This window comes from Streptomyces sp. NPDC096046 (assembly GCF_040303285.1).
Classification (GTDB): domain Bacteria; phylum Actinomycetota; class Actinomycetes; order Streptomycetales; family Streptomycetaceae; genus Streptomyces.
On record NZ_JBEOSZ010000014.1, the window covers coordinates 1 to 57220 of the forward strand.

Annotated in this window: 49 protein-coding genes, 2 pseudogenes and 1 riboswitch (1 of these 52 cut by a window edge); of the genes and pseudogenes, 12 read left to right on the forward strand and 39 right to left on the reverse strand. The window is 71.2% G+C overall.

Translation table 11 applies throughout. The features are described 5' to 3' along the window. Positions 1-88: 88 nt before the first annotated feature. A complete protein-coding gene (locus tag ABTX62_RS14815) occupies positions 89-1099 on the reverse strand; it encodes a polyprenyl synthetase family protein (protein ID WP_352116527.1) in 1011 nt (336 codons plus the stop codon). Positions 1100-1608: 509 nt separating this feature from the next. Then, positions 1609-1778, forward strand: a riboswitch (cyclic di-AMP (ydaO/yuaA leader). A gap of 3 nt (positions 1779-1781) precedes the next feature. Between ABTX62_RS14815 and ABTX62_RS14820 the strand changes: the two genes are divergently transcribed. Further along, on the forward strand, positions 1782-2561 hold the full coding sequence (locus ABTX62_RS14820; protein WP_352116528.1) for a transglycosylase SLT domain-containing protein: 780 nt from the start codon (positions 1782-1784) through the stop codon (positions 2559-2561). Here the strand turns inward: ABTX62_RS14820 and ABTX62_RS14825 are convergent. Then, entirely contained in the window at positions 2525-3373 is an 849-nt protein-coding gene (locus tag ABTX62_RS14825) for an HAD family hydrolase (RefSeq protein ID WP_352116529.1), read from the reverse strand. The genes ABTX62_RS14820 and ABTX62_RS14825 overlap by 37 nt on opposite strands. Positions 3374-3545: 172 nt before the next feature. Here ABTX62_RS14825 and ABTX62_RS14830 point away from each other — a divergent pair, with 172 nt between their 5' ends. Genes ABTX62_RS14830 through ABTX62_RS14840 form a run of 3 tightly spaced genes read left to right on the forward strand, consistent with a single transcriptional unit; the run spans position 3546 to position 6837 of the window. Further along, on the forward strand, positions 3546-4631 hold the full coding sequence (locus ABTX62_RS14830) for a GNAT family N-acetyltransferase (RefSeq protein ID WP_352116530.1): 1086 nt from the start codon (positions 3546-3548) through the stop codon (positions 4629-4631). Between the two features lie 35 nt (positions 4632-4666). Beyond that, positions 4667-5968, forward strand: coding sequence for a glycosyltransferase family 2 protein (locus ABTX62_RS14835; protein WP_352116531.1), 1302 nt, complete (start codon positions 4667-4669; stop codon positions 5966-5968). After that, positions 5965-6837, forward strand: coding sequence for a polysaccharide deacetylase family protein (locus tag ABTX62_RS14840; protein ID WP_352116532.1), 873 nt, complete (start codon positions 5965-5967; stop codon positions 6835-6837). Before ABTX62_RS14835 ends, ABTX62_RS14840 begins: the two co-directional genes overlap by 4 nt. A 198-nt stretch (positions 6838-7035) precedes the next feature. Here ABTX62_RS14840 and ABTX62_RS14845 read toward each other — a convergent pair whose 3' ends face one another. The 5 genes from ABTX62_RS14845 to ABTX62_RS14865 form a co-directional block, all read right to left on the reverse strand. After that, on the reverse strand, positions 7036-8202 hold the full coding sequence (locus ABTX62_RS14845; protein ID WP_352116533.1) for a glycoside hydrolase family 26 protein: 1167 nt from the start codon (positions 8200-8202) through the stop codon (positions 7036-7038). Continuing rightward, positions 8199-8639, reverse strand: coding sequence for a hypothetical protein (locus ABTX62_RS14850; RefSeq protein ID WP_352116534.1), 441 nt, complete (start codon positions 8637-8639; stop codon positions 8199-8201). Before ABTX62_RS14850 ends, ABTX62_RS14845 begins: the two co-directional genes overlap by 4 nt. After that, positions 8636-10483 carry a glycosyltransferase gene (locus ABTX62_RS14855; RefSeq protein WP_502997956.1) on the reverse strand — a complete coding sequence of 616 codons (1848 nt, stop codon included), beginning with the start codon at positions 10481-10483 and terminating at the stop codon, positions 8636-8638. Before ABTX62_RS14855 ends, ABTX62_RS14850 begins: the two co-directional genes overlap by 4 nt. A 231-nt stretch (positions 10484-10714) precedes the next feature. After that, complete coding sequence (locus tag ABTX62_RS14860; RefSeq protein WP_352116536.1) at positions 10715-12976, reverse strand: lipopolysaccharide biosynthesis protein; 2262 nt, start codon at positions 12974-12976, stop codon at positions 10715-10717. Further along, positions 12969-14228 carry a DegT/DnrJ/EryC1/StrS family aminotransferase gene (locus ABTX62_RS14865; RefSeq protein ID WP_352116537.1) on the reverse strand — a complete coding sequence of 420 codons (1260 nt, stop codon included), beginning with the start codon at positions 14226-14228 and terminating at the stop codon, positions 12969-12971. The genes ABTX62_RS14860 and ABTX62_RS14865 overlap by 8 nt, the downstream gene beginning before the upstream one ends. A gap of 310 nt (positions 14229-14538) precedes the next feature. On the opposite strand from ABTX62_RS14865, the gene fahA reads away from it, so the two are divergent. Both fahA and ABTX62_RS14875 read left to right on the forward strand, forming a co-directional pair. Then, the gene (fahA, locus tag ABTX62_RS14870) at positions 14539-15750 is read left to right on the forward strand and encodes a fumarylacetoacetase (RefSeq protein ID WP_352116538.1); all 1212 of its coding nucleotides are present in this window, start codon (positions 14539-14541) and stop codon (positions 15748-15750) included. Between the two features lie 205 nt (positions 15751-15955). Continuing rightward, positions 15956-16894, forward strand: a complete 939-nt coding sequence (locus tag ABTX62_RS14875) for a M56 family metallopeptidase (protein WP_352116657.1) — start codon at positions 15956-15958, stop codon at positions 16892-16894. A gap of 244 nt (positions 16895-17138) precedes the next feature. Here the strand turns inward: ABTX62_RS14875 and recQ are convergent, their stop codons facing one another. Further along, complete coding sequence (gene recQ / locus ABTX62_RS14880) at positions 17139-19259, reverse strand: DNA helicase RecQ (RefSeq protein ID WP_352116539.1); 2121 nt, start codon at positions 19257-19259, stop codon at positions 17139-17141. Positions 19260-19459: 200 nt separating this feature from the next. On the opposite strand from recQ, the pseudogene ABTX62_RS14885 reads away from it, so the two are divergent. Next, positions 19460-20003 (forward strand): annotated as a pseudogene (locus ABTX62_RS14885) (Uma2 family endonuclease). A 67-nt stretch (positions 20004-20070) separates the two neighbouring features. Here the strand turns inward: ABTX62_RS14885 and nuoN are convergent. The 14 genes from nuoN to ABTX62_RS14955 are packed head-to-tail and all read right to left on the reverse strand — an operon-like array spanning position 20071 to position 36151. Continuing rightward, positions 20071-21720: an NADH-quinone oxidoreductase subunit NuoN gene (gene nuoN / locus ABTX62_RS14890; protein WP_352116540.1), complete on the reverse strand. Its 1650-nt coding sequence runs from the start codon at positions 21718-21720 to the stop codon at positions 20071-20073. Continuing rightward, positions 21717-23288, reverse strand: coding sequence for an NADH-quinone oxidoreductase subunit M (locus tag ABTX62_RS14895; protein WP_352116541.1), 1572 nt, complete (start codon positions 23286-23288; stop codon positions 21717-21719). Before ABTX62_RS14895 ends, nuoN begins: the two co-directional genes overlap by 4 nt. Positions 23289-23293: 5 nt before the next feature. Continuing rightward, the gene (gene nuoL / locus ABTX62_RS14900; RefSeq protein ID WP_352116542.1) at positions 23294-25258 is read right to left on the reverse strand and encodes an NADH-quinone oxidoreductase subunit L; all 1965 of its coding nucleotides are present in this window, start codon (positions 25256-25258) and stop codon (positions 23294-23296) included. A 15-nt stretch (positions 25259-25273) separates the two neighbouring features. Next, on the reverse strand, positions 25274-25573 hold the full coding sequence (nuoK, locus tag ABTX62_RS14905; RefSeq protein ID WP_062928520.1) for an NADH-quinone oxidoreductase subunit NuoK: 300 nt from the start codon (positions 25571-25573) through the stop codon (positions 25274-25276). Further along, positions 25570-26412: an NADH-quinone oxidoreductase subunit J gene (locus ABTX62_RS14910; RefSeq protein ID WP_352116543.1), complete on the reverse strand. Its 843-nt coding sequence runs from the start codon at positions 26410-26412 to the stop codon at positions 25570-25572. Before ABTX62_RS14910 ends, nuoK begins: the two co-directional genes overlap by 4 nt. Next, positions 26409-27074: an NADH-quinone oxidoreductase subunit NuoI gene (gene nuoI, locus ABTX62_RS14915; protein ID WP_352116544.1), complete on the reverse strand. Its 666-nt coding sequence runs from the start codon at positions 27072-27074 to the stop codon at positions 26409-26411. Before nuoI ends, ABTX62_RS14910 begins: the two co-directional genes overlap by 4 nt. Continuing rightward, a complete protein-coding gene (gene nuoH, locus ABTX62_RS14920) occupies positions 27067-28443 on the reverse strand; it encodes an NADH-quinone oxidoreductase subunit NuoH (RefSeq protein ID WP_352116658.1) in 1377 nt (458 codons plus the stop codon). The genes nuoI and nuoH overlap by 8 nt, the downstream gene beginning before the upstream one ends. A 20-nt stretch (positions 28444-28463) precedes the next feature. Beyond that, complete coding sequence (locus ABTX62_RS14925) at positions 28464-30968, reverse strand: NADH-quinone oxidoreductase subunit G (RefSeq protein ID WP_352116545.1); 2505 nt, start codon at positions 30966-30968, stop codon at positions 28464-28466. Further along, the gene (gene nuoF, locus ABTX62_RS14930; protein WP_502997951.1) at positions 30965-32311 is read right to left on the reverse strand and encodes an NADH-quinone oxidoreductase subunit NuoF; all 1347 of its coding nucleotides are present in this window, start codon (positions 32309-32311) and stop codon (positions 30965-30967) included. The genes ABTX62_RS14925 and nuoF overlap by 4 nt, the downstream gene beginning before the upstream one ends. Beyond that, positions 32311-33171 carry an NADH-quinone oxidoreductase subunit NuoE gene (gene nuoE, locus ABTX62_RS14935; RefSeq protein ID WP_352116547.1) on the reverse strand — a complete coding sequence of 287 codons (861 nt, stop codon included), beginning with the start codon at positions 33169-33171 and terminating at the stop codon, positions 32311-32313. The genes nuoF and nuoE overlap by 1 nt, the downstream gene beginning before the upstream one ends. Then, positions 33168-34490: an NADH-quinone oxidoreductase subunit D gene (locus ABTX62_RS14940; RefSeq protein ID WP_352116548.1), complete on the reverse strand. Its 1323-nt coding sequence runs from the start codon at positions 34488-34490 to the stop codon at positions 33168-33170. The genes nuoE and ABTX62_RS14940 overlap by 4 nt, the downstream gene beginning before the upstream one ends. After that, a complete protein-coding gene (locus ABTX62_RS14945) occupies positions 34487-35227 on the reverse strand; it encodes an NADH-quinone oxidoreductase subunit C (RefSeq protein WP_352116549.1) in 741 nt (246 codons plus the stop codon). Before ABTX62_RS14945 ends, ABTX62_RS14940 begins: the two co-directional genes overlap by 4 nt. Beyond that, entirely contained in the window at positions 35224-35778 is a 555-nt protein-coding gene (locus ABTX62_RS14950; RefSeq protein ID WP_352116550.1) for a NuoB/complex I 20 kDa subunit family protein, read from the reverse strand. Before ABTX62_RS14950 ends, ABTX62_RS14945 begins: the two co-directional genes overlap by 4 nt. Positions 35779-35791: 13 nt before the next feature. Next, positions 35792-36151 (reverse strand): NADH-quinone oxidoreductase subunit A, encoded by a 360-nt coding sequence (locus ABTX62_RS14955; RefSeq protein ID WP_019755222.1) that lies wholly within the window; start codon positions 36149-36151, stop codon positions 35792-35794. A 724-nt stretch (positions 36152-36875) separates the two neighbouring features. On the opposite strand from ABTX62_RS14955, the gene ABTX62_RS14960 reads away from it, so the two are divergent. Beyond that, complete coding sequence (locus ABTX62_RS14960; RefSeq protein WP_352116551.1) at positions 36876-37727, forward strand: C40 family peptidase; 852 nt, start codon at positions 36876-36878, stop codon at positions 37725-37727. 657 nt (positions 37728-38384) lie between these two features. Here ABTX62_RS14960 and ABTX62_RS14965 read toward each other — a convergent pair. Beyond that, entirely contained in the window at positions 38385-39677 is a 1293-nt protein-coding gene (locus ABTX62_RS14965) for a geranylgeranyl reductase family protein (RefSeq protein ID WP_352116552.1), read from the reverse strand. A 100-nt stretch (positions 39678-39777) separates the two neighbouring features. On the opposite strand from ABTX62_RS14965, the gene ABTX62_RS14970 reads away from it, so the two are divergent. After that, positions 39778-40302 (forward strand): GNAT family N-acetyltransferase, encoded by a 525-nt coding sequence (locus tag ABTX62_RS14970; protein WP_352116553.1) that lies wholly within the window; start codon positions 39778-39780, stop codon positions 40300-40302. Between the two features lie 90 nt (positions 40303-40392). Then, entirely contained in the window at positions 40393-40746 is a 354-nt protein-coding gene (locus ABTX62_RS14975; RefSeq protein ID WP_352116554.1) for a PASTA domain-containing protein, read from the forward strand. On the opposite strand, the gene ABTX62_RS14980 is transcribed toward ABTX62_RS14975, so the two are convergent. The 6 genes from ABTX62_RS14980 to ABTX62_RS15005 all read right to left on the reverse strand — a co-directional run bounded on the left by ABTX62_RS14980 (position 40733) and on the right by ABTX62_RS15005 (position 48399). After that, positions 40733-41428, reverse strand: coding sequence for a demethylmenaquinone methyltransferase (locus ABTX62_RS14980; protein WP_352116555.1), 696 nt, complete (start codon positions 41426-41428; stop codon positions 40733-40735). The two genes, ABTX62_RS14975 and ABTX62_RS14980, sit on opposite strands and share 14 nt — an antisense overlap. Before the next feature lie 192 nt (positions 41429-41620). Continuing rightward, entirely contained in the window at positions 41621-42298 is a 678-nt protein-coding gene (locus ABTX62_RS14985; RefSeq protein ID WP_352116556.1) for an amidohydrolase family protein, read from the reverse strand. A 7-nt stretch (positions 42299-42305) separates the two neighbouring features. Next, the gene (mqnC, locus tag ABTX62_RS14990; RefSeq protein ID WP_352116557.1) at positions 42306-43505 is read right to left on the reverse strand and encodes a cyclic dehypoxanthinyl futalosine synthase; all 1200 of its coding nucleotides are present in this window, start codon (positions 43503-43505) and stop codon (positions 42306-42308) included. 70 nt (positions 43506-43575) lie between these two features. Further along, the gene (locus ABTX62_RS14995) at positions 43576-44607 is read right to left on the reverse strand and encodes a CPBP family intramembrane glutamic endopeptidase (protein WP_352116558.1); all 1032 of its coding nucleotides are present in this window, start codon (positions 44605-44607) and stop codon (positions 43576-43578) included. Positions 44608-44791: 184 nt separating this feature from the next. After that, complete coding sequence (locus tag ABTX62_RS15000; protein ID WP_352116559.1) at positions 44792-45520, reverse strand: prepilin peptidase; 729 nt, start codon at positions 45518-45520, stop codon at positions 44792-44794. Beyond that, positions 45517-48399, reverse strand: a complete 2883-nt coding sequence (locus ABTX62_RS15005; RefSeq protein ID WP_352116560.1) for an AfsR/SARP family transcriptional regulator — start codon at positions 48397-48399, stop codon at positions 45517-45519. Before ABTX62_RS15005 ends, ABTX62_RS15000 begins: the two co-directional genes overlap by 4 nt. Positions 48400-49211: 812 nt before the next feature. Between ABTX62_RS15005 and ABTX62_RS37910 the strand changes: the two genes are divergently transcribed. After that, a complete protein-coding gene (locus tag ABTX62_RS37910) occupies positions 49212-49640 on the forward strand; it encodes a histidine phosphatase family protein (protein WP_502997952.1) in 429 nt (142 codons plus the stop codon). A 49-nt stretch (positions 49641-49689) separates the two neighbouring features. Then, positions 49690-50045: pseudogene (locus ABTX62_RS15015) on the forward strand (hypothetical protein). Between the two features lie 66 nt (positions 50046-50111). Here the strand turns inward: ABTX62_RS15015 and ABTX62_RS15020 are convergent. From ABTX62_RS15020 to ABTX62_RS15065, 10 genes are all read right to left on the reverse strand, one after another. After that, the gene (locus tag ABTX62_RS15020; protein WP_352116562.1) at positions 50112-50342 is read right to left on the reverse strand and encodes a hypothetical protein; all 231 of its coding nucleotides are present in this window, start codon (positions 50340-50342) and stop codon (positions 50112-50114) included. A gap of 295 nt (positions 50343-50637) precedes the next feature. Further along, the gene (locus tag ABTX62_RS15025; protein WP_283973372.1) at positions 50638-51108 is read right to left on the reverse strand and encodes a Tad domain-containing protein; all 471 of its coding nucleotides are present in this window, start codon (positions 51106-51108) and stop codon (positions 50638-50640) included. Then, positions 51105-51533, reverse strand: a complete 429-nt coding sequence (locus ABTX62_RS15030; RefSeq protein ID WP_352116563.1) for a TadE/TadG family type IV pilus assembly protein — start codon at positions 51531-51533, stop codon at positions 51105-51107. The genes ABTX62_RS15025 and ABTX62_RS15030 overlap by 4 nt, the downstream gene beginning before the upstream one ends. A gap of 1 nt (position 51534) precedes the next feature. Continuing rightward, positions 51535-51996 (reverse strand): TadE family protein, encoded by a 462-nt coding sequence (locus tag ABTX62_RS15035; RefSeq protein WP_352116564.1) that lies wholly within the window; start codon positions 51994-51996, stop codon positions 51535-51537. 29 nt (positions 51997-52025) lie between these two features. After that, the gene (locus tag ABTX62_RS15040) at positions 52026-52277 is read right to left on the reverse strand and encodes a hypothetical protein (RefSeq protein WP_283973369.1); all 252 of its coding nucleotides are present in this window, start codon (positions 52275-52277) and stop codon (positions 52026-52028) included. A gap of 74 nt (positions 52278-52351) precedes the next feature. Beyond that, positions 52352-53275, reverse strand: a complete 924-nt coding sequence (locus tag ABTX62_RS15045) for a type II secretion system F family protein (protein WP_352116565.1) — start codon at positions 53273-53275, stop codon at positions 52352-52354. After that, complete coding sequence (locus ABTX62_RS15050) at positions 53275-54270, reverse strand: type II secretion system F family protein (protein WP_502997953.1); 996 nt, start codon at positions 54268-54270, stop codon at positions 53275-53277. Before ABTX62_RS15050 ends, ABTX62_RS15045 begins: the two co-directional genes overlap by 1 nt. A 7-nt stretch (positions 54271-54277) precedes the next feature. Beyond that, positions 54278-55585, reverse strand: coding sequence for a TadA family conjugal transfer-associated ATPase (locus ABTX62_RS15055; protein ID WP_352116566.1), 1308 nt, complete (start codon positions 55583-55585; stop codon positions 54278-54280). Then, complete coding sequence (locus ABTX62_RS15060) at positions 55582-56460, reverse strand: hypothetical protein (RefSeq protein WP_352116567.1); 879 nt, start codon at positions 56458-56460, stop codon at positions 55582-55584. The genes ABTX62_RS15055 and ABTX62_RS15060 overlap by 4 nt, the downstream gene beginning before the upstream one ends. Before the next feature lie 17 nt (positions 56461-56477). Beyond that, on the reverse strand, positions 56478-57220 hold the 3' portion of the coding sequence (locus ABTX62_RS15065; protein WP_352116568.1) for a hypothetical protein. It continues 1 nt past the right edge of the window; 743 of the gene's 744 nt are visible here — the last part of the coding sequence; the start codon is cut by the window's right edge — 2 of its three bases fall inside, at positions 57219-57220; it ends in the stop codon at positions 56478-56480.

Genomic DNA, 57220 nt, shown 5'->3' on the forward strand with positions numbered 1-57220 from the left:
CTCGTACTGGGTGTACTTGGGCTTGCGCCCGGTGCGGCGAGAGTGCGTGCCGGGCGTCGCGACGGGGCGAACGTTGCCTGCTGCGGCACTAGCCGGCCCGGTGCACCACCGCGTCGCACAGCTCCAGGAGCGCCGTCTTCGCGGCGCACTCCTTCAGGGGCGCCAGCGCCGAACGGGCGTCCTGGGCATAGCGGACGGTGTCCCGCCGGGCCTGCTCCAGCGCCGGGTGGGCCCGCAGCAGGCGCAGGGCCTCGGCGTGCCGTTCGTCGTCGGTGAGGTCGGAGTCCAGCAGCTCGCACAGGGCGATGTCCTCGGCGAGCCCGAGCCGGGCCGCCCGCTCGCGCAGCCGCAGCACCGGCAGGGTGGGGATGCCCTCGCGCAGGTCGGTGCCGGGGGTCTTGCCGGACTCGTGGGAGTCGGAGGCGATGTCCAGGACGTCGTCGGCGAGCTGGAAGGCGACGCCGAGCCGCTCGCCGTACTGGGTCAGCACGTGCACGACCGTCTCGTCGGCGCCGGACATCATCGCGCCGAAGCGGCACGAGACGGCGACCAGCGAGCCGGTCTTGCCGCCCAGCACGTCCAGGTAGTGCTCGATGGGGTCGCGGCCGTCCTGCGGTCCGGCCGTCTCCAGGATCTGGCCGGTCACCAGGCGCTCGAACGCCTCGGCCTGCACTCGCACGGCCTCCGGGCCGAGGTCGGCCAGGATGTGCGAGGCACGGGCGAAGAGGAAGTCGCCGGTGAGGACCGCGACGGAGTTGCCCCAGCGGGTGTTCGCGCTCGCGACGCCCCGGCGCACGGCGGCCTCGTCCATGACGTCGTCGTGGTACAGCGTGGCGAGGTGGGTCAGCTCCACGACGACGGCCGACGGCACGATCCCGGGTGCGTACCGGTCACCGAACTGGGCGGAGAGCATCACGAGCAGCGGACGGAACCGCTTGCCACCGGCCCGCACCAGGTGCTGGGCGGCCTCCGTGATGAAGGGCACCTCACTCTTGGTGGCCTCGAGCAAGCCTTCCTCGACAGCCGTCAGTCCGGCCTGGACATCGGCTTCCAGAGCCTGGTCCCGCACGCTCAGCCCGAACGGCCCGACGTCGGTCACGAGGGGTCTCCTGTCTGCTGTGTCTGCCGGTGATTACGCGGTTTGTCGATAGGTCGCTGCCCTCACTCACGTCAGCGTATCCGGTCACGTTTCGATCACCGCCAGCGCCCGTGGTTACAGGCCGGGTGGTATCCGATCACGACCGCTATGTTTTCGATCAACCCATAAGAACAGATATTTATCGACTTACCCAAAGGTAGCAAAATATGCCCGATTTGCCGTTTTGAGTAAGTGAATTCCCCTTGATGGAAATTGCCCCTCCGGCTCGCGATCAGTGAGTTGAATCACCTCTTCCGCTTTTTCCTCCCGGCCTCACACCGGCCCGTACCCCCTTCCCCGATAAGCCAGTTGAGCCTTGGCTCGCGCAAAGGATCAAGTAGCCCAAACAGTCCCGACCAAGGTCATCCGCGTGATATGTGACTGAGGCGCTTGTTCCCGACATGTGCTCTCGCATACGTTCCCGGCCTGTCCGGCGGACGCCTAATCCTGCCGCCGCCCGGACTCCCCACTGAACCGACTCACTCACGCAGGGCAGGAGCGGGGGACCCAGGTAAGTCGCCGGTCCGCACAGCGGCACGGCTCGGGGTGAAGCCGCGCACGGCACACAGTGCCGTACGCGGCCGGGCACCTCCCGGCCCGAACCCGACAGCTCACCTCGCAGGCGCCGGAGAGGAATATCGCCATGCCCGCACGAGGCAAGCACCGTCGCCCCGGAACCAACCCGCTGACCCGAGGCTTCATCGCCGTCGGCACCGGTGGAGCCGCACTCACCCTCCCGCTCCTCGGCGCCACCCACGCGAGCGCCGCCGAGTCCCAGATCGCACCCGCCGCCGCACAGTCCGTGCCGCGGGCGGCCCAGCCCGCCAAGTCCCTCACGTACACCGTGACCAAGGGCGACTCGCTCGCCCGCATCGCGGACACGTACGACGTCTCGGGCGGCTGGAAGCAGCTCTACAAGGACAACCGCGCCGCCGTCGGCGACAACCCGAAGCTGATCCACCCGGGTCTGAAGCTGACGGTGAAGACCACCAAGGCGCCCGCCGCGAAGAAGACGGTGACCCCCTCGTCCGCCCCGGCCAAGCCGGCCGCGAAGCCCGCCACGGGCGTCGCCCAGGCCACCCAGGCGTCCGCGAAGACCTACGCGAACAACCTCGACGGCTGGATCCGCGAAGCGCTGGACATCATGGCGCAGAAGGGGATCCCCGGGTCCTACGAGGGCATCCACCGCAACATCATGCGCGAGTCGTCCGGCAACCCGCAGGCGATCAACAACTGGGACTCGAACGCCGCCAAGGGCACCCCGTCCAAGGGCCTGCTCCAGACCATCGACCCGACGTTCCAGGCCTACCACGTGGACGGCACGTCGTGGGACCCGTTCGACCCGGTCGCCAACATCACGGCGGCCTGCAACTACGCGGCCGACCGCTACGGCTCGATCGACAACGTCAACGGCCCGTACTGAGCCGTCCCGCCCAGCAGTCGTTCGAGGACGACGGCGATGCCGTCGTCCTCGTTCGACAGCGTGATCTCGTCGGCCACGGCCTTGAGTTCGGGATGGCCGTTGGCCATCGCCACGCCGTGCGCCGCCCAGTCGAACATCGGGATGTCGTTGGGCATGTCACCGAAGGCGATGGTGTCCGCCGGCCGCAGCCCCAGATGCTCGGCGGCCAGCGCCAGGCCCGTCGCCTTGGTGATCCCGCACGGCTGGAGTTCCACCGTGCCGGGCCCCGACATCGTCACCGTCGCCAGTGAGCCCACCACCGAGCGGGCCGTCGCCGCCAGTTCGTCGTCCGACAGGTAGGGGTGGCGCAGCAGCACCTTGCTGATGGGCTCGCCCCACAGGTCGTCGCGCCGGTCGACCCGCACCGCGGGCAGCGTCGGGTGCGGCATGAGATAACCCGGCTCGATCAGCGTGAGCCCGTCGACCCCGTCCTGGTCGACCGCCGCGTACACCTGCCCCACCTCGGCCTCGATCTTGCCGAGGGCCGTCTCGGCCAGTTCCCGGTCCAGGGTGATGGACCACAGCATCCGGTCCGCGCCGGCGTCGTACACCTGCGCGCCCTGCCCGCACACCGCGAGCCCCCCGCATCCGAGGTCGTCCAGGAGCGGCCGCACTCTCGGCGCCGGCCGGCCCGTCACCACGAGGTGCTGGGCACCGGCGTCCGCCACCCGCGCGAGCACGGCGAGAGACCGGTCGGAGAGGGTGTCGTCGCCGCGCAGCAACGTCCCGTCCAGATCGGTGGCGATGAGTGAATATGCGAGGGGTGCGGCCATGATCAGAGAATACGGACAACGCGCCCCCTTCGTTTCATCACACGGCGGACGCCGATTGCCCGGTTGAAGGCCTCTGCACCGGTTGACAACAACATGCTCCGCTACCTACCGGAGAGGCCGCAAAGAGCGGTACCTTCCATGTGTCCAGGGGGGACTTGATCGGGGGGTCAGGTTGAGCAGTGGGCGCATACGCGTGGCGGGTCCCGGGGAGCTCGGCGCAGGGGAGAAGGAGCGCTGGCGTGCGCTGCGCGCGGCCTCCGAGGCACCGCGCAACCCCTTCATGGAACCGGAGTTCACCGAAGCCGTCGGCCGGGTCAGGCCGGGGGCCCGGGTCGCCGTGGTGTACGAGGGGCCGGAGCCGGCCGGCTTCCTGCCCTATGAGCGGGGCCCGCTGGGGCAGGGCCGGGCGGTCGGGCTCGGCGTCTCGGACGCGCAGGGCGCGATCCTGCGGCCGGGCCTGGACCTGGAGACGGGCGCCCTGCTGAAGGCCTGCTCGGTGTCGAGCTTCGCCTTCGACAATCTGGAGGCCGAGCAGCGGCTGTTCGTCCGGTACGCGGCCGAGGAGCACGCCACCTACGTCATCGACGTGGAGAAGGGCTACGAGACGTACGAGTCGGTGCTGCGCACGCAGTCGCCGAAGTTCCTCAAGACCACGCTGGCCAAGGAGCGCAAGCTGCGCCGGCAGGCCGGTGAGCTGCGGTTCGTGTTCGACGAACGCGACCCCACCGCGCTGCGCACCCTCATGGCGTGGAAGTCGGCGCAGTACCGCAGGACAGGCCGCCGGGACCGGTTCGCCCAGGAGTGGATCACCCGGCTCGTCGGACGGCTGGCCCGGACCCGGGCGCCGGAGTGCAGCGGCACCCTGTCCGTGCTGTACGCCGGTGAGCGGCCCGTCGCCGCCCACTTCGGGCTGCGCTCGGCCTCGGTGCTGGCCTGCTGGTTCCCGGCCTACGACCCGGAGTTCGCGAAGTTCTCGCCGGGTCTGGTGCTGCACCTGCGCATGGCCGAGGCGGCGGCCGCCGCCGGCGTCGGCATGCTCGATCTGGGGCGGGGCACGGCCGCGTACAAGGACGCGCTGAAGACGGGCGAACTGCCCGTGTACGAGGGGGCGGTGACGCGGCCGGGGGCGGGCGCGGCGCTGCACTGGCTGAGCCGCGAGCCGGCGCGCCGCGCGCACCGCTTCGTCCGCGGCCGGCCGCGGCTCGCCTCGCTGGCGGCGCGGGCACTGAAGGGCGCGGCCCGGCTGCGCCGCACCTGAACGCAAGGCGTATCCGACACAAGGGGGGTGGGCGCGTGGCCCGTTCGGCGCGTGCGCGGGAGGAGATACGGCGGTTCCTGGACATCGGGGCGGTGCAGGTCGCCGAGCTGGACCTCGACGGGGACGAGGCGGTGCTCAGACCGGGCCCGGGGAGTCCGCCGGTGACGTACGGAGCGGTGTTCGCGCTGGTCAGGAGGGGCGGCCGGCCCGTGGGCACGCTGCTCGGGCGGGTGCCGGAGGGGGCGGATCCGACTGCCGTGCTGGCGGGGCGGGCCCGGGCGGAGTGCCGGACGGCCGTCTTCGGCGAGCCCGGGGAGCCCCCGTACACGAGTGTCGTCGTCGCGACGCGGGAACGTGCCGGGCAACTGGCGCGGGCGCTGGACTCGCTGCTGGCGCAGGACCATCCGCGGTTCGAGATCGTCGTCGTCGACAACGCGCCCGTCACGAACGAGACACGGGAGCTGATCGAGCGGAAGTACGCCGAACGCGTGCGGTACGTCCGTGAGCCTGTTCCGGGGCTCGCGGGCGCGCACAACGCCGGGCTGGACGCCGTGGGCGGCGAGGTGGTCGCCTTCACCGACGACGACGTGGTCGCCGACCCGCGCTGGCTGACCGAGCTGACCGCGCCCTTCGCCGCCGACGCCCGGCTCGGGTGCAGCACCGGGCTGATCCTGCCCGCGCGGCTGACCACTCCGGCCCAGGTGCTGCTGGAGAGCCACGGCGGCTTCGCGAAGGGCTTCACTCCAAGGACGTACGACCCGGCGAGCCCGCCGGGCGACGAGCCGCTGTTCCCGTTCACGGCGGGGCGGTTCGGATCGGGCGCGAACATGGCGTTCCGCACCGCGGTGCTGCGTTCCGTCGGCGGTTTCGACCCGGCCACCGGCGCCGGGACGGCCGCCCGGGGCGGGGACGACCTCTACGGTTTCGTGCGCGTCCTGGCGGAGGGTCACCGGCTGCGCTACACGCCGTACGCCCTGGTGTGGCACCACCACCGGGAGACCTGGCGGGACCTGGAGACCCAGGCGTACGGCTACGGCGCCGGGCTCACGGCGTATCTCACCGCGGTGCTCGTGAACCGGCCCGCGCTGCTGCCGGCGTTCCTCGCGCGGCTGCCCCGGGGCCTCGCCCACGCCCGTGCGCTGACGGCCGTGCGGGAGACGGACGCGGCGCACCGCGCCGGAATGCCGGGTGATCACGACGGGCGGACCCATCCCTGGCCGCGGCGGCTGTCGCGGTTGCAGCGACGCGGGATGGTGTACGGGCCGGTCGGCTATCTGAAGGCCCGGCGGGCCCTGCGCTCGCCCGTTCGGGAGAAGACAGCGCGGGGGGCGGGATGAAGACGGACGGCAGAGGCCGGGCGGAGCGGGGTGCGCAGGACGGTGAGGGGCCGATAGCCGCGGCGGGCGGTGCCTGCACCCCCGCGATCCCCGTCTTCCTGTACCACTCCGTGACGGACGATCCGCCGGACTGGATAGCGGAGTTCACGGTCACGCCGAAGCAGTTCGCCGCGCACCTCGACGCGGTGGTCCGCAGCGGCCGTACGCCCGTCACGATCAGCACGGTCGCCGACCACCTGGCCGGGCGGGCGCCGCTGCCGCCCCGGCCCGTGCTGCTCACCTTCGACGACGGGTTCGCCGATCTGCCCGGCGCCACCGCCGAGGCCCTGGCCGAACGCGCGCTGCCGGCCACCGCCTACCTCACCACCGGGGCCATCGCCCCGGGAGGCCGCAGCCTGCTGCCGCCCGCCCCGATGATGACCCTGGCCCGGGCGCCGGAGCTGGAACGTTCCGGCATGGAGATCGGCAGTCACACCGTCACCCACGCGCAGCTCGACACCCTGCCGGCCAAGGCCCTGGCGTACGAACTGCGCACCTCCAAGGCCGTGTTGGAGGACGCCCTCGGGCACGAGATACGGCACCTCGCCTACCCGCACGGCTACAACAGCCCCCGCGTACGGGCCATGTCGGCCCGAGCCGGCTACGAGACGGCGACCGCCGTACGGCACGCGCTCAGCTCGGACCGCGACGAGCGGTACCGCATCGCCCGGCTCATCGTCCGGCGCACCCACACCCTCGCCGACATCGAGAGCTGGCTGGCTGGGGCGGGCGCGCGGGTGGCGCCCTACCGCGACGGGCCGAAGACGATCGCCTGGCGCTGGTACCGGCGGGCCCGTGCGGTGCTGCACGGGCCCGAGTTCGCCGGCTGATCCCGGCTCACTCCTGTGGCTGGTTCAGGTACGGGTCGGCGACGGCTCACTCCTGCGGCTGGTCGAGCACGGGTCAGCGACCGCTCACTCCTGCGGCTGGTCGAGCACGGGTCAGCGACCGCTCACTCCTGCGGCTGGTCGAGCACGGGTCAGCGACCGCTCACTCCTGCGGCTGGTCGAGCACGGGTCAGCGACCGCTCACCTCAGCGGCTGGTTCAGGTACGGGTCGGCGACGGCCTTGCGCAGGCTGTCCCAGGCCGCGTCGTTCGCCAGCGCCAGGTTGCAGTGCGGCCCGGGGTCGCGGTGGTTCCACTGGAGGGCCGCCTTGACGCCCTCCAGGTCCTTCAGCACCCCGGGCACCTGCGCGTACCACTCGGCCTGCCGCCGCGGGCGGGTCGTGTCCTCGGCGGTGCCGAACTCGGAGAGCATCAACGGCTTGTCGTCGGAGATGTTCGCCCGGATCCAGTCGTGCGTGGCGTTCTGGGTCTGCGCGAAGGTCAGCCAGCCGGCGTCGTGACAGCGGTAGTAGTTGTACTGGTTGTAGCCGATCCAGTCGACGTAGTCGTCGCCCGGGTACATCTTCTCGATCGCGTCGGCGTGGTCGAGGTACCCGGTGGTGATCCACGTCCACACCACGTTGTCGACGCCCAGGTCGCGGAACCGGTCGTGGATGTGCCGGTACGCCTTCACATAGTCGGCGGGCGTGCCGCTGGCCGGGGTGCGGGTGTCCATCTCCAGATCGAAGGAGAGGAACACCTTCTTGCCGTAGTCCTTGATGCGCCGGGCCTGGACGTCGATGACCCTGTCGTCCAGCTCGCCGGCCGCGATCTGCTTCCAGGTGGGCTGCTGCCGCTTCGTGCCGCCCCACCACTTGCTCTCCCAGGAGAGCAGCAGCAGGTGGTCCTCGCCGACGCGCCGCTCCTCCGGGGTGAGCAGTTGGCCCTCGCGCCGGGTGCCCGAGGCCAGGGACATGTCGTGGTACGTGTACACGATGTCGAGTGCGCGGCCCACCCGCTTCTCGTAGGCGCGCACCTTCTCGGGCAGGTCGTCGCGCTCGTGCGGCACGAACGCGCCGAACCAGGCGCCGCAGGGCGGTTCCAGGAGCTGCGTGGGGCGGCAGTCCGCCCCTGAACCGGCCGCTCCCCGCTCCTGGTCCCGCAGGGCGAAGACGGCGACCAGGACCGCGCTGACGACCGTGGCGGACGTGATCAGCAGGCGGCGCCGGCTGGATGCCGACGGGCCGGCGGCCCGCTCCTCGTGCGGTGTCCGCGCGTGCGGTCGCTCCGGGTGCGGCGTCCTGCGGTGCTGTCCTGCGGCCGTGCTCGGCTTGCGGCGAAAGGGACGGTGGGGGCGGTTGAACCTCACGGAGCGGAACCCTTCGGTGTGCTCGGCGTCGTGCTCGGTGTCGGGGAGGCGCGCAGCGGCGGACAGAAGGCAGCGCATGTGGTCAGCAGTGTCAGCGTCAGCAGCACGCGCTGCGCGCTGAAGGTGTGGGTGGCGATCAGCACGGTCGCGGCGAGCATCACGGCGCCGATGCTCAGGAACAGCACCAGCATCAGCCGCTCCAGCAGGTCGGAGTGGCGGGCGAAGTCCGCGTCCCGGCGCTCCACGGGCCCTTCGGCGGGCCGGGCCCCGAGGGCGGGCGCGCAGATCCTGACGGCGGCGGCGCCCGGGCCGGCCGCCAGGAAGAGCATGACCGCGGCGCCGCGCAGCGGCGAGCCGCCGGGCAGGGCGAGCGCGGCCAGCGCCAGCCAGCCGCCGAACGGGGGCAGCATCCGGACCACGAGATCCTGCGGTGTCATCGCTCCGCTCCCCCTGCCTGCTTCAGTACGTAGAGCCATCCGGCGCTGTTCTTCGCCACCAGCCGGAACCGGGGCGAGGCGGCGACGGACTTCTGGATGCGGTTCAGCTGCGCCTTGTCGAGCTGCCCGTTCATCTCGGAGTTGGCCCACTGTCCCCGGGTGAGCAGGAAGTAGGCCCGGGCCGGCCGCTCCACCCCGGCCATGTCACGGGCGAGGGTGGCGGCGGGGCTCTCGACGATCTGGTCGACGTGGCTGCGGCCGTCGTCGAGGAACCAGTAGTGGTCGACGCTCCAGTAGGAGGCGTACGCGTCCGGGTAGTTGCGGTTGGCGGCCACGACCAGCGAGCCGTCCGGCGCCTGATCGAAGAGCTGCCGGACGAGGGCCACTTCCTGAGGCGGGAAGTAGTTGATCCGGTCCTTGCCGGAGTAGGCCGGGACGAACGCCAGCGTGCCGCCGAGCAGCGCGGCCAGCGGCACCCAGACGCCAGGGCCCCGACGGCCTCCGGCGGAGGTGGTCCGTCTGCCGCCGGCCTCCCGCGCGTCGGCGCCGGTCTCGGCGTCGGCGTCGGCGTCGGCGTCGGCGTCGGCGGCCAGTGTGCGGAACTTGGGCAGCAGCGCGGCTGCCGCGAAGAAGGCGGCGCCGGGCAGCATGAACAGCAGCACCCGGAAGATCATCTCGCTGCCGTAGCTGCTCGCCGCGAACATCGGCAGCGGGGCCGCCGCGACCAGCAGCAGGGGCCGGGCGCGGTGGCGCAGCACCCGCTGGCGCAGCACGCCGACGGTCGCGAGCAGCAGGACGGAGCCGGACAGCAGCCGGGCCGCCCAGGAGGTGGCGATCGCTCCGGCGCCGGTCGGGGTGGCGCCGTAGCCCGTCTCGACGTTGGCGCCGACGTCGCCGATGGAGCGGATCATGTCCGGCAGCGCCGCGGACAGGAAGGGCAGCGCGGCCGTGAGACACCAGGCCAGGAAGAGCACGACGGTCGTGACGGCCGGGACCCAGTCGCGGTAGCGGCGGCTCAGGCACAGGGCGAGCAGGCAGACGGCCAGCATGCCCGGGGTGAGCTGGTGGGAGATGACGATCGCCACGATCATGACGGTGATCACCACCGTCCACACGGCCTGCCGCGGCCGTCCGCCGCGCACCGCGGACCGGCCGAAGCGGCGCAGGACGACGGCGAGCACGCCCACGTGCAGCGCGTACGCCACGGACTGGGGGGAGAAGTAGTCCTGTCCCACCCAGTTGGCGACGTAGAAGAGCCAGACCGCGGTCCAGATCAGCCGCCGGTCCTCGGTGAAGGTGCGGTAGATCAGCAGCAGCGGGAGCAGCAGCATCAGGCTGGAGGCCAGGGGCCACCAGGCCATGAACATCGCCGCCGAGTCCACGCCCAGCAGCCGCTGCAGGGCGGCCTGGGCGGCGAAGAAGCCCGGCCACTGGTCGTACACCGCCATGTCGCCGACCTGATCGGCCGTCTGCAGACCTCCGGCCGTCAGCAGATGGTCGATGACCGCCTCGTGCTTCCACGCCCAGGCGTACAGCGGGGTCGGATAGACCACGGCCTGTGTGGCCCGCTCCATCACCAGCAGACCGAGCACGTACGCCGCCGGCCATGCGCCCGGCTGGCGCGCGTCGCGGACCGTGAACCAGAAGCCGGTGGTGAGCACCGCCAGCCCGGCCCAGAAGGCCGGATGCAGCACGCTGACCAGCCCGTAGTCGTCGAGCCGGGAGACGTCGGTGTGCCGCACGGCGTACGCCCAGAGCGCGAGCGCGACGAACAGCGGGACGGCGGGCCAGGCCAGTGCGCGGCGCCCGGACCGGGCGGGGGGAAGATCGGACAGATCCGTCACCGGCGCGTGGGCGGGGCTCGACGACTCCGAGGAGGAGGGACTGGAGGACTGGCGGGCCGTCTCGGGACCGCTGCCGAGGGCGTTCGAGCCGCCCCGCGCGGGTGTGGGTTCCGGCGTGGATCTCTCCCTCGGTGTGACTGGCGGACGCACGGTGGTTCCCCCCTGGCGGTTCGGCTCTCTCGGCTCTGTTCGGTCTGTTCGATCTGTTCGATCTGTTCGGCTCTGTGCTGGTCAGTGGTGAGGCCGGCCACTCGGTGGTCCGTCGGCCGTTCGGTCGGCTGTGGAGGCTGAGGTGCGCGAACGCGACCGGGCCGAGACGGCGCGCCGGAGCAGCAGGAGCAGCACGAGGACGGCGAGCAGGGGCGGCGCGACCGGCGCGAGCGCGTCACGCCACACCCAGCCGCCGACCGCGACGAGATACAGGACCCCCCAGCGCCCCGGCCACGGCAGCCGGCCGCCCGCGCTCGCGAGGAGCAGCCCCAGCGGCAGGAGACACATCACCTGGCAGGCCGGCGGCCCCCAGCGCAGCAGCGGCTCGGGCCCGTCGAGCCCCACCGCCTGCGCCAGGAAGCCGGCCGTCTTCTCGTACAACGCCCCGTCCGCCGGCCGCGGTTCCCGTCCGAGGGCGGCCGGTGCGGCGTGGAGGGCGAGCAGGGCGGCGCCCAGCGCCGTGCCCGGCAGCCACGGGTCGCGCCGGGTGCTCAGCGTGACGGCGGCGACGAACACCACGAGCAGCAGGCCGCCCGCGGTGAGCGACGGCAGGGGCATGCCCTCCAGCAACTGCCACCCGCTCAGAGCCGCTTGCGAGGCGCCGTCCGGCCACGGCAGGTCCCGCAGCGGTGCCCAGAAGAACACGGTGGCGACGGCGAACAGGCTCCACAGGGCGCCTCTCAGCCGCCGCTCCCGCGCCTCCTCGTCCGCGAACGGCTCCCCGGACGGGGCCGGTGGTTCCCGGGTCGGCCCCTCCGGCCGCACGATCAGCGCCAGCCTGTCCGCCTGCAGCGCCTCCCGCTCGTATCCGGGGCGTCCTATGAACAGCGTGACGGTGTCCTGGTCGCCGTCCCCGGGCTGGTAGGCGGCCCGGCGGGCCCAGGTGGTGCCGTACCCGGCGGTGGCGTTGAGTTTCGCCCAGTGGGTTCCGTAGGAAGGGCCGGCGGGCGGGCGGACGGCGGGTGCGCTGTCGTGGGGGCGCAGGGCGTTGCGCAGCCCGGCCGTGGCGACGACCGCGATCAGCGTCATGCTCAGCAGCACCGCCCATCCTGCGCCCGCGATCCCCGACGGGGTGAACAGCACCGCCGCGCTGCCCAGCACCAGGGCGCACATGGCCCCTTGGAGCGCGGCCAGCACTCCTGTGCGCCCCTGGACGCGCAGTACGCCGATGTACAGCTCCACCACGACCCGTGGCAGAGCGCCGAGGGCCAGCAGCCGCAGCACGGTCGAGCCGTGCTCGGCGTAGTCCGGGCTGAAGGGGGTGAGGATCTGCGGGGCGAAGACGACCAGCACCAGCACGACCGGGACCAGCAGCAGCGTCATGCGCCGCAGAGCGCCCCGCACCCCGTCGGCGAGCTGACGCGGGTCGTGCGAGGCGTGCGCGGTGAGGGACGAGGCCATGTTGATGGCCATGAACTCCATCGTGCCGCCGACGGTGTAGGCCACGTAGAAGTAGCCGTTCTCGGCGGCGCTGAAGCGGACCGCGACCATCACCGGCAGCAGGTTGATCATCGCCAGGCTGAACAGCGCGCCCAGCGAGTCCCCGGCCAGGAACCGGCCCATGTCCCTGAGTCTCGGGGGCTCTTTGCCGCGGTCGGCCTCCGCCTGGCGTGGGATGAGCCGGCGGAAGATCAGCCAGCCCAGCGGCAGGGTGGAGAAGGCGATCGCGACCGCCCAGGAGACGAAGATGCCGAGCACCGGCAGCGTGCCGGCGAACACGGCCAGCAGCGCCAGCTTCCCGACCGAGAACACCGCGTTCCCGGCGGGCACCCACTCCGCCTTGCGCAGCCCGGTGAGCACCCCGTCCTGGAGGGTGAGCAGCGCCCAGGCCACGCATGCCGCGACGAACACCGCCCCGGCCACGGGTGTGCCCAACGGCGCGTAGGAGGCCCCCCACGCGTCGAGCGTGAGCAGGAAGACGGCGGCCGCCAGCGCCACGATCAGCGAACTGGCCACGTACGTGCCCCACACCAGACGTCCGGTCTCCCGGCCCGCGCGCGGGACGAAGCGGACGACGGCGCCGATCATCGTGGTGGCGGTGATGCTGGCGAGCAGCCGCATCGCGGCGATCGCGGCCGAGCCCTGGCCGACGGCCTCCTCCGAGTAGTAGCGGGCGGCCACCAGCCAGAACCCCAGGCCCAGTACGGCGGAGACGCCGGTGCTGAGCATGAGGAAGTAGGCGTTCTTGAACAGCGAGTCGTGGGCGTGGTCGGTGCCGGCGGGCCGCGGTCCGCCGCCGTCGGTGCGCGCGGCGGCGGGCTCGTGCACCTGGATCTCAGCCACGGGACTGTCCCAGCCCTCCCGGTGTCGGCTCGTTCCCCGGCAGTTCTCCCGGCGCCCGGACGGGTCGCGCCCCCGACCGCTCCAGCACCTCGATGACCGTCCGCGCCCGCAGCGGGTCGACGGGCAGCGCGTGCCGCGCGAACCAGCGGGCCGCCTCGGGCGCCGGTGAGGGGTCGGTGAACTCCGCCCCGGCGTAGTCGTCCAGCGGCGGGTCGTAGAGGTAGCCGACGACGATCCCCTGCCGCGCCAGCGCCGCGATCGCCGCGTCCCGGTCCGCCACGAACAGCGGGACGCGGAACAACGGCTGCGTCACCGAGCCCTCACGCGGCTTGGCCCAGGGCGTGGACAGCAGCAGTGCGGTGCCCGCCCGGCAGGCGTCCAGCACGTCGTCCAGCCGGTCGAGCCCTCGCCCGACGCGCCGCAACCGCAGCCGGCCGGACGCCAGGCGGTAGTCGTGCATGTCGACCCGCAGCCAGGGGTGGTGGGCGTCGAGCCCGGGCGCCTCGCGGGCGGCGAGGGCGAGTTCGTCCGGGTGCAGCGGCATCCGGATCTCCTCACGGTCCGCCAGCCCCAGCAGCCGGATCGCGGCCCAGGCGGCGCGCCGCAGCCGCAGCCCGCGCACCGCCGCCTCCGCGTAGGGCCGGATCAGGTAGGCGAGTTCGGCGCTCGTCCGGCGCGGCGCGAGCAGCCCCGCGCAGGTCTTCTCCACCGCCTCCCGCAACCCCGGATCGGCGAGCGAGAGCATGCCTCCGGCCTTGGCCCCGACGTGCTTGGACAGGCTGAACACGGAGGCCTCGCCCCAGGCCCCGACCGGCCGGTCCCCCACCCGGCTGCCGATCGCGTGGGCCGCGTCCTCGAACAGCGGGATGCCCAGCGCGTCGCACTTCTGCCTGAGGCGCGGCGCCGGGTCCGGGTTGCCGTACAGGTTCGTCGTGAGCACGGCCGAGACCGAGCCCCACACCTCGTCCGGCACGGCATCGACGTCGATGGACGCGTCGAGCGGGTGCAACGGCGCCTGCACCGGGCGCAGTCCGGCCGCGAGCACGACGAAGAAGATCACGTCGTCGTTGACCGGCGACATCAGCACCCGTCCGCCGGGCGGGCACCAGTGGCGCAGCGCCACGTACAGCCCGAAACGGCACGACGGCACGTACACACATTCCCGGCCGAGCCGGACGCGCATGGTCTCTTCCAGCCGCTTCGGCTGTGCACCATGCCGCACCGAACCCGGACCGGCCACCCCTATGGCCATCCGCCCCCCAGATGTGCCGTGGGAAAGCCCCCTCCCCGAGGCCTTCCGGCACCCGCCCAGAGTCGCCCTGTTCGCACCGCTCCGTCAAGATTGCGTCGCGTCCTGTGGATAACTTCCGGCTCGTACGAATGTGCCGTCCCGTCCGGTGCGCCGGAGCCGCCCCGTCCGGTCCCACCCGGACCCACCTGCCCCGTTCGCCTCTTCGCGCCTCCTCGGACTCTGCCCAGGACCGGCGTGTCACCCGTAACGTGTGGCACGACCACGAACACGTGGCGACGACATGGCACACCCGAAAGCGAGGCAGCACCCGATGCCCCCCTTCGATGTCCCCGAGGGCGATCCCTTCGGCCCGCACAACCTGCCGTACGGCGTGTTCTCCCTGCCCGGCTCGTCCCACCGGACGGTGGGCGTCCGGCTGGGCGACCATGTGCTGGACGCGGGCGCGGCGGCCCACGCGCTCGGCTCGCCGTACGCCTCCCTGCTCGCGCAGCCGACCCTCAACCCGCTGCTGGCCGCGGGGCGCACGGCGTGGTCCGACGTGCGCCGGGCGCTGACCGCCTGGGTGACCGTGCCGTCCCACCGCGAGACCGTCGCACCCCTGTTCCACCCCCTGTCGTCGGTGACCCTGCACCTGCCCTTCGAGGTGGCGGACTACGTCGACTTCTACGCCTCCGAGAACCACGCCCGCAACGTCGGGCAGATCTTCCGCCCCGACGCCGAGGACTCCCTCACCCCCAACTGGAAGCACCTGCCGATCGGCTATCACGGCCGCTCCGGCACGGTCGTCGTCTCCGGCACCGAGGTCGTACGCCCCTCCGGCCAGCGCAAGGCCCCCACCGACGCCGCTCCCGTCTTCGGCCCGTCCGTCCGGCTGGACATCGAGGCCGAGGTCGGTTTCGTCGTCGGCGTGCCCTCCCGGATGGGCGCGCCGGTGGCCCTCGGGGACTTCCGCGAGCACGTTTTCGGGCTGTGTCTCCTCAACGACTGGTCGGCCCGCGACATCCAGGCCTGGGAGTACGTGCCCCTCGGCCCGTTCCTCGGCAAGTCCTTCGCCACCTCGGTGTCGGCGTGGGTCACCCCGCTGGACGCCCTGGAGGAGGCGCTCGTGACGCCTCCGGCCCGGACGCACGAGCTGCTGCCCTACCTCGACGACGGCGACGAGGAACCGGGCGGCTACGACCTGCGGATCAGCGTCGCCGTCAACGGCCACGTCGTCTCCGAGCCGCCCTTCTCCACCATGTACTGGACGGCCGCCCAGCAGTTGGCCCACATGACCGTCAACGGCGCCTCCCTGCGCACCGGCGACCTGTACGGCTCCGGCACGGTCAGCGGCCCCGCGGAACGCGAGCGCGGCTCCCTGCTGGAGCTGACCTGGAACGGCCGCGAGCCGCTCGAACTCCCCGACGGCAAGCGGACGTTCCTGGAGGACGGCGACGAGGTGACCCTCTCGGCCTGGGCGCCCGGGCCGAACGGCGTGCGGGTGGGGCTGGGCGAGGTGACGGGGCGGGTGGTCCAGGGCTGACGCCCCGCGGCCGACGACTGCCCCTCCGGTCACTCTCGTTGCCGCTCGGCCCCTGACGCACACCGCCCGGCCCGTCATACTGAGCACAGGGCGGTGTGCCCGCACGTGCGCCACGCTCGCCGTGGTCACGGTGCGCCCGGGGACCGCCCTGCTCCGCACGACCCGTAGCCGCCCCTCTTCCGACGAGGAACCGGAGCCCGTGGCCATGACCGTCTGCCTGCTCCTGCTGGGCGTCGTCGCCGTGACGGCCGCCGTCCCCGTCCCCCGCGCGCTGACCCGGGCCGCGTGGCCGGAACGCGAACCGGTGGTGGCGCTGTGGGTGTGGCAGTGCCTGGTCGCCACCGTCCTGCTGGCCTGCGTGACGGCGCTCTCCCTGGGCGCCGCCGCCGTCTTCGGCACGGTGCGCGCCCAGCTCTTCGCCCCGGCACCACCGGCGGTCACCGCCGCGTACGACCTGTCCACCGCCCCGCCCTGGGCCGCCGCGCTCACCCTGCTGCTGGCCTGCGGCGCCGCCTGGACGACCGCGATGCTCGCCCGGGAGCTCGTCGAGGCCCGCCGGCGCCGCGCCCGGGCCCGCGCCCACCTGCGCGAGCGCGCCCCCGACCTGCCGGCCGGTCTGCCCGCGGCGCGCGGTCCCCTGCTGGTCCTGGAGGACGAGTACCCGGACGCCTGGTGGATGCCCGGAAGTCCGCCCCAGCTGATCGTGACCACGGGCGCCCTGCACCGCCTCACCCGCCACCAGCTCGACGCCGTCCTCACCCACGAGCGGGGCCACGCCCGGGCCCGCCACGACTGGCTGCTGCACCTGTCCACCGCCCTGGCCACCGGCTTCCCCCGCATCCCGCTGTTCGCCCACTTCTGCGACCAGACCCACCGCCTGGTCGAACTGGCCGCCGACGACACGGCCTCCCGCCGATGCGGCCACCTGACCACGGCCCTGGCCCTGATCGAGCTCAACCAGCACCGCGGCGTCCTGTCCTGCGCCTCCAGCCACCGTCTGCTGGGCGAGCGGGTCGACCGGCTCCTGGAACCGCCGCCCCGGCTGGGCCGCCGGCACCGGGCCCTGACCACCACGACGGCCGCGCTCGTGCCGCTGCTGCCCCTGCTGATCGCGTTCGCCCCGGGCCTGACGGCACTGTCGTAGCGGAGTCGTCCCGGCGGTGGACGGCTCTCGCCGTGACGGTCGGCGTGGCCGCACCGGCCGGCCGGCGGTGGCGGATCCGGGCACAGGCCGGCCAAAGGGCCAGCTCACTCTTGCCGCCGAGGAGACCCGGCGGCCCTCGCCACGGCGACGACGGACTCCGGCACGGAGGTCAGGGCGTACGCGGGGCGGGCGCTGTGACCGGACCGGCCCTCCACCCCCGGGTGGCCTCGGCCGGTGCCCGGCCCTATATCCAGTCGTCGGGCTCCGGCTCCTCGTCCGTCTCCGGCCAGATGTCCGGCTCACCCGCGTCCTGACGCGCGGTGTGGGCGGAGGCCCGGGCCGGAGCCGGGTCCGCTGCCGGAGCCGCGTGCGCCGGTCCGCCCAGCGACGCGAGCACCTCCAGCACACCTTCCCCGTACGTCGCCAGCTTCTTCTCGCCGACCCCGCTGATCCCGCCGAGCTCCCCCACCGATGTCGGCCAGGCCACGGCGATCTCCCGCAGCGTGGCGTCGTGGAAGATCACGTATGCCGGGACGCCCTGCTCACGGGCCTGCTCGGCGCGCCAGGCGCGCAGCGCCTCGAAGGCCGGCAGCAGTTCCTCGGGCAGCTCGGCGGCGACCGCCTTGCCCTTGCGCTCGCCCCGCCCGGAGCCCGAGGACGACGCCCCCGACCGGGAGGTCACCGGTTTCTTCGGCTCCTTGCGCAGCGGCACGTCCCGCTCCCGCCGGAGCACCGCCCCGCTGGCCTCGGTCAGGACCAGCGTGCCGTACTCGCCCTCCACCGCGAGCAGCCCCTGGGCGAGCAACTGACGGATGACGCCCCGCCATTCCCCCTCGGTGAGCTCCTCGCCGATGCCGAACACGGACAGCTGGTCGTGGTCGAACTGGATGACCTTGGCCGTCCGCTTCCCCAGCAGGATGTCGACGATCTGCACCGCGCCGAACTTCTGCCCGCGCTCGCGCTGCAGCCTCACCACCGTCGACAGTGCCTTCTGCGCCGCGACGGTGCCGTCCCAGGTCTCCGGCGGGGTCAGGCAGGTGTCGCAGTTGCCGCAGCCGGACGGGTCCGGGTCCTGACCGAAGTAGGCGAGGAGCTGGCCCCGACGGCACCGGGCCGTCTCGCACAGCGCCAGCATCGAGTCCAGATGGGCCTGGGCCCGGCGCCGGAAGGCCTCGTCGCCCTCACCGGACTGGATCAGCTTGCGCTGCTGGATGACGTCGTTCAGCCCGTAGGCCATCCAGGCCGTCGACGGCAGCCCGTCGCGGCCGGCCCGGCCCGTCTCCTGGTAGTAGCCCTCGACCGACTTGGGCAGGTCGAGATGGGCGACGAAGCGGACGTCGGGCTTGTCGATGCCCATGCCGAAGGCGATGGTCGCCACCACGACCAGGCCGTCCTCCCGCAGGAAGCGGGACTGGTGGGCGGCGCGCGTCCCCGAGTCCAGGCCCGCGTGGTACGGCACCGCCTCGATGCCGTTGCGGCTGAGGAACTCGGCGGTCTTCTCCACCGAGTTGCGCGACAGGCAGTAGACGATGCCCGCGTCGCCCGCGTGCTCCTCGCGCAGGAAGCTCAGCAGCTGCTTCTTCGGGTCGGCCTTGGGCACGATCCGGTACTGGATGTTGGGCCGGTCGAAGCTCGCCACGAAGTGCCGGGCCGTCGGCATGTTCAGCCGCTCGGTGATCTCCCGGTGCGTCGCGTGGGTGGCCGTCGCCGTCAGCGCGATCCGCGGCACGTCCGGCCAGCGCTCGCCCAGCAGCGACAGCGCCAGGTAGTCGGGCCGGAAGTCGTGGCCCCACTGGGAGACGCAGTGCGCCTCGTCGATCGCGAAGACGGCGATCTTGCCGCGGGAGAGCAGATCGAGCGTGCTCTCCAGCCGCAGCCGCTCCGGCGCCAGGTACAGCAGGTCGAGCTCGCCGGCGAGGAACTCGGCCTCGACCGTCCGCCGCTCGTCGAAGTCCTGCGTGGAGTTCATGAACCCGGCCCGTACGCCCAGCGCCCGCAGCGCATCCACCTGGTCCTGCATCAGGGCGATGAGCGGGGAGACGACCACGCCCGTACCGGGCCTGACCAGGGACGGGACCTGGTAGCACAGCGACTTGCCGCCGCCGGTCGGCATGAGCACGACGGCGTCGCCGCCGGCCACGACATGGTCGATGACCGCTTCCTGCTCGCCGCGGAAGGCGTCGTAGCCGAAGACCCGGTGCAGTGCGGCCAGCGCCTCGCTCGCGTCGTCGCCGAGGGGCCCTGCGGGCCCGCGGCCCGCGCCGGGCCCCTCGGCGCCGGTCCCGGCCGCCCCGGTCCCGATCGCCTCCGTCCCGGTCACCGCGTCCAGTTCCGTCATCACACCCGTCCCGCCCGTCGCGCCCATCGTTGCGTCCCCCGTGCGTCGCGCCTCGACCACTGCCTCCACCATAGGGGCCCGCACCGACAGCCCCGGAGTTATCCACAGGCCCGCCCGGTACACCTGCGTCAAGGACACGATCGCCGTACACACGTTCGCAGGAGACCTGCCCGTTTCCGGCGGATAGTCTGAATGCACCCGCGAGACTCCGTCCCATGGGAGCACTGATGAGCGTCGCACCGCAGGCGTCCAAGCCCACCTGGCCGACCCCGCCGGACGGCGGCTGGACCGCCGACGACCTGGACCGCCTCCCGAATCTTCCTCCGCACACGGAGCTGATCGACGGCAGTCTCGTCTTCGTGAGTCCGCAAACCATCTTCCACGAGCGTGCCATCGACTTCTTCAAGTGGCAGCTGCAGTCTCTGGCACCCGCGGATCTCGAAGTGTTCCGCGAGTTCAATAGTGGAAGACCCTGATCAGACCCGGTTTCCCGCGGGCGCTGTGCTCCTGGCCATCGAGGTCGTCTCCGAGGACTCCGTCTCCCGCGACCGCGAGACCAAGCCCCTGAAGTACGCGCGGGCCAGGATTCCGCACTACTGGCGGGTCGAGAACGAGAACGGGCGCGCTGCGGTGCATGTCTTCGAGCTGGAGCCGACCACGGGCGCTTACACCGGCACCAACATCTTCCGCGAGCGGATGAAGGTGGACGTTCCGTTCCCGGCAGACCTGGACCTCACTCAGATCCGGGCGCGCCGGGACAGGACGCAATAGGCCTGGACAAGCCGCGGCCCGGTACCCCTGCGGGAGGTACCGGGCCGTGGCCTTCGTGTAAGCGGGGTCAGCGGACGAACACGCCCGCCTGACCCGCCAGGTCCAGGAAGTACTGCGGCGCCACACCGAGCACCAGCGTGACCGCCACGCCCACCCCGATCGCCGTCATCGTCAACGGCGACGGCACGGCCACCGTCGGGCCCTCCGGCCGCGGCTCGCTGAAGAACATCAGCACGATGACGCGGATGTAGAAGAACGCCGCGATCGCCGACGAGATCACACCGATGACGACGAGCGGGGCGGCCCCGCCCTCCGCCGCCGCCTTGAACACGGCGAACTTCCCGGCGAAGCCGGACGTCAGCGGAATGCCCGCGAAGGCCAGCAGGAACACCGCGAACACGGCCGCCACCAGCGGGGACCTGCGACCCAGGCCCGCCCACTTGGACAGGTGCGTCGCCTCACCGCCCGCGTCGCGGACGAGGGTGACCACCGCGAAGGCGCCGATCGTCACGAACGAGTACGCCGCCAGGTAGAACAGCACCGACGAAACGCCGTCGGGCGTGGTCGCGATGACACCCGCGAGGATGAACCCCGCGTGCGCGATCGACGAGTACGCCAGCAGCCGCTTGATGTCGGTCTGGGTGATCGCGACGATCGCACCGCCCAGCATGGTGACGATGGCGACGGCCCACATGACCGGCCGCCAGTCCCAGCGCAGACCGGGCAGGACGACGTACAGCAGTCGCAGCAGCGCGCCGAACGCCGCCACCTTCGTGGCCGCCGCCATGAAGCCGGTCACCGGCGTCGGAGCGCCCTGGTACACGTCCGGCGTCCACATGTGGAACGGCACCGCGCCCACCTTGAACAGCAGACCCATCACCAGCAGCGCGGCGCCGATCAGCAGCAGTGCGTCGTTGCCCATGGTGTCGGCGAGCGCCGGGTTGACGTCCTGCACGGTGCCCTCGACGACCTGCGCGATCGTGGCGTACGACATCGAGCCCGCGTAGCCGTAGAGCAGTGCGATGCCGAACAGGGTGAAGGCGGAGGCGAAGGCGCCGAGCAGGAAGTACTTGACCGCCGCCTCCTGCGACATGAGCCGCTTGCGGCGGGCCAGGGCGCACAGCAGGTACAGCGGCAGGGAGAGGACCTCCAGCGCCACGAACAGCGTCAGCAGATCGTTGGCCGCCGGGAAGATCAGCATGCCGGCGACGGCGAACAGCAGCAGCGGGAACACCTCGGTGGTGGTGAACCCGGCCTTGACCGCGGCCTTCTCGCTCTCGCTGCCCGGCACGGCGGCGGCCTGCGCGGCGAAGGAGTCGACGCGGTTGCCGTGCACCACCGGGTCCAGGCGCCGCTCGGCGAAGGTGAACAGGCCCACCAGGGCCGCCAGCAGGATCGTGCCCTGCAGGAACAGGGCCGGTCCGTCGACGGCGATCGCGCCCATCGCCGCGATCTGCGCCTTGGTGGTGCCGTACCCGTCGGCCGCGAGCGCCACGACCGCCGCGAAGGCGGCCGCGATCGCGACCACGCAGACGAACATCTGGACGTAGTAGCGCGATCTGCGCGGGACGAACGCCTCGACCAGGATCCCGACGATCGCCGCACCGACGATGATCAGAGTGGGGGCGAGCTGCCCGTATTCGATCTTCGGCGCGTCGATCTTCGAGATCGGTTCGGCCGCGGTTGTCCACAGGCTGTGGACGGCTGTTGCGCTCACTTGGCCGCCTCCACCTCGGGCTGGGGGTCCTTCTTCTGGACGTCGGACATGGTCTGCTTGACCGCCGGATCGATGATCTGTGTGAGGGGCTTCGGGTAGACGCCCAGGAAGATCAGCAGGACGACCAGCGGGGCGACGACCACGAGCTCACGGACCCGGAGGTCCGGAATCGCGGAGACCTCCGGTTTCACCGGGCCCGTCATCGTCCGCTGGTAGAGGACGAGGGTGTAGAGCGCGGCGAGGACGATGCCGAACGTGGCGATGATGCCGATCACCGGGTAGCGCGTGAACGTGCCGACCAGGACCAGGAACTCGCTGACGAACGGCGCCAGCCCCGGCAGGGAGAGGGTCGCGAGGCTCCCGATCAGGAACATGCCGGCGAGCACCGGGGCGACCTTCTGCACTCCGCCGTAGTCGGCGATGAGCCGCGAGCCGCGCCGGGAGATCAGGAAGCCCGCGACCAGCATCAGCGCGGCCGTCGAGATGCCGTGGTTGATCATGTAGAGCGTCGCCCCGGACTGGCCCTGGCTGGTCATGGCGAAGATGCCCATGATGATGAAGCCGAAGTGGGAGATCGACGCGTAGGCGATCAGCCGCTTGATGTCCCGCTGTCCGACCGCCAGCAGCGCCCCGTAGATGATGCTGATCAGGGCGAGGACGAGGATGGCGGGCGTGGCCCACTTGCTGGCCTCCGGGAAGAGCTGGAGGCAGAAGCGGAGCATCGCGAAGGTGCCGACCTTGTCGACGACCGCCGTGATGAGCACGGCGACCGGGGCGGTGGACTCCTGCATGGCGTTGGGCAGCCAGGTGTGCAGCGGCCACAGCGGCGCCTTCACCGCGAACGCGAAGAAGAAGCCGAGGAACAGCCAGCGTTCGGTGCTGGTCGCCATGTCGAGCGTGCCGTTGGCACGGGCCTCGGCGATCTCCTGGAGCGAGAAGTTCCCGGCGACCACGTACAGGCCGATCACCGCGGCCAGCATGATCAGACCGCCGGCCAGGTTGTAGAGCAGGAACTTCACCGCCGCGTACGACCGTTGGGTCGCCGCCGCCTTCTCGCCGTGCTCGTGGGCACGGTCCCCGAAGCCGCCGATGAGGAAGTACATCGGGATCAGCATGGCTTCGAAGAAGATGTAGAAGAGGAAGACGTCGGTGGCCTCGAAGGAGAGGATCACCATCGCCTCGACGGCGAGGATCAGGGCGAAGAAGCCCTGCGTCGGCCGCCACCGGCTGCTGCCGGTCTCCAGCGGGTCGGCGTCGTGCCAGCCCGCGAGGATGATGAACGGGATCAGCAGCGCCGTGAGCGCGATGAGCGCCACGCCGATGCCGTCCACGCCCAGTTCGTAGCGGACGCCGAAGTCGGCGATCCAGGCGTGGGACTCGGTGAGCTGGTAGCGGTCGCCGCCCGGGTCGAAGCGCACCAGGACGACGATCGCCAGGGCGAGCGTGGCGAGCGAGAAGAACAGCGCCAGCCACTTGGCCGCGGTGCGCTTCGCGGCCGGGACGGCGGCGGTGGCGATCGCCCCGACGGCCGGGAGCGCCGCTGTCACTGTCAGCAGAGGAAAGGACATCGGTATCAGACCGCCCTCATCAGCAGGGTCGCGGCGACGATGACCGCCGCACCCCCGAACATCGAGACCGCGTAGGAGCGGGCGAAGCCGTTCTGCAGCCTGCGCATCCGCCCGGACAGGCCGCCGACCGAGGCCGCCGTGCCGTTGACGACGCCGTCGACCAGGGTGTGGTCGACGTAGACCAGGGACCGCGTGAGGTGCTCGCCGCCGCGAACCAGGACGACGTGGTTGAAGTCGTCCTGGAGCAGGTCACGCCGGGCGGCCCGGGTGAGCAGCGAGCCACGCGGGGCGACGGCCGGGACCGGGCGGCGGCCGTACTGGGCCCAGGCGAGGGCGACACCGATGACCATGCACGCGACGGTCGCGCCGGTGACCACGCCCGCGCTGATCGGCGGATTGCCGTGGCTGTGCCCGGTGATCGGCTCCAGCCAGTGCAGGAACCGGTCGCCGATGCTGAAGAACGCGCCGCCGGCCACCGACCCGACGGCCAGCACGATCATCGGGATCGTCATGACCTTGGGCGACTCGTGCGGATGCGGCGGTGTGTACTCGCCGCGCGTCTGGGCGGCGGGCTCCACGTCGGGCTCGGCCGGCGACGGGGTCGGGGCGTTGCGCCAGCGCTCCTCGCCGAAGAAGGTCATCAGCATCACGCGCGTCATGTAGAACGCGGTGATGGCCGCGCCGAGCAGGGCGCAGGCGCCGAGGATCCAGCCCTCGGTGCCGCCCTTGGCGAACGCCGCCTCGATGATCTTGTCCTTGGAGAAGAACCCGGAAAGGCCCGGGAAGCCGATGATCGCCAGGTAGCCGAGGCCGAAGGTGACGAAGGTGACCGGCATGTACTTCCGGAGTCCGCCGTAGCGGCGCATGTCGACCTCGTCGTTCATGCCGTGCATGACGGAACCGGCGCCGAGGAACAGACCGGCCTTGAAGAAGCCGTGCGTCACCAGGTGCATGATCGCGAAGACGTAGCCGATGGGGCCGAGACCCGCGGCGAGGATCATGTAGCCGATCTGCGACATGGTCGAGCCGGCCAGGGCCTTCTTGATGTCGTCCTTCGCGCAACCGACGATCGCACCGAACAGCAGCGTGACCGCGCCGACGATGGTGACGACCAGCTGCGCGTCCGGGGCGCCGTTGAAGACGGCCGCGGAGCGGACGATCAGGTAGACGCCCGCCGTCACCATCGTCGCGGCGTGGATGAGGGCCGAGACCGGGGTCGGGCCCTCCATGGCGTCCCCGAGCCAGGACTGCAGCGGCACCTGGGCGGACTTGCCGCACGCGGCGAGCAGCAGCATCAGCGCGATCGCGGTCAGCTTGTCCTCACCGGCGGCACCGGCCAGCCCGGCCTCCCCGTGGCCGCCGAGCACCGGCCCGAAGGCGAAGGTGCCGAACCACAGGAACATCAGCATGATCGCGATGGACAGGCCCATGTCGCCGACGCGGTTGACCAGGAAGGCCTTCTTCGCGGCCGTGGCGGCGCTGGGCTTGTGCTGCCAGAAGCCGATCAGCAGGTAGGAGGCGAGACCGACGCCCTCCCAGCCGACGTACAGCAGCAGGTAGTTGTCGGCGAGGACGAGGATCAGCATCGCCGCGAGGAACAGGTTCAGATAGCCGAAGAAGCGGCGGCGCCGCTCGTCGTGCTCCATGTACCCGATCGAGTACAGGTGGATCAGCGATCCGACGCCCGTGATCAGCAGCACGAACGTCATGGACAACTGGTCGAGCTGGAAGGCGACGTCCGCCTGGAAACCCTCGACCGGGATCCAGCTGAACAGGTGCTGGCTCAGGACGCGGTTCTCGGCGTCCCGGCCCAGCATGTCGGTGAACAGCACCAGGCCGAGCACGAAGGAGACGGCCGCGAGCAGGGTGCCGAGCCAGTGGCCGACGGCGTCCAGCCGCCGTCCGCCGCACAGCAGGACCGCCGCTCCGAGCAGGGGCGCCGCCACCAGCAGCGCAATGAGGTTCTCCACGATTCTTCCGACCCCTTACAGCTTCATCAGGCTGGCGTCGTCGACCGAGGCCGAGTGGCGGGCACGGAACAGGGACACGATGATCGCCAGCCCGACCACGACCTCGGCGGCGGCGACGACCATCGTGAAGAAGGCGATGATCTGGCCGTCGAGGTTGCCGTGCATCCGGGAGAAGGCGACGAACGCGAGGTTGCAGGCGTTGAGCATGAGCTCGACGCACATGAACACGACGATCGCGTTGCGCCTGATCAGCACGCCGGTGGCGCCGATCGTGAACAACAGGGCCGCGAGATAGAGGTAGTTGACCGGGTTCACTTCGACGCCTCCTCGGACCGCTGGAACTTCGCCGGCCCGACCGCCCTGCGCTCCAGGCGCTCCTCGGACCGCTGCTCCAGGGCCTTGAGGTCGTTGAGCGCCTCCCGCGACACATCGCGGATCTGGCCGCGCTCGCGCAGCGTCTTGCTGACGGTGAGGTCGGACGGGGTGCCGTCGGGCAGCAGGCCCGCGATGTCGACCGCGTTGTGCCGGGCGTACACACCGGGCGCCGGCAGCGGCGGCAGTTGCCTGCCCTCGCGCACGCGCTCCTCGGCGAGCTCCCGCTGCGTCTTGGCCCGCTCGGTGCGCTCGCGGTGAGTGAGCACCATGGCACCGACGGCGGCCGTGATGAGCAGGGCGCCGGTGATCTCGAACGCGAAGACGTACCTGGTGAACAGGAGGGCGGCCAGGCCCTCCACATTGCCCCCGGCGTTCGCCTGGCCGATGCCGTTGAACTCCGTCAGGGAGGCGTTGCCGATCCCGGCGACCAGCAGGACGCCGAAGCCGAGCCCGCACATCGCGGCCAGCCAGCGCTGGCCCTTGATGGTCTCCTTCAGGGAGTCCGCCGCGGTGACGCCGACGAGCATCACCACGAACAGGAACAACATCATGATCGCGCCGGTGTAGACGATGATCTGGACGACGCCCAGGAAGTAGGCGCCGTTGGCGAGGTAGAACACCGCCAGGATGATCATGGTGCCGGCGAGGCAGAGCGCGCTGTGCACGGCCCTCTTCATGAGGATGGTGCCCAGGGCGCCGATCACCGCGACGGTGCCGAGGATCCAGAACTGGACGGCCTCTCCGGTGGAGGTGGAGTAGGCGGCGAGCTGGGCGGTCATCGGCCGATCACCTCGTCCGACGCGGGTTCGGTCCCGCCGAAGGTCGAGTCGGCCTCCTGCACCACCTCGCCCTTGGAATGGGCGACCTGCTGCTCGGTGCCGGGCGCGGCCTCCGTCACCAGGCCCCGGTAGTAGTCCTGCTCGTCCGTGCCGGGGTAGATGGCGTGGGGCGTGTCGACCATGCCCTCTTCCAGACCGGCGAGCAGCTGCTCCTTGGTGTAGATGAGGTTGGCGCGGCTGGAGTCGGCCAGCTCGAACTCGTTGGTCATCGTGAGCGCGCGGGTGGGGCAGGCCTCGATGCACAGGCCGCACAGGATGCAGCGGGCGTAGTTGATCTGGTAGACGCGGCCGTACCGCTCGCCGGGCGAGTAGCGCTCCTCCTCGGTGTTGTCCGCGCCCTCCACGTAGATCGCGTCGGCGGGGCAGGCCCAGGCGCACAGTTCACAGCCGACGCACTTCTCCAGGCCGTCCGGATGGCGGTTGAGCTGATGCCGTCCGTGGAAGCGCGGGGCCGTGGTCTTCTGCTGCTCCGGGTACTGCTCGGTCAGCCGCTTCTTGAACATGGCCTTGAAGGTCACGCCGAAGCCGGCCACGGGGTTCTGGAAACCGGGCTTGGTGTCCTTGGGTTCCTCAGCCTTCGAACGCTCGAGTTCCTCAGCCATCGGACGCCTCCTTTCCATCCGTAGATCCGCCCAGAGGTCCGTCACTCTGAGTATCGGGCCCGCCACTGACAATCAGCTCCCGCTCACGGCGCGAGCGGCGGCGCGGGACCGGCGGTAGTTCCTGTCCGGGCAGCGGCGGTACGGGGAATCCGCCCGCCATCGGGTCGAAGGCGGCCGGGGTCTCGGCCGGCTGTTCGGCCTTCTTGGCCTTCTCGCGGAAGATGTCGGCGACGAAGGAGAGCAGGAGCAGGGCGAGGACACCGCCGCCCACGTAGAGGGCGATGTCGGCGAAGTCGTAGCCCTCGTTCCGGAAGGCCCGCACGCTCGCGACGAGCATCAGCCAGACCAGCGAGACCGGGATGAGGACCTTCCAGCCGAGCTTCATCAGCTGGTCGTAGCGGACGCGCGGGAGCGTGCCGCGCAGCCAGATGAAGAAGAAGATGAGCACTTGGAGCTTGACGACGAACCAGAGCATCGGCCACCAGCCGTGGTTCGCGCCCTCCCAGAAGGTGCTGACGGGCCAGGGGGCACGCCAGCCTCCGAGGAACAGCGTCACCGCGATCATCGAGACGGTGACCATGTGGATGTACTCGGAGAGCATGAACATCGCGAACTTGATGGAGCTGTACTCGGTGTTGAAGCCGCCGACCAGGTCGCCCTCGGACTCCGGCATGTCGAACGGGGCCCGGCTGGACTCACCGATCATCGTCACCATGTAGACCAGGAACGAGACCGGGAGCAGGAGGAAGTACCAGCGGTCCTCCTGGGCTCCGACGATCGCCGATGTCGACATCGAGCCGGAGTAGAGGAACACCGCGGCGATGGAGGCACCCATGGCGATCTCGTACGAGATGATCTGGGCGCACGATCGGATCCCGCCGAGCAGTGGGTACGTCGATCCGGAGGACCAGCCGCCCAGGACGAAGCCGTACACCCCCAGGGAGCCGATGGCCAGGATGTAGAGCATCGCGACCGGCAGGTCGGTGAGCTGCATCGTGGTGCGCTGGCCGAAGATCGAGATCTCGTTGCCGGCCGGGCCGAAGGGGATCACCGCGATCGCCATGAAGGCCGGGATGGCCGCGATGACCGGCGCGAGGACGTACACCACCTTGTCCGCGCGCTTGACGATCACGTCCTCCTTCAGCATCAGCTTGACGCCGTCGGCGAGCGACTGGAGCATGCCCCACGGCCCGTGCCGGTTGGGGCCGATGCGCAGCTGCATCCAGGCCACGACCTTGCGCTCCATGACGATGGAGATCAGCACGGTCACCATCAGGAAGGCGAAGCAGAACACCGCCTTGACGGCGACCAGCCACCAGGGGTCGGTGCCGAACATCGAGAGGTCTTCAGCGGCGAGGAAAGGGCTCATGCCGCCGCCTCCTTGGGGGCTCATGCCTCCACCTCCTTGGGGGCCTCGCCGGCGAGCGTCGCCGGGCCGACGCGGACGAGGGAGCCGGGCCGCGCCCCGGTGTCGGAGGCGACGCCGCCGCCGGTGGAGTTCAGCGGCAGCCACACCACCCGGTCGGGCATGTCGCTGATCTGGAGCGGGAGTTCCACGACCCCCTGGGGGCCGGTGACCGCGAGCAGGTCGCCGTTCTCGACGCCCGCCTCGGCGGCCGTCGCGGACGACAGCCGCGCGCGAGCGGCGTGCCGGGTTCCGGCGAGTGCCTCGTCGCCCTGCTGGAGGACGCCCTGGTCGAGCAGCAGCCGGTGTCCCGCGAGGACGGCTTCACCGGCGGCCGGCCTCGGCAGCGCGGCCGCGGTCTCCAGGGGCTCGCCGGCCCGCGGGCCGTCCCAGGCGCCGAGCCGGTCGATCTCGCCGCGCACGGTGCGCAGGTCCGGCAGTCCGAGGTGGACGTCCATGGCGTCGGCCAGCATCTGCAGCACGCGCGCGTCGGTGGGTGCCGAACGGCGGGTCATCTGGTCGGGCTTGAGCGCCGCCTCGAAGAAGCGGATTCGGCCTTCCCAGTTGAGGAAGGTGCCGGCCTTCTCGGCGACCGCGGCCACGGGCAGGACGACATCGGCCTTGCGGCTGACCTCGCTCGGCCGCAGTTCCAGCGAGACCAGGAAGCCCACCTCGTCCAGCGCCGCACGCGCGCGTGCCGGGTCGGGCAGGTCGGCGACCTCCACGCCCGCCACCAGCAGCGCCTGGAGCTCTCCGGTCGCGGCGGCCTCCACGATCTGGCCGGTGTCACGGCCGTAGCGGTGCGGGAGACCGGCGACGCCCCAGACGGCGGCGACCTCGTCCCGCGCGCGCGGGTCGGTGGCCGGGCGTCCGCCCGGCAGCAGCGACGGCAGCGCGCCCGCCTCGATCGCACCGCGCTCCCCGGCCCGGCGCGGGATCCACACCAGCCGGGCGCCGGTCGCGGAGGCCGTGCGGGCGGCGGCGGTGAGCCCGCCGGCCACGGCGGCCAGCCGCTCGCCGACGACGATGACCGCGCCCTCGGTGCGCAGTGCCTCGGCGGCGAGCGCGCCGTCGTCCTCCAGGCCGGCGCCTCTCGCGAGCGCGTCCAGCCACTCGGTCTCGGTGCCGGGCGCGGCCGGCAGCAGCGTGCCACCGGCCTTCTCCAGACCGCGCGTGGCGTGCGTGGCCAGGGAGTACACCTTCTGCCCGTGGCCCCGCCAGGCCTTGCGCAGCCGCAGGAAGACGCCGGGCGCCTCCTCCTCCGCCTCGAAGCCGACCAGCAGGACGGCGGGTGCCTTCTCCAGCGCGGTGTAGGTGACGCCCGTGCCGTCGAGGTCCCGGCCGCGCCCGGCGATCTCGGCCGCGAGGAAGTCGGCCTCCTCGCTGCTGTGCACGCGTGCCCGGAAGTCGATGTCGTTGGTGTCGAGCGCCACCCGCGCGAACTTGCTGTACGCGTACGCGTCCTCGACGGTGAGGCGGCCGCCGGTCAGGACTCCTGTGCGGCCCCGGGAGGCCAGCAGCCCTTGGGCCGCGATCTGCAGCGCTTCGGGCCAGGAGGCCGGTTCCAGCTCGCCCTCGGCGTTGCGCACCAACGGCGTCTCAAGCCGGTCGCGCTGCTGCGCGTACCGGAACCCGAACCGCCCCTTGTCGCAGATCCACTCCTCGTTGACCTCGGGGTCGTCGGCCGCGAGGCGCCGCATGACCTTGCCGCGCCGGTGGTCGGTGCGCGTGGCGCAGCCGCCGGAGCAGTGCTCGCACACCGACGGGGAGGAGACCAGGTCGAAGGGGCGGGAGCGGAATCGGTACGCCGCCGAGGTCAGCGCGCCGACCGGGCAGATCTGGATGGTGTTGCCGGAGAAGTACGACTCGAACGGGTCGCCCTCGCCGGTACCGACCTGCTGGAGCGCGCCCCGCTCGATCAGCTCGATCATGGGGTCGCCCGCGACCTGGTTGGAGAACCGGGTGCAGCGGGCGCACAGTACGCACCGCTCGCGGTCGAGGAGCACCTGCGTGGAGATCGGCACGGGCTTCTCGTAGGTCCGCTTGCGGCCCTCGAAGCGGGACTCGGCGTCGCCGTGCGACATGGCCTGGTTCTGCAGCGGGCACTCACCGCCCTTGTCGCAGACCGGGCAGTCCAGCGGGTGGTTGATGAGCAGGAGCTCCATCACACCCTTCTGGGCCTTCTCGGCGACCGGGGAGGTGAGGTGGGTCTTGACCACCATCCCGTCGGTGCAGGTGATGGTGCAGGACGCCATGGGCTTGCGCTGGCCCTCGACCTCGACGATGCACTGGCGGCACGCGCCGGCCGGGTCGAGCAGGGGATGGTCGCAGAACCGGGGGATCTCGATGCCGAGCTGCTCGGCGGCCCGGATGACCAGGGTGCCCTTGGGCACGCTGATCTCGGCGCCGTCGATCGTCAGCGACACGAGGTCCTCCGGCGGGACCACTGCCTCTCCCCCGCCTGAGGGAGCGTTGGTGGTCACGGTCATGCGTTCACCTCCGTGCGGTCGGCCCAGGCCGTCGACTTGGCCGGGTCGAAGGGACAGCCCCGGCCCGTGACGTGCTGCTCGTACTCCTCGCGGAAGTACTTCAGCGAGGAGAAGATCGGCGAGGCGGCGCCGTCGCCGAGGGCGCAGAAGGACTTGCCGTTGATGTTGTCGGCGATGTCGTTCAGCTTGTCGAGGTCGGACATCTGTCCCTTGCCGGCCTCGATGTCGCGCAGCAACTGCACGAGCCAGTAGGTCCCTTCGCGGCAGGGCGTGCACTTGCCGCAGGACTCGTGGGCGTAGAACTCGGTCCAGCGCGTGACGGCCCGGACCACGCAGGTCGTCTCGTCGAAGCACTGGAGGGCTTTGGTGCCGAGCATGGAACCCGCGGCGCCCACTCCTTCGTAGTCAAGAGGGACGTCGAGGTGCTCGTCGGTGAACATCGGGGTCGAGGAGCCGCCCGGCGTCCAGAACTTGAGGCGGTGCCCGGGGCGCATCCCGCCGCTCATGTCGAGGAGCTGACGGAGCGTGATGCCGAGCGGCGCCTCGTACTGGCCGGGGCTGGCGACATGGCCGGACAGGGAGTAGAGCGTGAAGCCGGGCGACTTCTCACTCCCCATCGACCGGAACCATTCCTTGCCCCGCTGCAGGATCGCGGGAACCGACGCGATCGATTCGACGTTGTTCACCACGGTCGGGCAGGCGTAGAGGCCCGCGACGGCGGGGAAGGGAGGGCGAAGCCGCGGTTGGCCCCGGCGGCCTTCGAGCGAGTCCAGCAGCGCGGTCTCCTCACCGCAGATGTACGCACCCGCGCCCGCGTGCACGGTGATGTCGAGGTCGAGTCCGCTGTCCAGGATGTTCTCGCCGAGGAAGCCCGCCTCATAGGCCTCGCGCACGGCCGAGTGCAAGCGCCGCAGAACGGGGACGACTTCACCCCGCAGATAGATGAAGGCGTGCGACGACCTGATGGCGTAACACGCGATGATCATGCCCTCGATGAGGCTGTGCGGGTTCGCGAAGAGGAGCGGGATGTCCTTGCACGTCCCGGGCTCCGACTCGTCGGCGTTGACCACCAGATAGTGCGGCTTTCCGTCCCCCTGGGGAATGAACTGCCACTTCATGCCCGTGGGGAAGCCCGCGCCGCCGCGCCCGCGCAGACCGGAGTCCTTGACGTATGCGATCAGGTCGTCCGGCGACATGGCGAGCGCCTTGCGCAGCCCTTCGTAGCCGTCGTGGCGCCGGTAGACGTCCAGCGTCCAGGACCTGTCCTCGTCCCAGAAGGCCGACAGCACCGGTGCGAGCAGCTTCTCGGGGCTGGTGTCCTTCAGCTCGGGTGCCAAGGTCATCACTCCCCCTCCTCGGCGGTGGGCCCGGCCGGGTGGGCCGGGTCGGAGGCCGACGTGTCCTGCGGCGCGTCGTGCGAGCTCAAGTGCTCCGTCGGTGACGGGTCGTGCGGTGGCCCGGTGCGGGCCGCCTCACCGCGCGGGTGCACCACGCGCGCGGGAGAGACCTCGCCCTTGGCGAGCTTCAGACCGACCAGGGAGGCGGGTCCCGCGCTTCCCCCGGACTCCACGGCCCCGTCCCGCTCGTCGGGGAAGCCGGCCAGGACCCGGGCGGTCTCCTTGAAGGTGCACATGCGCGCCCCGCGGGTGGGCGTGACCGGCCGTCCCGCGCACAGGTCGTCGACGAGGCTCTTGGCGCTGGCGGGGGTCTGGTTGTCGAAGAACTCCCAGTTGACCATCACGACCGGCGCGAAGTCGCAGGCCGCGTTGCACTCGATGTGCTCCAGGGTGACCTTGCCGTCGCCGGTGGTCTCGCCGTTGCCGACGCCGAGGTGCTCCTGGAGCTCCTCGAAGATCGCGTCCCCGCCCATGACGGCGCACAGGGTGTTGGTGCACACCCCCACCTGGTAGTCGCCGCTCGGCTTGCGGCGGTACATGGTGTAGAAGGTGGCGACGGCGGTGACCTCGGCCGTGGTCAGGCCGAGGACGTCCGCGCAGAACCGCATGCCGGTGCGCGTGACGTGCCCTTCCTCGGACTGCACGAGGTGCAGCAGCGGCAGGAGGGCGGACCGGGAGTCGGGGTAGCGGGCGATGATGTCGCGCGCGTCCGTCTCCAGACGGGCCCGGACGTCGTCCGGGTAGGCGGGTGCGGGCAGTTCGGGCATGCCCAGGCTGACGCCCCGCTCGGAAGACGATGTGGTCACCGGTCGACGCCTCCCATCACGGGGTCGATGGACGCGACGGCGACGATGACGTCGGCGACCTGGCCGCCCTCGCACATCGCCGCCATGGCCTGAAGGTTGGTGAAGGACGGGTCGCGGAAGTGGACCCGGTAGGGGCGGGTGCCGCCGTCGGAGACGACATGCACCCCGAGTTCGCCCTTGGGTGACTCGACCGCCACGTACGCCTGTCCCGGTGGGACGCGGAAGCCCTCGGTGACCAGCTTGAAGTGGTGGATCAGGGCCTCCATGGAGGTGCCCATGATCTTCTTGATGTGGTCGAGGGAGTTGCCGAGTCCATCGGGGCCCAGGGCGAGCTGGGCGGGCCAGGCGATCTTCTTGTCGGCGACCATGACCGGGCCCGGCTGGAGCCGGTCCAGGCACTGCTCGACGATCCGGAGGGACTGGCGCATCTCCTCCAGCCGGATGAGGAAGCGGCCGTAGGAGTCGCAGGTGTCGGCGGTCGGGATCTCGAACTCGTAGGTCTCGTAGCCGCAGTACGGCTGGGCCTTGCGCAGGTCGTGCGGGAGGCCGGTGGAGCGCAGGATCGGGCCCGTCGCGCCGAGGGCCATGCAGCCGGTCAGGTCGAGATAACCGACGTCCTGCATACGGGCCTTGAAGATGGGGTTCCCGGTGGCGAGCTTGTCGTACTCCGGGAGGTTCTTCTTCATCTTCTTCACGAACTCGCGGATCTGGTCCACCGCGCCGGGCGGCAGGTCCTGGGCGAGTCCGCCCGGGCGGATGTACCCGTGGTTCATCCGCAGGCCGGTGATCATCTCGTAGATGTCGAGAATGAGTTCACGATCACGGAATCCGTAGATCATGATCGTGGTGGCGCCGAGTTCCATGCCGCCGGTGGCGATGCACACCAGGTGCGACGCCAGCCGGTTCAGCTCCATCAGGAGCACGCGGATGATCGTGGCGCGGTCCGGGACCTGGTCCTCGATGCCGAGGAGCCTCTCGACGCCGAGGCAGTACGCCGTCTCGTTGAAGAACGGCGTCAGGTAGTCCATGCGCGTCACGAACGTGGTGCCCTGCGTCCACGTCCGGTACTCGAGGTTCTTCTCGATGCCGGTGTGCAGGTAACCGATTCCGCAGCGGGCCTCGGTGACGGTCTCGCCCTCGATCTCCAGGATCAGGCGGAGCACGCCGTGCGTGGACGGGTGCTGTGGGCCCATGTTGACGACGATGCGCTCGTCGTCGGTGCGGGCCGCGGACTGGACGACGTCGTCCCAGTCGCCGCCGGTGACCGTGTAGACGGTGCCCTCGGTGGTCTCGCGAGGGGAGGCGTGCGAAGTGCTCATGAGTACGACCTCCGCTGGTCCGGAGCCGGGATCTGGGCGCCCTTGTACTCGACGGGGATGCCGCCGAGGGGATAGTCCTTGCGCTGCGGAAAGCCCTGCCAGTCGTCCGGCATCATGATCCGCGTCAGGGCCGGGTGGCCGTCGAAGACGATTCCGAAGAAGTCGTACGTCTCGCGCTCGTGCCAGTCGTTCGTCGGATAGACGGAGAACAGCGACGGGATGTGCGGGTCGCTGTCGGGGGCGCTGACCTCCAGGCGGATCACCCGGTTGTGGGTGATCGAGCGCAGGTGGTAGACGGCGTGCAGCTCGCGCCCCTTGTCGTTCGGGTAGTGCACGCCGCTGACGCCGGTGCACAGCTCGAAGCGCAGGGCCGGGTCGTCGCGCAGGGTGCGGGCGACGCGGACGAGGTGCTCGCGCTCGATGTGGAAGGTCAGTTCGTCGCGGTCGACGACGGTCCTCTCGATGGCGTTGCCGGGGACCAGGCCCTGTTCCTCCAGCGCGCCCTCCAGCTCGTCGGCGACCTCGTCGAACCAGCCGCCGTAGGGGCGGCTCGCCGGTCCCGGGAGCCGGATCGAGCGGACCAGGCCGCCGTAGCCGGAGGTGTCGCCGCCGTTGTCGGCGCCGAACATGCCGCGCTGGACGCGGATCTCCTCACCGCCCTGGCCGCGCTGGCCCGGGAGGTTCTCCGCGGAGAGGTCCTTCTCCGGGTTGACTCCGTTGCCGTTCGCCTCGCTCACCGCAGCAGCCCCTTCATCTCGATGGTGGGCAGCGCCTTGAGCGCCGCTTCCTCCGCCTCGCGGGCCGCTTCCTCGGCGTTCACGCCGAGCTTGGAGCTCTGGATCTTCTGGTGGAGCTTGAGGATCGCGTCCAGCAGCATCTCCGGCCGGGGCGGGCAGCCGGGGAGGTAGATGTCGACCGGCACGATGTGGTCGACGCCCTGGACGATGGCGTAATTGTTGAACATGCCGCCGGAGGAGGCGCAGACCCCCATGGAGATCACCCACTTGGGGTTCGGCATCTGGTCGTAGACCTGCCGCAGCACCGGCGCCATCTTCTGGCTCACCCGGCCGGCGACGATCATCAGGTCCGCCTGGCGCGGCGAGCCCCGGAAGACCTCCATGCCGAAGCGCGCCATGTCGTAGCGGCCCGCGCCGGTGGTCATCATCTCGATGGCACAGCAGGCGAGGCCGAACGTGGCGGGGAAGACCGAGGCCTTGCGCACCCAGCCCGCGGCCTGCTCGACGGTGGTCAGCAGGAAGCCGCTCGGCAGCTTTTCTTCGAGTCCCATGACGTGTGGCTCCTCAGTCCCATTCCAGGCCGCCGCGCCGCCATACGTACGCGTACGCGACGAAGACGGTGAGCACGAAGAGCAGCATCTCCACGAGCCCGAAGATCCCCAGGGCGTCGAAGCTGACGGCCCAGGGGTAGAGGAAGACGATCTCGATATCGAAAATGATGAAGAGCATCGCCGTCAGGTAGTACTTGATGGGGAAGCGCCCGCCGCCGGCCGGCGTGGGGGTCGGTTCGATACCGCACTCGTAGGCCTCGAGCTTGGCGCGGTTGTACCGCTTGGGCCCGATCAACGTGGCCATCACCACGGAGAAGATCGCAAAGCCTGCCCCGAGGGCTCCCAGTACGAGGATGGGCGCATAAGCGTTCACCGCTCCTCGCTCCTCTCAGTCGGCACTGACTGCTGGCGGTTTGCGTCAGGCTCACATCCGCCCCACCTGTCCCTCGAACCTCGCCCGCCCCGGCGAAGATCGGGAACATGTGAAGCAGGTCACAAGCCCAACCGCGTGCATCTTATGCCCGACCCTCTGTGATCTGCGACACGGGGTATTGCACAAGCTTTGTGATCTCCACCACCTGACGATCGATCATGAAGTCGGATGAGCGGTGATCTTCACACGCGAAGCGTCCGAGTGATCACGAGAGGTGACATTTTGGCACGTCATCGCAGGCCGGAGGGGTCGTCTCAATATCAAGAGGGTTCCCTTGCATGCAAATTGGCGAGGGAGTCGATCTCTTGGTAGAGGCCCGTTCACACGTCAGGGGGTGCGCGGGGCGGGGTGTGGACGTGTGCGCGCGTTCACGATCTCCGCGAGCTCGTGACCCGGTCGTGATCCATGCGCCGGGACGCGACCGCCGGGGCAACCGTTCCGTGACCTCCGTCACATGGATGAGAGATCCATGAGAACGGGGCTTGGCCAATCAACCCCACCGATGGTAGGCCCGGGGCAATTCGGGCGTATTGATCAAACACCGTGATCACAGGCTGGTCACGGCGCGCCCGCAATGTCCGTTAGGACGTCAATAAAGGAGCTCGTCGGGGGTTTTTGGGGGTCCGGGTGAACAACTGTGGCGCAGCACACGTTTCTTGAAGATATGAAGGAGCCCCTGGTACCGGTTATTCCCATGTCCCACACCGCTCACATACGCAGCCACCGGAAACCCCGCCGCAGCGCGACCTCTTCGATCGCCGTGCGTGCCGGAGTCACCGGTGGCGTCCTCAGCATGGCGGCGGCAGGTGCGTCGGCTTCGGCGAGCGCCGCCGAGCCGGTGACGCAGACCATCGAACTGCCCACCCTGACGGCCGACCTGTCCGCTCAGGTGGCCCAGTCCGCGGCCGCCACCCAGCAGGCCGCCGCGAACTACGAGCTGCGCGCCGAGCGTGACGCGGCCGCCGCCAAGGCCGCCGCGGAGGCCAAGAAGGACCTCGCCGAGGCGAAGAAGAAGGCGGAGGCCAAGAAGAAGGCCGCCGAGGAAGCCCGCAAGGCCGCCGCCGAACGCGCCACGCGCAACGCCGAGCGCGCCACGCTGTCCGCCTCGGCCTCCACGTCCGCCTCCACCTCCACCTCCACGTCCGTGTCGGCGCCCGCCAGCGGCAGCGTCGCGACGGTCATCTCGTTCCTCAAGGCCCAGCTGGGCGACGCCTACGTCATGGGCGCCACCGGTCCCAACGCCTGGGACTGCTCCTCCCTCGTGCAGGCCGCGTACAAGCAGGTTGGTGTGGACCTGCCGCGCGTCTCGCAGGACCAGTCGATGGCTGGCACGGACGTCCCGCTGTCCAGCATCCAGGTCGGCGACATCCTGTACTGGGGCGGCAAGGGCTCCGCGTACCACGTGGGCGTCTACATCGGGAACGGCCAGTACCTGGACGCGGCCAACCCCTCCAAGGGCGTCGTCATCCAGGACCTGTCGGGCTACCCGGCGTCGGGCGCGGTGCGCGTCCTCTGACGTCTCACGCCGTCTGACCCTTCCGCACCTACGGGCTTGAGGGCCGCTGCCACTTCGAGGCAACGGCCCTCCCGGCCTGTCCGGGACCATCGGCCTTCCCCGACCCCCACCCTGCCCCCAGAGGCGCTTCAGTGGCCCTCAGAGCCGTTCTGGAGGCCATGCGGCACCGCCGCCCGCCCGTGCACTTCCCTCACTCGAGCACCCTGCGCCCGAATTGTCCCAACATGGTTGAGGGTTGCTCCTCTGGCGGGCCGTAAGTCCCGTACGCCCCGAAATGGTGCGGGCCGGCGGCAGCGGGTGGCCGCCAAGCCGAACACCCGTGCAGGACGACGGCATGTGCAGGACGACGGCATGCGCAGCCGGCAAGGCGCTCGGGCCACCGGCAGACCACCCGCTCAAGCCACCGGCACCGCGAACCGGCAACCCGCTCAAGCGGTCGCGAACCAGCAACCCGCTCAAGCCGTCGGCACCGCAGGCCGACCACCCGCTCACGCCACCGGCACCACGAACCGGCAGCCCGCTCACGCCGTCGGCACCGCAAGCCGACCACCCGCTCACGCCACCGGCACCACGAACCGGCAACCCGCTCACGCCACCGGCACCACAAGCCGACCACCCGCTCACGCCACCGGCATCACCACACGGGCGCCCGCTCGCTCAGGCCTTCGGGGCCACCCTGCTCAGGCCGTTGATGATGCGGTCCATCGCGTCGCCGCCGGTCGGGTCGGTGAGGTTCGCGAGGAGCTTCAGGGTGAACTTCATCAGCATCGGGTGGGTGAGCCCGCGCTGGGCCGCGATCTGCATGACCTTCGGGTTGCCGATGAGCTTCACAAAGGCGCGGCCGAGCGTGTAGTAGCCGCCGTAGGTGTCCTTCAGGACGCGCGGGTAGCGCTGGAGGGCCAGTTCACGGCTCGCGGGGGTCGGCCGGGCGTGGGCCTGGACGATGACGTCGGCGGCGATCTGGCCGGATTCCATGGCGTAGGCGATGCCTTCGCCGTTGAAGGGGTTCACGAGGCCGCCGGCGTCGCCGACGAGCAGCAGGCCCTTGGTGTAGTGCGGCTGGCGGTTGAAGGCCATGGGCAGCGCGGCGCCGCGGATCGGACCGGTCATGTGGTCGGGGGTGTAGCCCCAGTCCTCCGGCATGGACGCGCACCAGGCCTTCAGGACCTCGCGCCAGTCCAGTTCCTTGAAGGAGTCGGAGGTGTTGAGGACGCCCAGGCCGACGTTCGAGGTGCCGTCGCCCATGCCGAAGATCCAGCCGTAGCCGGGCAGGAGACGGTCCTCGGCGCCGCGGCGGTCCCACAGCTCCAGCCAGGACTCCAGGTAGTCGTCCTCGTGGCGCGGGCTGGTGAAGTACGTGCGCACCGCCACCCCCATCGGGCGGTCCTCGCGGCGGTGCAGGCCCATCGCCAGGGACAGCCGGGTGGAGTTGCCGTCGGCGGCCACGACGAGGGGTGCTTGGAAGGTGACCTCGCGCTTCTCCTCACCGAGCTTGGCGTGCACACCGGTGATGCGGCCGGTGCGGTCGTCGACGATCGGCGCGCCCACGTTGCAGCGCTCGAAGAGCCGGGCGCCGGCCTTCTGGGCCTGCCGGGCGAGCTGCTCGTCGAAGTCGTCGCGCTTGCGGACGAGGCCGTAGTCGGGGAAGGAGGCGAGATCCGGCCAGTCGAGCTGGAGCCGCACCCCGCCGCCGATGATGCGCAGGCCCTTGTTGCGCAGCCAGCCGGCCTCCTCCGAGATGTCGATGCCCATCGCCACGAGCTGCTTGACGGCACGCGGGGTGAGGCCGTCGCCGCAGACCTTCTCGCGTGGGAACTCGGTCTTCTCCAGCAGGAGGACGTCGAGTCCCGCCTTGGCGAGGTGGTAGGCGGTGGTGGAGCCGGCCGGCCCCGCGCCCACGACGATCACATCGGCGGTGTTCTCGGAGAGGGGCTCGGTCACGACGGTCACGGCGGGATCTCCCCAAGTTCGGAATCTTGCGTGCCGACCGGCACTGGACATGGGCAGTCTATGCAGCGGCGTTCATCACCCGGCTGAAGGGCTGCCCTCCGTGAATCGAGCTCTCCCCGCTGTGCGGCTTCGCGTCCCCACTCACGAGGACGCGTTCGTCTGGCACCGGATCTTCGACGACCCGGACGTCATGGAGTTCCAGGGCGGCAGGGCCGCGGAGCTCTCGGTCTACGAGGAGCTCACCGCCCGCCAGCGCCGGCACGACGCCGAACTCGGCTTCTGCCTGTGGACGGTGCTCGACGAGTCGGGGCAGGTCATCGGGTTCACCGGTGCCCAGCCGTGGGAGCGGGCCTGGGGCCCGGCGGGCGAGATCGAGATCGGCTGGCGGCTTGCCCGGGAGCACTGGGGCAAGGGTTACGTCACCGCGGCCGCGCGGCAGACGCTGGAGCGGATGCGGGTGACCGGCGTACCGGGCGTCGTGGCGATGGTCGACGCCCGCAACAGCCGGTCGATCGCGGTGACCCGGCGTCTGGGGATGCGTCTCGCCGAGACGTTCACGACACCGGCCGCGCGACGGACGGGGCACTGCTACCGACTCGACCTCCAGGCTGTCGACGCACAGTAGCCGACTGTCGCAGAAAGGCACCTGTCGCCTCCGGACCGGTGCGGGGCGGGAGTTACCCTTCCCGCACCGCTGGGGGTGGCATCCGTGCACATGTCCCGCAAGGAACCCGACGTGCGCGTCCCGCGCCTGGTCGGCCTGATGGCCGTGGACGCGCGGGAGACGGCCCGGGCTCAGGGTCTCCTCCTCGGCGCGCCGGACCGGCCCGGCTTCCACCTCGCCGTCGTCGACCACGTCGTACGCCAGTACCCGCGGGCCGGAGCCGAGGTACCGCGGGAGTCGATGGCCTACGTGTGGTTCGACTTCGGCTCGGGCGAGGGCGGCGGGGGCGTGCGCGAACCGCGGCTGCCGCGCCCGCCCCGGGGCGGACTCCAGCGGGAGCCGGACGAGTCGGGCGACGACCCGTACCCGGTGCTCAGCCCCGCTGGAGCGATCAGCCCCGCTTGAAGCCCCGGTGCAGGGCGACGATTCCGCCGCTCAGGTTGCGCCAGGCCACCCGGGACCAGCCGGCCCCGCCCAGCCGCTCGGCCAGGGCGGGCTGGTCGGGCCAGGCGCGGATGGACTCGGCGAGGTAGACGTAGGCGTCGGGGTTGGAGGACACGGCCCGGGCGGCCGGCGGCAGGGCGCGCATCAGGTACTCGGTGTAGACCGTGCGGAACGGTGTCCACGTCGGGTGCGAGAACTCGCAGATCACGATCCGCCCGCCGGGCCGGGTCACCCGGAGCATCTCGCGCAGCGCGGCGTCCGTGTCCTGCACGTTGCGCAGCCCGAAGGAGATGGTGACGGCGTCGAAGGTGCCGTCCTTGAACGGCAGCCGCGTGGCGTCACCCGCGGTGTACGGCAGCCAGGGCCGACGCTGCTTGCCCACCTGGAGCATGCCCTGCGAGAAGTCGCAGGGGACGACGTAGGCGCCGGTGCGGGCGAAGGGCAGCGAGGAGGTCCCCGTACCGGCCGCCAGGTCGAGGATCTTCTGCGCCGGGCGCGCGTCGACCGCCTTGGCGACCTCCTTGCGCCATCGCCGGTCCTGGCCGAGGGACAGCACGTCGTTGGTCAGGTCGTACCGTTCCGCCACGTCGTCGAACATCGAGGCGACTTCGTGCGGCTGCTTGTCCAGGGATGCGCGGGTCACGGGCCCATTCTTGCAGCACCCCCTGCGGGCAGGAGCCGCGGCTTCTTCCGTGCCGCCACGTCCTCCACCCAGCCGCACAGCAGCACAGCAGCACGGACACCGTGCGCGGACAGCTACTCGGCCGGGGCGGCGACCGGTTGCAGCGGAATCACACAAGGGCCGGGAGCGTTCGCGGGCTGATCCGTCCCGGGGTCAGCGGGACCGGTACACCAGTCGGCCGGCCAGCACGGTCGCCACACAGGTGACCGCGCCGCGCTCCCGCAGGGCCGTCTCGTCGGGTACGTCGAACACGGCCAGGTCGGCCCGGCCGCCGACGGCCATCGGGGCGTGAACGGTGCCCGCGAGGTCGTACCCCTCGGCGAACGGGTCGAGGTCGGGCCGCTCCCCGAGCAGTGTGCCGGGCGCCTTCGTGGTCCCCACGACGGTCAGTCCGGACCGGGCGACGGCCGTGGCCACCAGCGGGTCGCGGAAGCGGGCGCCGGGCGAGGCGACCGCCGTCGTGCCGTAGCGCAGCATCCGCTGCACGCCGCGCCGCACGCTGCCCGACCAGCGGGTCTCGGTGAGGTCGCCCAGGGCCGCCAACCGCTCGCCCCACAGGGGCTGTTCGCCCAGCTCGTCGGCTTCGCGCGGGTCGGGGTGGTAGCAGTGGCGCAGCAGCCACAGCGGGTGCCACTGGCGCAGACCCGGGGTGAGCACGCCCGGCCAGCGCCGCACCCGCGCGCCCGGCGCGGTGTCGACGGCGTCCTCGTACGGCTCGACGGCGATGATCCGGTCGCCGTCCACCACGACGGCTCCGTCCACGACGGCGCCGTCCACGCCCGGTGCGCCGCCCGCCGGCAGGACCAGCGGGGCGGCGTGGATCGTCAGCACGGTCGGGTCAGTTGGGGGCCAGCAGCTTCAGCTCGGGGTGAGCCGTGCCGCCTTCGATGGCCGTGGAGGAGATGTGCGAGACCACGCGGTCGTCGACCGGGTCGTTCGCCGGGTCGTCGTGGACGACGAGGTGCTCGTACGTGGTCGCGCGCTGGGCGGGCACACGGCCCGCCTTCCGGATCAGATCGATGATCTCCATCCGGTTGGACCGGTGCCTGGCACCGGCCGACGACACCACGTTCTCCTCCAGCATGATCGAGCCGAGGTCGTCCGCGCCGTAGTGCAGGGAGAGCTGCCCGACCTCCTTGCCCGTGGTCAGCCACGAGCCCTGGATGTGGGCGATGTTGTCCATGAACAGCCGCGCGACGGCGATCATCCGCAGGTACTCGAAGAGCGTCGCCTGGGTGCGGCCCTTCAGGTGGTTGTTCTCGGGCTGGTAGGTGTACGGGATGAAGGCGCGGAAGCCGCCCGTGCGGTCCTGGACGTCCCGGATCATCCGCAGGTGCTCGATGCGCTCGGCGTTGGTCTCGCCGGTGCCCATGAGCATGGTGGAGGTGGATTCCACGCCCAGGTGGTGCGCGATCTCCATGATCTCCAGCCAGCGCTCGCCGGACTCCTTCAGCGGGGCGATGGCCTTGCGGGGCCGCTCGGGCAGCAGCTCGGCACCGGCACCGGCGAAGGAGTCCAGGCCGGCGGCGTGAATACGCCGGATCGCCTCCTCGACGGACACCTTCGAGATCCGGGCCATGTGCTCGACCTCGGACGCCCCCAGGCTGTGGATGACCAGCTGCGGGAATTCCTTCTTGATCGCCGCGAAGTGCTTCTCGTAGTACTCGACACCGTAGTCCGGGTGGTGCCCGCCCTGGAACATGATCTGGGTGCCGCCGAGCTCGACGGTCTCCGCGCACCGGCGCAGGATGTCGTCCAGGTCACGCGTCCAGCCCTTGGCGGTGTCCTTGGGAGCGGCGTAGAACGCGCAGAACCGGCACGCCGTCACGCAGACGTTCGTGTAGTTGATGTTGCGTTCGATGATGTACGTCGCGATGTGCTCGGTCCCGGCGTACCGGCGGCGGCGTACGGCGTCGGCGGCGGCGCCCAGCGCGTGCAGCGGGGCGTCCCGGTACAGCACGAGCGCTTCGTCCGGGGTGATCCGCCCACCGGCGGCTGCACGGTCGAGGATGGGCTGAAGGTCGGCCTTCTCGGTCACCGGGCGTCCCTTTCGTAAGGGTTGTGGACGGACCAGCCCAGCGTACGCCAGGGGTTCCAAGGGCTGGACGTCAGGCCGTGCGGGCGGGGCCGGGGTACTCCGGGTACGGGGTGGGCGCCTGCGCCGGGGTCGAGAGGCGCTGCGGCCTGCGACGCCGGGCGAGCCACAGCACGATCGCGGCGTAGAGCAGGTCGGCGGCCATGGCGGCGGCGGCCAGCGACCAGGGCGCGTCGGCCGCGGTCTCGTCCGAGGACAGTCCGCCGACGACCGCGGCGGAGGCGCCGAAGGCCAGCAGGTTGTTCAGGACGTGCAGGGCGATGGCCGCTTCCAGTCCGCCGGTGCGGATCGTGAGCAGTCCCGCCACCAGGCCGTTCACCAGCAGACCGAGGAACCCCCATCGGGTGCCCCAGCCGTGCGCCGCGGCGAACAGCGCGGCCTGTGGGATCACCACGATCCACGGCGAGCGCACGAAGGCGCCGACCGCCTGGGTCAGCCAGCCGCGGAAGACGTACTCCTCGGCCGCGGCCTGCAACGGGACAAGGGCCGCCAGCACGGCCAGGGCCACGAGGAACGAGCGCCAGCCCACCCATGTGTCGGACCCGCCGGACCCGCCGGCCCCGGCGGAGTCGTCCGGCAGGAGGAAGGCCGTCACCGTGAGCAGCAGGACGGGCACCAGCCCGGCCAGCAGACACCACCCGAGCCAGCCGAACCGCAGCCGCCCGGTCACCGACGAGACGGTGCCGACCGGCCGTCTCGCCGGCCACAGCACGGCCAGCAGCACCAGGGGCAGGGCTATCGCGATGGCCACCAGATCCGTCGCGGTGTTCCCGAGCGGCCCCAAGTCGGCGCCCCCGTCCGGCAGTTCCGGCAATCCGGCCATCGCCCCGAGCGCGTAGGAGGCGACGAGCAGCACGACCACCAGCACGGAGTAGCCGCAGACCAGCAGCAGCGTGCCGACCAACGGCCGCCACCAGCGGTGACGGCCTGTGGTGCGGTCCATCCGGTGGTAGGGGTGGCCGCCGGGGTCGGGGACCGGGGCGGCGGGGTACGGCGTGGGGCCGGTGGGGTACGGGGTCGGGCCGGTGGGGTACGGGGAGGTCATGATCAGCATCCTTACAGGGCCGGTTGCAGGGGACTTATGACCGCCGTCGCCCTGCTCGGCGCGGTTCCTCGGTGTTCCTCGCCGCGTACGGGGTGTAGGTCGCCTACCGCGTCCCCGGCGGCATCGCCGACGACTGACGACCGGCTGATCGCCGGCTGCTCCCCACGCGCGCCGGGCGGCGTCGTCAGGCTGTGTACGCGCCCACGAGAAGGCCCAGGAACGCTCCCGCGATCAGGAACGGGCCGAACGGGATGGCCGTCTTGCGGGTGGCCCGCCGGGTGATCACCAGGGCCGCGCCGTACAGCGCGCCCAGGAGAAAGCCGGCGAAGGTGCCCAGCATGACCGTCGGCCAGCCGTACCAGCCGAGGGCGGCGCCCGCGCCGAGGGCGAGTTTGACGTCGCCGAAGCCCATGCCCGCGGGGTTGATGAGGAACAGGACGAAGTAGCCGCCGCCCAGGGCGAGGGAGCCGAGCAGGGAGGTCGTCCAGACGCCCGCGTTTTCGGGGACGAGGGCGGTGAGGCCGAGCAGGGCGAGTGCGGCGCCGGCGAAGGGCAGGGTGAGCGGGTCGGGCAGGCGCCGTACGCGGAAGTCGACGACCGTGAGCAGCACGCCGACCGGGGCGAGCAGCAGCCAGACCCCGAGCTCGGGGCGGGTGCCGGTCGCGGCGGCGAGAGCGGCGCAGACGAGGGCGGTGGCGATCACCAGGGGGGTCGTACGGGGGCCGTATCCGCTCGTCGCGCACTCCGGGCACGCCGCCCGCCCCAGCCAGCCCCTGACGGTGTGCCCGTCGGGGCACTCCCGCCGCCATGCCTCCCCCGAGGGCGCCGAGAACCGGTAGGCCGCGCGCGGCAGCAGCGCCCCCGCCGCCGCGCCCCACAGCGCGGCGGCGACGGCCAGCAGCCCGGTGCTCATCCCGCGGTGGCGATCGCGTCGCGCCAGGCCGGCAGCAGTTCGTCGAGCAGCGCCTCGGTGCGCGGTGGCAGCCCGCGGGCCCCGCTGCGGCCGATGAGGTCGGTGGCGAGGGCGGTCAGCCGGTCCGTGTCGCCCGTGGCGTGGGTGGCGCGCAGCAGCTCGTGCCACAGGCGCTCGTCGGCCGGGGCGGTGCGCAGGGCCGCGCCGAGCGCCTCGATGGCCTTCTCGGCGCGGTTCTTCTCCATGTGGAACTCGCACAGCGCGAGCCCGGTGTCCGCGACGAGCAGCGGCAGTTGGGCGTCGACGATCTCGTGGGTGAGCCACCGGTAGCGGCCCTCGGGCCGGTCGGCGAGCAGCGGCCCGCGCACCAGGACCAGCGCGTCCGTGAGCAGCCGCCCGCGCACGGCCCGGCTGCCGACGCCCTTGCCCTGTGTGGCCTCGTGGTACAGCGACCGCAGCACGTCCAGGTCGGAGACGACCGTCTTGGCGAGCGTGAGCCGGCCGGAACGGTCGGTGCCGAGGCGGGGCGTGCCGTCGGGGTCGGTGCCGAGCCACTCGCGCAGCCGGTCCAGCAGCGCGTCGCGCACGTCGTCGGTGACACCGCGCGGCCACAGCGCGGAGGACAGTACGCGCGGGTGCACGCCCTCGCGGTGCAGGAGCAGCAGGGCGAGCGCCTCGTGCAGCAGCGCGCTGCGCTCCCCGTCCGGGTTGTCCAGGCCGATGATCTCGTACGGCCCGACGAGCCGGGCGTACACGGCCGGCCGGCCCTGCTCGCTGATGTCGACGAGGAACGGCGGGGTGGTCGCCGGCCTGTCGGGGTCGCGCTCCGGGTCGGCCTCGACGAACAGCTCGACCACCGCCCGCTGCTGGGCGGCCGGCAGCAACTGGGCGTCCAGTTCGAGGCCGAGGAGGGGCGCGAGCAGCTTGCCCTGGCCGGTGATCTCCATCTCCCAGGCGGCGCCCGGCAGATCACCGGTCTCGGTGCCGACGAGGTAGCCGATGCCGAGCCGGCTCGCGTCGGCGGCGAGTTCGGCGAGCTTGACGGCGTCCTCGGCGGACGGCTGGGCGGCGAGCAGGACGAGGTGCGGGGCCCAACGGGTGTGCTGGGCGGGCCCGGTGCGCCCGGTGAGGACGGAGTCGTGCCCGGCGGCGCCCAGCGCTCCGCGCCGCTGCCGCGTCTCGGCCTCCATGGTCTCGACGAGCGCCTCGATGTCCTCGAGGTGCCGGATCCGGCTGGGGGCGAGCGGGGTGAGGTCCTCCCCGAAGCCGACGAGCGTGATGGTCATGCGGTCGGACCAGCCGTTGGTGGCCAACTCGGCGGCCACGGACGCGAAGACGGCGGCCCGGTCGGCCTCCCGGCCGCTCAGCGACACGATGCCGGGCACGGCCTCCAGGTTGAGCAACAGCCGCGAGTCGTCCATGGTGCCGAGGCTGACCAGGCCCGGGTAGGGCGCGGCCGTGTCGACGTCCTCGTAGCGCTCGGCGTCGGTCCGGGCCAGCATCCAGAAGGTCTGGTCCTGCCCCTGCTGCCAGGGGGCGGGGGGCTTCCCCGCGGGCTGGGCGAGTTGGAGGTGCAGGTCACCGTTGCTGAGCCAGGCCGCGTACACGACCGGCAGCGCCCGCGACTCCTCGGCGAGGGAGGCGGCGAGACCGCGCAGGGACCGGTCGAGCAGCCGCACGCCCTCGGGGTCGGCGCCGACCAGGAGCGCGTCCTGTACGTCCAGCGCGTCCCCGCTCGGCGTGGGCGGCTCCATGCCGCGTCGGCCGCCGACGGCCCCGAACGCCGACTGCCACAGCGCCTGCCGACGCCGCCGGCCCAGGGCGCCGAGGAGTCCGGCGGCGAGGAGGGGCGCGGTGAGGAGGGCTTCGGGAAGGCCGAAGGAACGGTCGGACTCGGCGCCGACGGCCGTCGCCTGCCGGTGCCCCGCGTCGTGGGCGGGCCGCTGCTGCTCGGGGACGGACACCTGGGCGGTGCCGCCTCCCCGCGCCTGGTCGCTTCCGCCCCGGGCGCCGCCTCCACCCTGGGCGTGATCCCCGGTCTGCGCGTAGTCGGAGATCTGCTGCCGGACCTCCGGCGACACGTTGGGCGCCTCGTCGGGCATCTCGACGAGCTCACCGCCGCGGGCGTCGCCCGGCATCTCCATGATCCAGCCGGGCCGGATGAGACTGGCCTCGGACAGCTTGGACCCGTCCGGCTGCACGCGGTCCTTGTTGAGCTCGAAGATCTCCTTGTAGCGACGCCCGTCGCCCAGGTGCCGTTGGGCTATCTCCCAGAGGGAGTCGTGGTGACGCCCCTCGGGCGGCTGGATCCGGTAGTACTTCGTGTCGCCCTGCCGGGCGGTGCCGCCACCGGCGTCGGCGTGGGCGGCGGCGTGCGAGGCCTGCTCGGCGAGGGCCGCGGCGGCACCGGACGCCTGGTCCTGCTGCTGGGCGAAGAGCCCGGGGGTGGCCTGGGCGGCCGCGACGGTCGGCTTCTGGCCGGCGTCGTAGCCCTGCCCGAGCTGCGACAGCCCGGGCGTGAAGCTGGCGGCGGTGGCGCCGACGAGCAGCAGCGCGGCGACGAGCTGCCGCGCGAGCAGCTGACTCGGCCCGGCACCGGGCACCCGTCCCGGCACGCCGACACCCGACAGAGCGGCCTTCATCTCCACGAGCACACACGCCGTGAACTGCGCCCACGCCAGCCACACGAGGACGGTGAGGATGTTCAGGAAGGTATGGACGGTGATCTCTTGCTGGAGCCAGTCGAAGCTGGGCACCCCGCTCGGCAGCGGCCACCCGATCTGCGTGGCCAGCGCGCCCGGCACACCGACGAGCAGCACGGCCAGGGCGACGAAGGCGAAGAACGCCTTGACGAAGTCCCCGAACGACCTCCGCCGCATCCTCACCGGCTGTGGAGTCCGGTTCCGTGGAGCGGCCGTGGTTCCCGTCGTTCCCGTCGTGCTTCCCGTCGAGCTTCCCGTCGTACTTCCCGTCGAGCTTGACGAGCTTGAGGTGCGGCGTCGCGGCATGGCGGGTGTCCTGGGGTCGTGTGTGGAGTGTGGTGAGCCCGAGCTGTGAGGTGGGGGTGTGCTGAGCCTACAGAGATCTTATGGACTCTTATGGAGGGCGTCGAAGGGCGGACGGATGGAACTCCGCTGACGTCCGGTTTGCCCCGTAGCAGCCTGGCGCCTGCTTCCAGGCTGCCCACCGGGATCTCCTCCCTTCGCAACTGCCGCGCAGGCTCCTCACTTTCCCCACACACCCACTCAAGGCCATGGGAGGGCCACCACGAGCCGCTGATGGCTTCGTTCTCTGTCGCACCCACCGAACTTCGGGGGAGAAGCCGTGGCCCGCCGCGCTCTGACCACCGCCGCCCGTTCGTCGCGACTGCGGCACTTCTGCTCACCGCGTGCGGTGGGGGCGACGACGGGTAGTCGGACGGCACCAAGGGGGAGGGTGCGGGGTCGAGTCCGTCCGCTTCGGCCTCCGCATCGACGCCGCCCGGCGTCAAGCGCCCCGATATCACCCTTCCGAGCAGCTTCCGGTTGACCTTCGGGAACTGGACGAGCGGCGACCCGGACGAACAGGCCGTGCTCAACGACGGCAGGGAACAGCTCCGCGCCGGCTACTCGGCGATCATCGCGGACGAGCCCGACGGCGGTGAGGCCCTCGTCTTCTACGACACGAAGGCCGGCCTCGCCGCGGACCGTGAGTGGATCAAGTCCTACACGGACAAGAACGTCACCGTCATCGGCGAGCTTCCTGTCTTCGATCCCCAGGCCACCCTCTTCGTGCGGAACACCAAGGCCCGGCTCGGACACTGCCACGGACGAGAGCAAGGCGCAGACCAGGAACCGCGAGACGAGCGAGGTGGTGGGAACCGCCCCGGGGCCGACCCCCACGTGGCCTACGTCGTCACGATGCAGAAGAGCGAGCAGGGCGTGTGGCAGACCGTGCCCACCAACTCCGGCAGGGCCGGTTGCTCCTGATGTACCGGCACAAGCGGGCCCTGGCCACCCTCGCCGCGACGGCTCTGACGATCTCCCTCTCCGCCACGACGGCAATCGAGTCGTGTTCCTCCAGGGGGCGAGCCCCGTGCTGGATCCGGCCGAGGCGTTCCACGACATCTTCGGCGCTGTGACGAGTACATTCCGCTTCGTCTGACCATCCGACCTGCTGGGGGGATCCACATGGGCAAGGGCAAGAGCGACCTCGCGCTTCCGCTGACCGAGTTGGAGAGCTACGGGCGCCGGCTGCGGTCCATCAAGACCCGTCTGAATCACACCAAGAAGCTGTTCGAGTCCTACAGGGACGACATCGGCGACGGCAGCGTCAATGACGCGCTCGGCGATTTCGAATCCAACTGGGAGGACGGACGTGAGGACATCACGCAGCAGTTGGACGCACTCGCGAGCAGTCCGATGCCGTGGTGCGCGAGTTCAAGAAGCTGGACGACGAACTCGCCAAGAAGGTGAACGACGCCGTGAAGACCGAGGACAAGCGGGGCGGCGGGAAAGGCGGCAAGGGGGACAGCGGCGGGAAGTAGACCGCTGTCCGAGGGACGCGAAAAGGCCCCGGGTCGGGAGATCCGGGGCCTTTTCCCATGCGTTCGTCAGGAAGCGGCGACCGCGTTGAGGTGCAGGTCCGCCGCGACGCCCTGGGGCGAGACGGCGAGGCCCAGGCCGCCGCCCACCCCGGCGGTGAGGCCGGCGGCCGTGGTCTCGACGTAGAGACCGGCCGCGGCACCGGCACCCGCGGTGGTGCCACCCGCCTGCCCGCCGGCGATGGTGTCCAGCTCGGCGTCGGACATCTGGGCGGTCTGGATCTGCGGGGTGAAGGCCATGGGAGGCGGTTCCCTTCATTCAAGAATTCGACGTGCTCGAGCGCGACCGACTCAAACACGTCGGAAGAAGGCACGGCCAGTCAGTGGTGATGCGCGGGTGCCGGATTTCGGGGAGCGCCTTCATGGGTGTGACCGTTCGGTCACCGAGGACCTCGCGACCTTCACGCCCTCTGCCACTTCGCGATACACGAATGCGGCCCGCGGCGCGGAAAAGGGGCCGGGCTCGGTTTCCGCCCGGTACCGCCATGACCTCGCGATGAACGGTGTGCGGATTCGCCGAATGTTCCGGATCGGCTCAGCCGACCTCGTTCTGCGCCACCGCCTGGCCGTGGACCACCACGTCGCCGCCGTAGAACATGCCCGTGAAGACCGGGGAGTACGTGAGCTGGACCTCGACCTCGACCTGCTCGGCGTTCGCCGCCACGCAGTGGGTCGCTCCGATGTCCGCGCCCGTCATTCCCATCTCGCGCGCGAAAGCCTTCACGCGGGCGTCGCAGTTCTCGAAGTTGATGGGGGCGGGACCGCCCTCGTTCTCGTAGAGGGCGTCGCGGTCGATGTCCTGCGCGGCGTAGCGGGCCGCCTGTTCGGCGATGTCGGCGGCGCGTTCCCGTTTGGAGATGGACAGGCCGCCGTCGATGACGAACGCCGAGAGGGAGAGGAAGACGAGCGTGAAGATGATGACCGCGCCGGCGCCCGAGCCTCGGTCGTCCCACTGTGCGCGGCGGGCCGCCCAACGCGCCCGCCCGTACGGTCGCAGGTGTCTCACGCCGACCTCCGGAACGGATCGAGCGGGGAGCTGAAGCTCGACGACAGGGTCGTCGGGACGTCGAGGCCGAGCATGGCGAGGCCCCGCACCTGGCAGCTCACCTCGACCGTGAAGATGGTGTCCGGTTCGAAGCCCTGGCTGGTCTGCGTGACGGACACCGGGCCCGAGCAGACGTCCGCCAGGTTCGCCTCGGCGGCCTTCTTCGCCTCGGCCATGGCCGTCGCGTGGTCCTTCTGGATCGACCCGGCGCGGGCCGCGTCCCGGGCCGCGCCGTCGAGCGCTCCACGACCGTCCACGAGCTGGCCGAACGCCACCAGGACCAGGATGAACAGGATCATCACCGGTGCGAGGATCACGACCTCGACGGTGGACAGGCCGCTGTCGTCCGTGAACCGGCGGCCCTCCCGAACCGAGGGGACGCGCATGTCAGTTCCCCTCTTCCGGCACGAACCGCTCCACCGGTCCCACCGACTGCGCGTGCACCGTCAGGTCCAGCCCCGGAAACACCGTCGGTACCCTCGCCTCGATCTCCACGCCCACCGTGTTCTGCTCCGGCTGCACCATCGTCACGTCCGGGGAGAGGACCAACTGCGGGCCCAACTGCCGGATGTAGCTGTCCACGACGTCCCGCGCCTCGCCCCGCCAGGCGCCCGGCCGTTCGTCGGCCGTGGCGCGGGCCTCGCGGGCTCCGGCCTGGGCCGCCGCCTGGGCGACATGGTCCGCGAAGAAGTACAGGGCGAACTGCACGGTCGCGAAGATCATGAAGAAGAGGACCGGGGTGAGCAGCACGAACTCGATCGCGGTCATGCCCGAGTCGCCGCGGGTGGCCGCCCGTTTCCGTGCGGCCCGCACCCAGCGGCGTGCCCGTCTGCTGACGTCTGCCGGCATCCCCGTGAACCCCGTTGCCCTTGAGACGGTCAGCAGGTCTTGCCCGCGTCCGCACCCTTGATGCAGTCGCCGACCTTGTTGGCGCCCTCGCTCAGCGCGGCGTTGATGATGGCGGCCACGACACCGACGATCGCCACGACCACCGCGGAGATGATGACCCACTCGACCGCGGAGGCACCGCGGTCCAGCTCGCCGGAGCGGGCACGTTCGGTGCGGGCCCGGAGGAAGGTGACGAGGAAGTCCACGGCGGGGATGCCGGTGTGGAAGGTGCGTCCGTTCATGACGTCTTGTCCTTTCGAAATCGGTTCACGGAGGTTCTGTGGTGGCGAAGGTCGCCGCAAGGCTCACGCACGGCTCACTGCACCTGGAACACCCGCATCGCCGCCGGAAAGATGAGGAACACCAGGAACCCGGCGCACAGCAGCAGCTGCGCCACGAGCATCGACTGGGACTTCTCGCCCGCGCTGCCCTCGATCTCGGCGAGCTCGCGGTGCCGCATGGTCTCGGCGCGGGAGGCGAGGGACTCGCGGACCTTGGCACCGTCGTCCGCGACCAGGGCCAGGGAGGCGGAGAGGTCCTTCAGTTCCTCGACGCCGATCTCCTCGCCGAGCGCGCCGAGCGCCTGCCACTGGCTGACACCGGTGATGCGGGCGTCGGACAGGGCGTTGCGGATGCGCTGGTTGGCCCAGCCGTCGGAGACCTCGGCCGCCGCCATCAGGGCCTCGGGCAGGCCGCGTCCGCCGGCCAGGCTCATCGACACCAGGTCGAGGTACGCGCCGATCACACGCCGCAGGTCGCGCCGCTTCTCGGCCGCGTCCCGCCGTACCTCCAGGTCGGGCAGGAAGAAGAAGACCGTCGCGAAGAGCAGCGCCAGCCAGACCGGGATGATCGGGCTCCTGCCGACGCCCAGCGTGTAGACGATGGCGAACAGGAACGGGCCGAAGAACAGGCCGGCCACGCCCAGCAGCACCTTCGTGGCCAGGAACTTCTCCCAGCTGCGGTCCAGCACCGCGAGGTCCGCGCGCAGCGAGCGCTGCTCCCAGCCCTGCTGGAGGTAGAACTCCGAGACGCGCAGGCCCACTTCGGCCCGCAGTCCGCCCAGGCGCCCCTTCTCCCGCTCGACGCGGGCCGCCTCGTAGGCCGAGCCGCGGGCCCGCATCGCGTCGATCCGCGCGACCTGTGAGATCGCGCTGCGTTTGCCCGGCATGAGGGCGCGGACGAGGGCGTAGAGACCCAGACCGAGGACGGCGCCGACGACGAGCGGCATCGTGAGGTCCATCAGCGAACCCCCTCTTCCTGCGGCAGCCGCTGCGGGGACTGCGCTGCTCCGTGCGACGGCGTCCCCGGACGGACGAACTGGACGTCGGCCTCGTCGCGGACGAGGAAGCGCTCGGGCGTCTCGATGGTGGACAGCTTGCGCAGCCACCAGAAGCCGAGCGCGAACAGGCCGCAGACGCAGGCCAGGACGAGCTGGCCGACGGCCGTTCCGTACGGCGCCACGAAGTCGCGGTTGAAGATCGACAGGCCGAGGACGAACGCGACGGAGACCGCCACGACGATCTGCACGGACCTGCGGGTCGACGCGCGCTGGGCCATGACCCGCTGGCGCATGTCGACCTCCTCGCGGGCCGACTTGGCCAGGGCGCCCAGGACTTGGCGCAGGCCCGGGCCGCGCAGCCGGGCGTTGAGGATGAGGGCCGCGACGATGATGTCGGCGGAGGCGTCGTCGATCTCGTCGGCGAGCTGCTGGAGCGCCTCGGGCAGCGGGGTGCGGGCGCGCAGCCGGTCGACGAGGGCGTCGAGGTGGGGTCGCAGGACGGGGGCCGCGGCGCGGGCGGAGGCCGGAATGGCCTGTTCCAGGCCGACGGCGCCGGCGATGGTGTCGCGCAGGGACTCCGTCCAGGAGGCGAGGGCCTCCACGCGGCGCATGGCGGCCCGCTCCTCACCGGCTCCGCCGAACAGGCGGTCCCAGAAGAAGACGAGGACACCGGCCGCGAGGCCCGCGACGGCCCAGCGGGTGAGGACCAGGACGACCAGGCCGACGATGGCGGCGAGCGAGCCGCGCCGCCCGGCGAAACGGATGAGTTCACTCGCCCGCTCGGCTGCCTTCTGCTTCTCGTGGTCGGGCTTGGCGGGCAGTCCGCGTACGGCGACGACAAGGAGGGCGAGTCCGCCGCCGACGGCGACGCCGCTACCCATCGCGTACAGGACGGTGGTGGAGAACAGGCCGCCCATGGAGCCGAGCGAGCCGACGGCCGCGAGGTTCGTGCTCATGCCCGGCTCACCCCCAGGTCCCGGACGGCCGGTAGCCGTGTGCCATCAGTTCCTCCAGGCAGGCTAGGGGGGCGTGCGGCACGATCCGGCCGTCCGCGGCCTCCGCGAACACCTCGCTGGACAGCACGCGTCCGTCGACACCGTTGACCTCGCGGACAGAGGTCACCATGCGCTGGAGGCGGCCGCCGTTGCCGTAGTTGTTGCGCCGCTGGATGAAGACGACGAAGTTGACCGCGCCCGCGATCAGCATCTGGCTGGCCTCGATGGGCAGTCGTTCCGTGGCCTGCAGCGCGTAGGTGGAAATACGGTTGAAGACCTCATGCGAGCTGTTGGCGTGGATCGTGGACAGCGAGCCGTCGTTGCCCTGCGACATCGCGTTGAGCATGGTGACGATCTCGTCGCCGAGGACCTCACCCACGATGACGCGGGAGGGGTTCATACGCAGCGAGCGGCGTACCAGTTCCGCCATCGAAATGGCGCCCTGTCCCTCGGAGTTGGGCAGGCGCTCCTCGAAGGCGACGACGTTGGGGTGCAGATCGGGGAAGGTGTCGAGGCCGAGCTCCAGGGCCCGTTCGACGGTGATGAGACGCTCGTGCGGCGGGATCTCGTTGGCGAGGGCGCGCAGCAGTGTGGTCTTACCGGCGTTGGTGGCGCCGGCGATCATGATGTTCTTGCGGGCGCGGACCGCGCAGGCCATGAAGTGGGCGACCTCGGGCGACAGCGTGCCGTTGCCGACGAGGTCGGAGATGAACACCTTGCCCATGCGCGCCCGGCGGATGGACAGCGCGGGGCGCCGGGTGACGTCCATGACGGCCGACAGTCGCGAACCGTCGGGCAGCCGCAGGTCGAGCTGCGGGTTGGCGGAGTCGAAGGGACGCGAGGACAGACCCGAGTAGGCGCCCAGCACCTGGATGAGCTCGATGAGCTCCTCGTCGGTCTCGGCGACGGGGTCGCCCTGCACCTCACGGCCGTCGGCGTACCCGACGAACACCTGGTCGCAGCCGTTGATGTCGATGTTCTCGACCTCGGGGTTGTCCAGCAGCGGCTGGAGCCGGCCGACGCCGAACAGCGCGGCGTGCACGGCGGCCGCGTACTGCTCCTCGGTCTCGGCGTCCAGCGGGGTACGGCCCGCGTTGATCTCGGCGCGGGCGTACTCCTCCAGGATCTGGGCTATGACGGCACGGGCGTACTGCCGTTCGTCCTCCGTGGACATCGGAGTGACGCCCGCGACCTGGTCCTGACGGCGCTGCTCGGCGATGCGGTCGCCGGCGTCCTGGCGGAACCGCTTGACCAGACCGTGGTCGACAGCGGTCATGCGCCGGCCCCCGCGCGGCCCGGGGCGGGCGGGACGTGGTGGGCCTGGGGCGCCTGGTTGGCCTGGGCGGAGGCGGCCCAGGCGGCGCCGTACTGCTGGTAGAGGTCGGCGGCGACCTTGCGGGCCGAGCGGATCAGCAGCGACTTGTCGAGACGGCCGCGCTTACGGCCGGCCAGCTGGTCGGCGCCGGCCGGGTCGTCGGCGATGGTGCCGACCACGCGGGCGCCGGTCTGGGCGTGCACGAGCATGTCGTTGACCTGCGAGGCGAGCTTGCCGGCCGTGCCGGTGTCGGCGATCAGAACGACGCCGATCATCGGAGTGCCGAGGCTCGCGGCGCCGCGCGATCCGCCGTGCAGCTTGCCCGCGAGGGCGGTGGCGCGGTCACGGACCCGGGCGATGGCCTCCGGCTCGGTGCGCGAGATGAGCAGCACGAGCGCGGCGTGCGGGAACAGTTCGACGGCCGGGGTGTCACCGCTGACGCGTCCGCAGTCGGCGATGACGTCGGCGGCGGCGTGCGGGGAGTCCGCGAGGGAGCTGAAGGCCTGCCCGAGGGTCGGCCACAACCCCGCGAGTCCGGCGGCCTGTTCGGCGATCCCGAGCCCGACGAGGACCTCAAGACCGCCGCTGAGCGGCTGCACGTGGTCCCAGAGCTGGTCGGGCACGAGGCCGCGGCGCGCGGTCGCGGCGATGGAGAGCATGCCGGTGTTCGGGTTGAGCGGCCCGCCGTGCGCCGCGGCACTGCGGTAGACGAGGTCACCGCCCGCCGGGTCCGCCTCGGCGAGCAGGACACGCCGCGGCCAGACCGCCGCGAGTGCGACGGCCGCGGTGGTGACGCCGGGGGAACCCTTGTCGGCGGCGAGAGCGATGAGCGCCATGGGTGGGGTGCCGCCTTCTAGTTGCCGGAGTTAGCGGGGACCTGGACGAGAGCGACCTCGCCGTTGGAGGCGGCCTGCGCCAGATCGGCGGCCTTGTCACCGTCGACGGTCAGGGTGACCGCCAGGTTGGTGCTGCCGACGAGTTCGTCGCTGTCCTTCGGACCCGGGACGTAGGTGACACGGGCGTTGTCGACGATGACGGAGCTGCCGGCCGCAGACGATGACGAGGACGAGTTGCTGTTGCTGCCGCCCGCGCCGGAGGCGGAGCCGACGCGGTAGGCCGCGACGGTGTCGCCCTCCTTGATACCCGTCGGGTACTGGCCGGCCTTCAGGGACAGGCCCACGGTGGCCTTGCCGGCGGCGACACCCGCCTCGTCCCCGAACATCTCGCCGACAACGACGGCTCCGGCGGGGATGGCGTTAACGGCCTTCAGCTTCTGCTTCTGCAGGTCGGGCAGCTGGGTCCACTCGACGTAGTGAATGCTGTCGTTCTTGGCGACCATGACAGGGGTCGAGTTCGACTTGTTGACCGAGCCGCCCGCGGGGATCGCCTTCGTGACCTTCACGACCTCGATGCGGTCACCGGCCTGGAGCACGAGCATGGTCGCACCCAGCGCACCCACCAGGATCAGCAGCACCGCGAGCGCCGCCAGTGCCGGTTTGCGCTCGCGAGGAGGGGTGGGAAGCCGGTCACCGACCGACGGCTGAGCCGGAACGGCGGAACGACCCGCGCCCGCCCCCGTACGCTCTTGGATCTTCA

Excerpts from the sequence above, each read along its gene's own strand:
- ABTX62_RS14820 (WP_352116528.1), top strand. The coding sequence starts at position 1,782 with ATGCCCGCACGAGGCAAGCACCGTCGCCCCGGAACCAACCCGCTGACC.
- ABTX62_RS14825 (WP_352116529.1), bottom strand. The coding sequence starts at position 3,373 with ATGGCCGCACCCCTCGCATATTCACTCATCGCCACCGATCTGGACGGG.
- ABTX62_RS14840 (WP_352116532.1), top strand. The coding sequence starts at position 5,965 with ATGAAGACGGACGGCAGAGGCCGGGCGGAGCGGGGTGCGCAGGACGGT.
- ABTX62_RS14850 (WP_352116534.1), bottom strand. The coding sequence starts at position 8,639 with ATGACACCGCAGGATCTCGTGGTCCGGATGCTGCCCCCGTTCGGCGGC.
- ABTX62_RS14865 (WP_352116537.1), bottom strand. The coding sequence starts at position 14,228 with ATGGCCATAGGGGTGGCCGGTCCGGGTTCGGTGCGGCATGGTGCACAG.
- fahA (WP_352116538.1), top strand. The coding sequence starts at position 14,539 with ATGCCCCCCTTCGATGTCCCCGAGGGCGATCCCTTCGGCCCGCACAAC.
- ABTX62_RS14875 (WP_352116657.1), top strand. The coding sequence starts at position 15,956 with ATGACCGTCTGCCTGCTCCTGCTGGGCGTCGTCGCCGTGACGGCCGCC.
- recQ (WP_352116539.1), bottom strand. The coding sequence starts at position 19,259 with ATGGGCGCGACGGGCGGGACGGGTGTGATGACGGAACTGGACGCGGTG.
- ABTX62_RS14895 (WP_352116541.1), bottom strand. The coding sequence starts at position 23,288 with ATGTCCTTTCCTCTGCTGACAGTGACAGCGGCGCTCCCGGCCGTCGGG.
- ABTX62_RS14910 (WP_352116543.1), bottom strand. The coding sequence starts at position 26,412 with ATGACCGCCCAGCTCGCCGCCTACTCCACCTCCACCGGAGAGGCCGTC.
- nuoI (WP_352116544.1), bottom strand. The coding sequence starts at position 27,074 with ATGGCTGAGGAACTCGAGCGTTCGAAGGCTGAGGAACCCAAGGACACC.
- nuoH (WP_352116658.1), bottom strand. The coding sequence starts at position 28,443 with ATGAGCCCTTTCCTCGCCGCTGAAGACCTCTCGATGTTCGGCACCGAC.
- ABTX62_RS14925 (WP_352116545.1), bottom strand. The coding sequence starts at position 30,968 with ATGACCGTGACCACCAACGCTCCCTCAGGCGGGGGAGAGGCAGTGGTC.
- nuoF (WP_502997951.1), bottom strand. The coding sequence starts at position 32,311 with ATGACCTTGGCACCCGAGCTGAAGGACACCAGCCCCGAGAAGCTGCTC.
- ABTX62_RS14940 (WP_352116548.1), bottom strand. The coding sequence starts at position 34,490 with ATGAGCACTTCGCACGCCTCCCCTCGCGAGACCACCGAGGGCACCGTC.
- ABTX62_RS14950 (WP_352116550.1), bottom strand. The coding sequence starts at position 35,778 with ATGGGACTCGAAGAAAAGCTGCCGAGCGGCTTCCTGCTGACCACCGTC.
- ABTX62_RS14960 (WP_352116551.1), top strand. The coding sequence starts at position 36,876 with ATGAAGGAGCCCCTGGTACCGGTTATTCCCATGTCCCACACCGCTCAC.
- ABTX62_RS14975 (WP_352116554.1), top strand. The coding sequence starts at position 40,393 with ATGTCCCGCAAGGAACCCGACGTGCGCGTCCCGCGCCTGGTCGGCCTG.
- ABTX62_RS14995 (WP_352116558.1), bottom strand. The coding sequence starts at position 44,607 with ATGACCTCCCCGTACCCCACCGGCCCGACCCCGTACCCCACCGGCCCC.
- ABTX62_RS15000 (WP_352116559.1), bottom strand. The coding sequence starts at position 45,520 with ATGAGCACCGGGCTGCTGGCCGTCGCCGCCGCGCTGTGGGGCGCGGCG.
- ABTX62_RS15005 (WP_352116560.1), bottom strand. The coding sequence starts at position 48,399 with ATGCGGCGGAGGTCGTTCGGGGACTTCGTCAAGGCGTTCTTCGCCTTC.
- ABTX62_RS15020 (WP_352116562.1), bottom strand. The coding sequence starts at position 50,342 with ATGGCCTTCACCCCGCAGATCCAGACCGCCCAGATGTCCGACGCCGAG.
- ABTX62_RS15030 (WP_352116563.1), bottom strand. The coding sequence starts at position 51,533 with ATGCGCGTCCCCTCGGTTCGGGAGGGCCGCCGGTTCACGGACGACAGC.
- ABTX62_RS15035 (WP_352116564.1), bottom strand. The coding sequence starts at position 51,996 with ATGCCGGCAGACGTCAGCAGACGGGCACGCCGCTGGGTGCGGGCCGCA.
- ABTX62_RS15040 (WP_283973369.1), bottom strand. The coding sequence starts at position 52,277 with ATGAACGGACGCACCTTCCACACCGGCATCCCCGCCGTGGACTTCCTC.
- ABTX62_RS15045 (WP_352116565.1), bottom strand. The coding sequence starts at position 53,275 with ATGGACCTCACGATGCCGCTCGTCGTCGGCGCCGTCCTCGGTCTGGGT.
- ABTX62_RS15050 (WP_502997953.1), bottom strand. The coding sequence starts at position 54,270 with ATGAGCACGAACCTCGCGGCCGTCGGCTCGCTCGGCTCCATGGGCGGC.
- ABTX62_RS15055 (WP_352116566.1), bottom strand. The coding sequence starts at position 55,585 with ATGACCGCTGTCGACCACGGTCTGGTCAAGCGGTTCCGCCAGGACGCC.
- ABTX62_RS15060 (WP_352116567.1), bottom strand. The coding sequence starts at position 56,460 with ATGGCGCTCATCGCTCTCGCCGCCGACAAGGGTTCCCCCGGCGTCACC.